A 57,671-nucleotide genomic window follows, 5' to 3' on the forward strand; every position below is an offset into this window, starting at 1 on the left:
CGCCAATGCTGGCAATGACAACGAAAGCCAATGCCTCGAGGCCGGCATGAACGCCTTCATCGCCAAACCCATCGACCTGCAGAAGCTCGATGCACTGATCCGCCACTGGCTGCCTGCAGCCAAGCCACACTGATTCACCTTGCGTTTGCTATGCTGCACCGTGGCAGCCTGTTAGACTGTCGCCCCTTTGAGTTAGCGCCAAGTCATTGTGAACAAAGCACCTTTTTCCGCACTCGGCTTGCTGCCGGACTTTCTGGCCAACCTGGACAGCCTGGGCTATCTGCAGATGACGCCCATCCAGGCCCGGAGCCTGCCCATCATCCTCGACGGGCATGACCTGATCGCCCAGGCCAAGACCGGCAGCGGCAAGACGGCCGCGTTCGGCATCGGCATCCTGTCGCATGTCAACCCGCGCTTTTTCGGCATCCAGGCCTTGGTGCTGTGCCCCACGCGCGAGCTGGCAGACCAGGTGGCCAAGGAGCTACGCCGGCTGGCGCGCCACATCGACAACGTGAAAATCCTCAGCCTGTGCGGCGGCTCGCCCATGGGGCCGCAGATTGCCTCGCTGGAGCACGGCGCGCACATCGTCGTCGGCACGCCGGGCCGCATCCGCGATCATCTGGGCCGTGGCAGCATCGTGCTCAACACCATCAGCACGCTGGTGCTGGATGAAGCCGACCGCATGGTGGACATGGGTTTCTACGACGATATCGCCGGCATCGTCAGTGCCTGCCCCAAACGCCGGCAGACACTGCTGTTCTCGGCCACCTACCCGGATACCATACGCAAGGAAAGTGCACGCTTCCTGAAAAGCCCGGTCGAGATCAAGGTCGAGTCGCTGCACGACGCCAGCCGCATCGAACAACGCTTTTATGAAATCGACGACGCCGAGCGCAACGCCACCGTCGGCCTGCTGCTTGATCATTACCGGCCGCAATCGGCGCTGGCGTTCTGCAATACCAAGATCCACTGCCGCGAGCTGGTGGCCGAGCTGCAGGCGCAAGGCTTTGCCGCGCTGGCGCTGTATGGCGATCTGGAGCAGCGCGACCGCGACGAAATCCTGATCCGCTTCGCCAATCGCAGTTGCTCGGTGCTGGTGGCCACCGACGTGGCCGCGCGCGGTCTCGACATCAGCACGCTCGACGTGGTGATCAACGTCGATGTCTCGCGCGATACCGAGGTGCACATCCACCGCATCGGCCGCACCGGCCGGGGCGAGGACAAGGGCATGGCGCTCAGCCTGGCGTCGCCCGGCGACAAGAAATGGGTAAAGCTGATCGAGGAATACCAGGGAGGGCCGGTGCGCTGGTTCGGGCTGGACACGCTCACCCCGGGCGCGGCCGCGCGCGAGCCGGCGATGGTGACCTTGTGCATTGCCGGCGGCAAGAAGGACAAGCTGCGCCCTGGCGACATCCTTGGCGCGCTGACCGGCGAGGTCGGCCTGACCGGCGACAGTATCGGCAAGATCAATATCGCCGAGTTCCTGAGCTATGTGGCGCTCGACCGCCGCGTGGCACGCCAGGCGCTGCAACGGCTGGCCGAGAGCAACATCAAGGGCAAGCGCTACAAGGTTCGATTGATCGAGGATTGATCGCCAAACAGAAACACCGGCCAAGGCCGGTGTTTTTTTGTGCCAAGCACGTGCTTCAGTGCAAATAGTCTTCGCTGCGCCGCCCCACCGAGCTGCGCCGCTCGTTGCCGTTCAACAGCAGGTTGGCCCAGTGCCAGAACTCGTCGTCCGAGTCGGGCAGCACGCGCCGGTCGGCTGCACGCCGTTCGAATTGCGAATCGGCAGTCAGCGGTTCAAGCATATGGGGCTGTGCCCCGTGCAAGATTGCATGTTTTTCCATCACAGGCTCCAAGATCGGCCAGCAGGCGCGATCAGCGCAACATGCCGGCAGTCACACACGACGGCGCCCGGTCGGCGCCCAACTGGTTTGGTCCATCGACCTCCCCGCGACCAGGATCGCAGTGCGGCCCGGCCGTTGGTGCCGTGATCGCGGCACCGTATCTTGTCCCGACCCAGTGTAGTCCTGCGCCACCCCAGTGCCGAAACCGTGCAGACCAGCGGTACCTGGTGTAAGGCGCACATAAAAAAACGCCCCTTGCGGGGCGTTTTCCTGACGATGCGGGCAGCCCATCAGGCTGCAGGTGCACGCTCGTCCTTGTGGCGGAAGCTCACCCGGCCCTTGGTCAGGTCGTACGGCGACATTTCCACTGTCACACGGTCGCCTTCCAGTACACGGATGCGGTGCTTCTTCATCTTGCCCGAGATATAGGCATTGATCTCGACGCCATTGCTCAACTTAACGCGAAAACGCGAATCGGGCAGCAGTTCGGTAACGACGCCCTCAAATTCGATCAGGTCTTCCTTTGCCATACGGCTACTCCTGCAGGAAATGCCAACAACGTGGCGCCCCGCGCTGCAGCAACAACGCGGGGGTGCAACAAAACCGGCTACAGGCACGCAGGAAAATGGCGGCGGTGCAGGAAAGGTTCGATGCGGGTGGGGTTGCGGCCGCCTTCTGGCCGTGTAGCCGCAACACGGATGATCAGCCTGGCCGGGTGATATGCAAACACGGCCCAGGTGACTGGTTTAGCCCTCTATTCTAGCGTGCCTTGGCTGCCACCGCAGCGGAAAGATCACAAAACGCAGCTGACACGCCGCAGCTTATTTAAGAAAAAGCTTGCGCAGCCGCCAAAACATGCGTAAAAAGATCAGCGCAGGATTTATCAAGCCGTGAAGTTGCGGTGTTCGTTGTAGCGACTACCTCGTTTTGCCAATTCCCTTGATTGTCATGCACCGGCTAATCCCCGTTTTTTTCATTTTTCATTCAAAGGAAATACCATGGCTAACGGTACCGTTAAGTGGTTCAACGACGCTAAGGGCTTCGGCTTCATCACTCCGGACGAAGGCGGCGACGACCTGTTCGCGCACTTCTCGCAAATCATGTCCAATGGCTTCAAGAGCCTGGCTGAAGGCCAACGCGTGACTTTCGACGTCACCACTGGCCCGAAGGGCAAGCAAGCTTCCAACATCAAGGCTGCCTGATCGGCCCTTGCGTTGAGCTAGAAAAAACCCGGCAACTGCCGGGTTTTTTTACGTCTGTCGTTTTTGCGCTGCCTCACGTACCACGGGCAGCACGACGCAGTGCCTTGGCGGTCGTCACCGCTGCCTGCGCCTGGGCGCGGTCACCGCGCAGGGCGGCCACCACCTCGTCGACCCCCACCGGGCTGAAGCGCCCCGCCCACTCACCCGCCGGGCGTACCCAGATGCCACGTTCGAACGGCCACAGGTGCTCGTAGACCACCACGGGGCTCAGATCCTCGCTGTGGCGCGCGTCGGCAATCCAGCGGTAGTAGCCACCATCAACGTGGCGAAAATACGATGCGTTCGGGTCCATGTGCAGCTCCGGCAAAAGCGCTAGTGTAGAGCGCCCAACAAATCCCTGCTGGCTGTGTTGCACGCCTGCCGCCCGCACCGCGGGCAAACTGGCGGGCATCGCGGAAAGCCAGCACAGCCAGCAGACGTACCCGCCTGCTAGCATCGGGTATGTCTGCTGCTCATTCCCATTTGCTGTCCGGCCGTGGCGTCCTGCTGTCGGTCACGGCCTCGTGCGTGTTTGCCGCGCTGGGCTGGTACACCGTTCTGCTCACTCCGCTGGCCGGGATCGATATCTACGCCTGGCGTGTGGTGTGGACCGTGCCGGCCATGCTGCTGGTGCTGGCGCTGCTGCGCCATGGCCCACGCCTGCGCACCATGCTGGGCCGGTTGCGGCACGAAAAACGCCTGTGGCTGGCGCTGCCGGTGTGCGCCCTGCTGCTGGCCATCCAGCAATGGCTGTTCATGTGGGCACCGCTGGAAGGCCGCCTGCTGGAAGTCTCACTCGGCTATTTCCTGCTGCCGCTGGTCATGGTGCTGGTCGGGCGCGTGTTCTACCACGAGCGGCTGTCACGGCTGCAATGGCTAGCCGTGGCGTTCGCGCTGGCCGGGGTATTGCACGAACTATGGCTGACGCGCGCGTTCTCGTGGGTCACCCTGCTGACCGCACTGGGCTATCCGCCCTATCTGATGCTGCGCCGCCATGTACAGCTGGAAGCGGTCAGCGGCTTTTTGCTGGAAACCCTGCTCATCCTGCCGTGGGCAGCCTGGCACCTGGCCAGCCATCCGCTCGCCACCAGTGCACTCACGCTCAAGCCCATGCTGTGGCTACTGCTGCCGGGGCTGGGCGCCTTGACCGCGTGGGCGTTTGCCAGCTATCTGGCCGCCAGCAGGCTGTTGCCGATGAGCTTGCTGGGCATCCTCGGCTACGTGGAGCCGGCGCTGCTGTTCATCATTTCGGTAGCCTTCCTGCACGAGCCCTTCAGTGCCAGCGGGCTGGGCACCTACGTGCCGATCTGGATCGCCATCGTGCTGACCTGCAGCCAGAGTGCCTTGCAGCTACGACGTCAGTTGCGTTCATAACGCGATGGCTCGGGCAGCAGGCGTGCCAGAGTTGCAGCAACGCGCTGCAACGCCGGGTCATCATCCGGCGCATCATCGCTGGTGTCGTTGATGCAAAAGAACGGGATGGTGCCTAGGTCGCGCTCCAGCTGCGCAAATTGCCCGGCGGCATCGGCGTCACCGGTGCTCAGGTAACGCGGCGCAATCACGCGCTCGTCCGCCTGCCCTGTGGCCACCAGCCAGCGCAGATACAGGTCGGTCAGCACCGGCGGTACCCGCCAATCGCGGAAGGTGGTGCTGCGCACGCGGGCAAACAGCTCGGCGGCTTGTTCCTCCAGCGCAAACAGCGCGCTTTTCAGCATGCCACGCGGGATATGCGCATAGGGTGCCGGCACATGCTGATAGCCCGGCACATGCTGCTGCAGCCAGTCCCGCGACCAGACAGCCGCATTCACCAGCGCGGTCTCGTGCGGCTGCAGCTCGGGGTAATCGGGCACCAGCGTGGCCTCGCGGTACACCACTGCGCCACGCGGGCCAAACAAGCTGGCAACGTCGAATGGCGCACCGAAAAACACATCGTCGTTGCAGTAGACAAAGCGCTCGCTCAAACCGGGAATGCGGTGCACATACGATTCGATATGCCCCGCATCGAACACCGGCAGCGCCTCAGCGGGCAGCAGCTCGCGGTGATCGATCACCGTCAGTTGCGCATGCTCACCCAGCCAACCCGGCCGTTGCTGGTCGGTGACCAGATAAACCCGCCCGTGGTCCGGAAAAAAGCGTTCCAGCGCGCGCAGGCTGTAGCGCAGCTCGCCATTATCGCGATAGCGTCCAGCCACATTGCCATAGCGTGCCAATGCGGACGGATCATGCGCTGCACACCAGCGCGCCCACGCAGCGGCACGGCGTGCCTGCCAAGCCGGGTCGGCGCCGTTTACCCACAGATAGACTATGTCGATCGCTGCCATGCGCGCTTCCGCAATGCAAAACGGCATGATACGCGATGCCATTGGCGTGGCGCACCGGCGTGCGGCGCGACCTACCCCGGCTTGCGCTTCGACACCCACATCGAAATCACCGCGCTGACCACCACCTGGTTGGCACGATCAAGCACCTCGACCTGCACCGGCAGCTCGAAGCCACCGGCCCAATCCACCACCCCGTCGATGCGCGCCACGGCGCGCAAGTCGGTATCCGCTTTCTTCAGATACTGCACCGTCATGCCCTTGGGTATCCAGCGATGGCTGGCGGGAATGGTCACGTCGGTCATGCAGCCGGCAGCCAGCTCGGCCATATTGCACATGGCTATCGCATGTACGGTGCCGATGTGGTTGCAGACTGCACGGCGCTTCTTGATGGTCAGCTCGCAATGGCCGGGGGCCAGCACGGTGAAACGCGGGGAGATCGAGCCGAAGTACGGTGCCTTCCAGCACACCAGGCGCGAAAACAGCCAGCGTCCGCCCGGTTTGCCATGCAGGCGTAGCCACAGACGCAAGAGCGGGGGCGTGGTGGAATGCGGTTCGGCCATGGTCGCTCCGTAGCGGCGTGAGTGTGCTGCAGTATGGCAAGCCGGCCATGCCCGCGCCGATCAGGCGCGTACGCAAGGTTGCCGTTTGAATTGTCATGTACCGTCGCCAGAATGGCTGCCATCGCATGCTCAGCCCTTGCCGATGAGTGACGTTTGCCAGACCTGTGGCGCTTGTTGCGCCAGTTATCGCGTGTCTTTCTATTGGGGCGAGACCGATGCCGCACCCGGTGGCAGCGTGCCCGCCATGCTGACGGTGCCGGTATCGCCCCACCACGTGGCCATGCGTGGCACCGAGCAAAAACCGGTACACTGCGCCGCGTTGCAGGGCACGGTCGGCATCTCGGTCGGCTGCAGCATCTATGCGCTGCGCGCCAGCACCTGCCGCGAGTTTACTGCCGGTGACGAACGCTGCGCCGATGCACGCAGCCGGCACGGCCTGCCGCCACTCATGCGCCAGCGCTAGAGCCCGTTGGCAGACGACCGCCGGTCCAGCGCCGGATGCAATCGTCATCCGGCTGCCAAACCAGCGGCGTATGCTGTTTCCATATTGATCCTCTGCCCCGGCAACGCGGGCCAGGAGCTGTGATGCTTTCGTTTGTCGTCGCCGCGCTGATTGCCGGCGGCGCCCCCATCATCAACCCGGACGAACCGGCCGCACTGCGGCAGGACATGCAGGCTGCGGCTAGGCTGGAAAGCCGCGACCCGTGGGCCGCCGCCGTACGCTACTGCCGTGCGGCGCGCAGCGGCGTGACCGAGGCGCAATACCGGCTGGGCATCCTGTATGCGTTTGGCGCCGGCGTGCCCGAAGACCGCAAGGCAGCGGCCAGCCTGTTCTCGGTCGCCGCGCAGCAGGGCCATGCCGAGGCGCAGACCATGCTGGAAACCATACGCTTCAGCAGCGATGCGTTGCCACCTTGCGTACTGGGCAATGTAGACCCGCCGCATGCGGTACTGCCGATTGCCGGCCTGGTCGATCTGCAGCAAATCATCGACGGCCTGCCGCCGCGCAAACGCTGGGTGGCCGAAATGGTGGAGCGCATGGCCGGCTGGTACAACATCGACCCACGGCTGGCGCTGTCGATTGCCACCGTTGAATCACGCTTCGAGCCCAAGGCCCGCTCACAGGCCGAGGCCATGGGCGTGATGCAGCTGATCCCCGCTACGGCAGAGCGATTCAATGTGCGCGATGCCTATAACGCCAGCCAGAACATACGCGGCGGGCTACGCTACCTGCGCTGGTTGCTGGACCGCTATCGCGGCGATGTCGCACTGGCCGCCGCCGGCTATAACGCAGGCGAAAAGGCGGTCGACCGCCATCGCGGCATCCCGCCGTTCGATGAAACCCGCCAGTACGTGATCAAGGTGCACCAGCTTTACCCATATGCCATGCACGTGCCGGATGCCGGTCGCTGGGACGAGCCGCCGCCCTACTCCAGCCAGCTGTCACCATTGCCGAAAAAAGGCCGGGGCGCCCACAAGACGACCCGGCCCTGAGGCAACAGCCTGATCAGCTGCGGTTGTGCTCGATCCAGGCGGTGAACGCCTTCCAGTAGCTCGCCAGATAATCCAGCGTGGGCTGCGCGGTGATTTCGCCGTTTTCCAGCGACTGGCTCACATTCAGATAAGCCTCGGGCTGGCCCAGCACGCGCAGGTTGAGATAAGCCAGCACCTGGCGCAGGTGATGTTGCGCGCCAAAAGTGCCAATATTGCCGATCGATGCCCCCAGCACAGCGGCGGTCTTGCAATCCCACTTGCTCTGCCCATACGGACGCGATGCCCAGTCAATGGCGTTCTTGAGCACGCCCGGAATCGAACGGTTGTATTCCGGCGTGATGAACAGAATGGCATCGGCCGCAGCCACTTGCTCGCGCAGCAACTTGACCACGGCAGGCGGATCATTCTCAAGATCCTGGCTGAAGAAGGGCAAGGTCGAAATGTCGAACTGGCTCAGCTCGTAACCTGCCGGCGCCAGTTTCTGTAGTGCGCGAAATACGCTCTGGTTGATCGAATTGCTGCTGATACCGCCAACAATGGCCAAAACCCTGGTGCTCATGATGACTCCTTGGTGGGAAGAAACCTGCAAGCCGGTTTGTAGTGGGACTGCATGACAGCCGCGCTACAAGCAGGTCAGAACGTTGTCTGCTGCCAGGCCGGCAGCGCCTGCACACGCTGGAACCATGCCTGCAGATGGGCAAACTGCTGCAGCGGCATCCGGCCTTGTTCTTGATAGCCCAGCGCGGCGGCCAGCGCATACTCTGCCAGCGTTACTTGCTCACCCACCAGCCAGGTGCGCGTGGCCAGATGGTCATCCAGCACCTTGCCCAGGCGAACCGCATCGACCTCGGCACGCTGCACCACCACCGCATCCCGCTCGCCCATGCCCAGCATGCCTTTCATGCAGTTCTCCCATGCCAGCGCCCCCAGGGCGATAGACCAGTGCTGCGCACACCAGAACAGCCAGCGGTTCACATCCACCCGCGCTTGCAGTGTGGCGGGATAGAGCGTTTGGCCCGGGGTGAGGTCGCACAGGTATTGCATGATGGCGTACGACTCCCACAACACGAAGTCGCCATGCTCGAACACCGGAATCTTGCCATTGGGATTGCGCTGCAACAGCTTGGCACGCTCGTCCGGCAGGCTGATATTGCCCACCTCCACCAGCTCGACTGGCGCGCCAAGATGCAAGACCGTCATCACCGCGCGGCGCGCGCTGGCCGACATGGGATGGTGGTAGAGACGCATGGGCGCATCGACGGCCTGGGTGGATTCAAGGGTCAAGGCAACAACGGGGCTGGGCTGGCTCATTTCAACACTCCTTGCTGGATTTGGTGGTTGCGGCTTGCGAATACGACAGCATGCTGTCATTTGTTGCAGCATAGTCAATTGGACAGCATACTGTCAATATGCAAAACACAAACCCCGCCCGCACCCCGGCCGCCGATGCGCTGAGCTGGCTGATGGTGCAAATCTTCCAGCTCAATGGCGCGCTCACCGCCGCCGGCGATGCGCTGGCCAAACCCGCCGGGCAAAGCACCGCCCGCTGGCAGGTGCTGGCCTGCGTGGAACGCGCACCCATGCCGGTGGCGCAAATCGCCCGCACACTCGGCCTGGCGCGGCAAAGCGTGCAGCGCGTGGCCGATCTGCTGGCGGATGAACAGTTGTGCCGCTATGCCGACAACCCGCAGCACCAGCGCGCCAAGCTGCTGGTGCTGGAAGCAGCAGGCAGCAGTGCACTGGCCGCCATACAGGCAGCCCAGCGCAGCTGGGCCAATGCACTGGGCGAGCAACTGGCCGCCACCGGCACCGATGCAGAACACATCAAGGCCGCCAGCGCCGTACTCGGCCAATTGTTGGCCCTGCTGAAACAGGAGGGAAAGGATGACGACTGAAGCACAGACCGGCAGCGCACCCGTCGGCACGCTTTATGAACTGCTGCAAAACGTCACCGACGCCACCAGCTTCCTCATCTTCGCCCATGCACTGCAGCAGGATCACGCGCAGCGCGGCGAGCACTGGTCCGCGCAGAACATCGCCGACTACCTCGCCGCCGCCCTCGACTGGGCCGACAGCACCCATCTGGGGAAGACCCAGGGCCTGAACGACGCCCCGCCCTGGAAACGCTTTGCAATGTTTTTGTATTACGGGCGCAGTTACCCGTGAGCAGGCCGTCAGCGCACCCGGAGTAACACAGCGTTTTATCCGTGCAGGGTCAACGCCACCGAGCTGTTGCATTCCGCATCAAGGTGCAACAACCGGCCGGCGACATCAAACATCAGCCAGCCCTGTTCACACTCCTTGAGACGCGATGCGGCATCCAGCGGCCACGCCAGCTCCGCCAGGCGCCGTTCGTTGCCGATCCGGTACAGGTGCCAGACCAGTTTTTCATCGCAGATGCCGCCTGTGGCCAGCATCTGCCGCCCCATCCGCAAATAGCCTTGCTGCAGCAGTTGCTTGCCCTGCGGCACCAACAACTGCGAGGTATAGGTGTGCGAATAGACTCGGTAGCTGAGTGCCACCCCCTTCGCGCCCAGCCGGGATTGCCAGTAATCCACCAGCACGCCGTTGGCATCCAGCATGCGCAGCGCATCCGGCTGCGGCGGGGCATCAATGCGATCTCGTGAGCTCAAGCGGCGCTTGGGCAGCGTATAGGTCCAGCGCTCCATGCCGCCACGCCCGTCTTCCACCAGCATGTACTCGGCCTGCGCGGTCGTGGTCAGGGCCAGCACCTCGCCCGGCAGATCATTCACCTGCCACAACATCTGCTGCAGCGAGCTGCTCACATCCAGCACCCGCAAACTGCGGCGATGCGCTACGGTCCAGGCAACACCATCGAATTGCTCCGCATAGTGGCTGAATTCGCCATAGCCCAGCTCGTGCACCTGCCGCTGTATCAGGTCCAGCCTCGCCACGCGCCAGCCTTGTTCACGCGGCGCCAGCGCCAGCGCCACCTGGCCGCTGTAGGCCAGCACCAGCCGCCGTGCCGGCATGGCATAGCGATGTTTGACCCGCCCGGCAGCGTCGACCACCAGGCAGCCGGCCTCGCCGACTGCCAGCAAGTAGTTGCCCTCCGGCAAAACGACCGCGTCGAAAATCGGCAATGCACCAGCTGCTGGCGCGGGGCAATACAGCGTGCCGGACTCTTCCTGCTTGTCCTTGGCCGGCGGCACAGGCAGGCCCGAGCTGGGTAGGTCGCTCTGCAGCAACTTGCTGCCACTGCGATCCAGCAATTGCTGGAGCTGGCTCTTGGTAAGCTGCCCTGCGCAACTGGCCTGGTCTGCCAGTACGGCGGTGATCAGCAGGCGCGGCAAACCGGTCTGCAGCGCGTCCTTGGCCTCCACGGCCAGCAGGGCCAGCGCCAGGGCCGAACGCTCCGCTACCGCGTGCGGGTCATGCTGGACGCGGGCCAGCAAGCCGGCATGGACCTGCAGGGTGTCTGGCAGCAACATGGCACGTTGCACCAGCGCACGCATGGCCAGCTGCCCACCGGCCGCTTCCACCGCCTGCAACCAGGCAGCCGCCTTGTGCCGGTGCGTGGCCAGCGGCCAGATCGCGTCTACCGCTTCCAGCCAGCGCCCTTGCAGTGCCAGGGTGTCTGCCCATTCCAGTCGCAGGCGCGCGGCAGCATCCGGCCAGCGCTCCTGCAACTGCAGCAAGGCATTGGCAAATGCACCGTCGCGCCGAGCCACCGCCAGCGCCGTTTGCCAATCGCCGGCCAGCACGTGCAGCCGCACGATGGTTTCCGAAGCACAATCCCACTGCAGCGCCAACTCGGCAGCCTGCTTGAGGCGGCCATGCTTTTCCAGATAATCCAGCGCTTCCTGGCGGGCAAACAGCAGCTCGGCCAGCACAAACACCGCTTCATCAATGCGCCCGGCGCGATCAAGCTTTTCAAAGCTCTGTCGGTACAGTTTGCGCATGTGTGCCTGCAACTCGTTACCGACATTCAGGCTGGCGCCACCTGCACCTGCGCTGCTCAGGCTCAGGTTCTGCCGGGCCATCGGCGTGCCGAACGCCTGCCCCAGATCGCCGTCTCCACCCAGCGGAATGGCATGACGCAGCGCCTCATCCAGCTTGCCTTCCTCGAACAGTGCCAGCATGCGGCGCATATACGCCGCCTGGCGCATGCTGAGCAACTGCGAGAGCTGTGATGTCATGGCAAAGCGGGCCAGCCAGTCACGCCAACGCTGCGGCAAGAGCTTGCGCCGGCGCTCGGGCAGTTGCTTGCCGCCTTGTTGCCCACCGGCAGACCCTGTGCCGCGGGCAGCGCTTCCACCCACGCGCACCGGATCAACCTGCCAGCTTGCCGGCGTAGTACCCCGCAGGTTTTCGAATACCCCACGGGCAATCACCCAGATTAACCACGCACCGAGTGGCGCAAGCAACCAGGTCAACGCTTCGCTCCTGCCTTGCATGACCGAAACCAGCACTGCCATGACAAACAGCAGGAACAGCAGCAAGCCGAGCAGGATGCCCAGCACATACACAGTATTGCCGGCACCGGAGCCACTGCTTGCTGCGGACACCGTCCTGTTGGCGGCTTCGGAGGTTGCCGGATCTTGGCGCTTGCGGCGCAATGCACTCAGCACGTCGTCGCGCTGCGGGCTGGCGGGCGGCACCTTGCCATCCAGCACATCGCGGATATCGCGTGTGGCCGGGTCAATCAACAACTCTGCGGCACGCATGCGGGGGGTCAAATCCAGACAAGGCTGCAGCGGATAGCCGTCCACTGCCAGCCATAGTGCCGGATCAAGTACACGGGCCTGCGCCAGCTGCAACGGCAACCATAGCCCACCCTGCACCAGGCAGACATCCGCCGCAGGCAGCGCAGCCAGCTCGTCATCGTCCAGCTCGGTGGAGCACAAAGTCGCCCCCACCCGGCGCAAAGGCCAACCATGTGCCGGGCAAGGTACTTCAGTAGCAAAGCGCAGCAGGTCACCCTGCGCAAACCGCCAGGCGGTGGCGCCGTTGCACCAGGCACCCAGCAACAATTGCTGGCGTGCGGTTTCGTCATACCAGTCCGCCGGCAGCCAGATGCCGTCTACCGGCTGGCGGCTGCGCGACGCGGGCTGGCGCACTGCAGCCGAACGCACCGCGCTCATGCCTCACCCCGGCCGGAAATGGTGGCGCGAATCTCGCGCGTGGTCAGCGAATACACAATCAACTCCGGACCATCCGTCAACAGCGCCAGCGTGCTGCCATCGGCGCTGACCGTGATATGGCGTATGGCAGACTGAGCCACGTGCAGCGCCTCGATCTTGCCATCGCACCACAGCGCAATGGCCTGGCGGTTGGGCGACTGGATCAGCAGCGCCAGCTTGCCGTCGTGCTTGGCATCAGCCACCAGCGCGCGGGCACACCAGCCAGGCTGCAGCAATACCTCAACCGGCTGACCGCGATGCTCCGGCTGCAAATTTGCGCCGGCAGGGTGAATCTGCCAGTGCTCTACGTCACCATCTTGTCGGCAGGTTGCGCAGCCGGGAAAAGCCGAACGGACCGATTTGCACGGGGCGGGCAGCAAGACGGAAGTCACTTGTGGCAGCTGGCCGATTAAAAATTTTGCGCCCGAACCAACAAACGCGCCTGCGACGTTGTAATAAAGTTGTCCCGATGCATGGCGCCACACATAACCGGCCGCCCTGTCACCAGCCAATTGCAGTGCAAGTACGTCTTGCTCCTGTACACGCACGGGACCGTGGCTCGTCCAGCACCAAAGCGTATTCGCGGTGTCCAGTACGAACAAGGCATCGCCACCGTGCAAGAAAACTGTCGGTAGATAGCTGGCGCGGCCTGGCGGCGCTTTGAATTGCACGCTGTCAATCACTGCCAAGTGGCCGGAGAAGCCGGCGAGCTCCCAGGCAGCCAATCCGCTGGGGTCGCGTAGCAATGCCGCCGCCCGCTTGTTAGGCAGCATCAGAGCCAGTACTTCGGCGTTGGCCGGCAAATACTGCTTGCGTGATTTCATCGGCCGAGTGGTGGTTTTAGGCGGCGAAAAAACCTGTAGTACATGCTCGTTACGCACCGCCACATGATGGCCACCGGCAGACACCACCGGCGGACGAGCAGATGAAAAACGCGCGCGCCCCTCGGGTGGCCGGTCTTTGGGCACGTTTTGCAGAAAGACGCCGCGCAGCAGCTTGCCGGCAATCTCCTCCTCGGGCAGCGGCAGCTGCAGGCCACGCCGGCCCGCAGGCTCATGCAGCGCAAGCTGCAAGCCGTCGCATTCGGCGTTGGCGCCAATAGCCAGTGCATGGGTATACATACCGTGTGCTGCAACTTGCCGCTGGAGGTGCTCGGGCCCCAGCAGCCAGATTTCACCAAGGTCATCGCACAGTGCTGCCTGCCATTCGAGCAGCGCCGGCTCGTCGGCCAGGCGGTAGCAGCGCGCCCGCAGCATGCGCAGCAGGTCGTCCGCGCTGTCGGCCGGGAACAGCTCGACCGGCTGTTGCAAGATGCCCCACTGCAGTTGGGCATCCAGCGTTGCAGCACGCCGCGCCAGCAGAATCCACATCACCAGATGCACCAGGCGCGGGGCGCCCAGTTGCCATGGCCCGGCATCGAACAGCACGGTGATATTGCGCGCAGCCTTGCGCGCGCGCGGGCGCGGCGCCAGAAAGAGGTGCTCGCCCACTGCGGCGCGGCGCAGGAATTCGTCGGGCACTTCCTCGGCCAGCAGCCACTCGCTGCTGAGCAAGCGTTCATAGTGGCCACGCCGCTGCACGCCATCGAGCCCGTCCGGCTCGGGCATGCCGCCCGGATCGCGGCCCTGATAGCGGCCCAGCAGGGGTTGCAGCCGCAACAGCCAATCCCCGAGTTGCGGAATGCGGTCGGCATCAAACCAGCCCAGCCAGTCGCGCCAGGGAGCCAGGGCTTCGGGTAATTGCAGGCTCATGCAACCAGCTCCCGGCGCAATTCGGCCAGCCGCGCCAGGGTCAGCGCATCCAGCGGGTAAAGCTGGTTGAGCGGCATGACCGCGGCGGGCGCATGCCAAAGCAGCAAGGGTTGATGGCGATGGCGTTCGCGCAGCGCAGCGGCCAGTAAATCCAGCGGCACATCCGGCTGCCATTGCAGCGGCAGCCACAGTTGCGGTGCGGCAGCGCTGGGGGCGGCATAGGCTATGCCATCCACCCAGGGCAGATCGGCCTCGGCGCCAGTGACCAGCAGCAACTCAGCCGTCGCGGCAAGGCGCAAGCGTGCCTGTTGCTCGTCGGGCAGACGACTTAGCCGAGCGAACAGACGCTTGACCACTGCGCCTGCAGCGACTGCAGCAGCCGGCGCCGCAGGCGCGCTGGTGCGCTGCCAGTTCCACTTGATCATGTCGGCTCAGACCAGTGCTTGCAGGCGCTGCGCCAGGCGGGTGCGTGGCGCAGCCAGCGCTTCGGGCAAGTTGTCACCCGAGAAATTGGCATCGATTTCGCGCAACAAGGCTTCGATTTCGGTGGCTCCGGACTCATCGGCAAGCAGTGCTTCAGCCTGGGCCTGCAGGCGTGTTGCACGCGACAAGGGCTGCAACGTTGCGGTTTCCACCGCGCTAAGCAGGTTGGGATGGCTGGCCGCCGCCAGCTCTTCGCGCAGCACCTCGCGGGCGCTGTGCTGCGCATCGCGCGTGGCCAGCACATACAGCAGTGGCCACAGGTCTGCCGCACTGGCGCTGCTGCGGCCGGCCAATACGGCAGCCGCGGCGATCAACCGTTGCGATTTGACGATGCGCCGGTCGGACAGCTGAATACCGGCCGCACGCAAGCGACGTATGGCGCTGGCCAGCACCGGCTGCACCGCGCTCAAATCCACGGTGCGCATGGCCTGGCTGAGCGTGTCCAGATGCGCCAGGCTGGCCTCGCTGGGCACGGGCGTATTGTCCGAGCGCCAGCCGCCTGCCAGCATGGCTTCCAGTTGATGATCGGGCAGCGCATCAATGAACAAATGAATCAGGAAGCGGTCGCCGAACGCCGCGAGCGCCTCGTCATCGGGCAGGCCATTGGCCGCGCCCACGCACACGCGCAGCGGGCATTGCACCTGGGTATGGCCACGGCGGAATTTGCGCTCGTTCAGCACGCCCAGCAGAGTATTGAGGATGGCGGTAGAGCCCAGAAAGACTTCGTCCAGGAACACGATATCGGCTTCGGGCAGCATGCCGGTGATATCGGTTTCCACCGTGCCTTCACGCAGCTTTTTCAGGTCTACCGGGCCAAACAGTTCGGATGGCTCGGTAAAGCGGCCCAGCAGGTATTCAAAATAACGCCCGCCCAGTGTCTGCGCGACGCGACGCACCACGGCGCTCTTGCCGGTGCCCGGCGGGCCAACGACCAGCAGGTGCTCTTGGGCCACGGCAGCCAGGATCAGCAACTCGGCCAGTTGTTCGCGCCCGACCAGGCCGGATGTGGCCGACTGGATGCTGTGGCGAATCTGTTGTGCGGCAAATTGCAGTGCCGAAGTCATGCGTATGCATCCCGTATTTGTCCAGACTGGCGATTATGCCCGAGCAGCACGCTTACTGACTACACAGGAAAGTTTTATTGCTGCGGCCAAGCCAAAACCCAGTCGCGTTGCGCTGGCGTTTCGGGCGACACCGGCAAGCGATTGGACTTGGCTACGGTTTGCCACCATGCCGCCAGCTGCGCCAATGCAACCTCGGCACTCATGCCCTGCTCGATCAAATGGCAGGCCACCACGGTGCCGGTGCGGCCGACGCCGCCCCAGCAGTGTACGTACACCACGCGCCCTGCAGCCAGTGCCTGCGCAATGTCGGCCAGGATGGCCCGCATCAGTGCGGCGCTGGCAGGCACCGATTTATCCGGAATCGCAAAACGCTTGTGCACGACGTTCGCACCAGCCAGATCGTGCAGCAGCGCATCATAGGGCTGCAGCTCGCCCTCCTCGGTCAGGTCGATGAAGTAATCAACGCCGGCATCGAGATAGCTGCGCAGCTTGGCCGCGCTGGATGCGGTATCCAGATCACGTGGATACTCGCCGGCCAGCAAGCGGCCTGCTTGCACCCAATAGCAGTTGTCGTGCGGGCGTTTCATGTGGTTTCCGGCACATTGATGAATTCAGCCGGGACCTCATCGGCCAGCCATACGCCGTTATCGGCGCAGTAGAACTTGCAGCCCTGCCGCGCCATGTCACCGGCACGTACCAGCAGCACCACCGGCTTGCCGTGCCGGCTGCCCACCGCCGCGGCGGTGGCTCGTTCTGCCGACAGGTGCACTTGCTGGCGCGATTGCGGCCGCAGTCCATGCTGGCGGATTTGTTCGACAAAGCGGCTGGCCGTGCCGTGGTACAGAACCTCGGGCGGTGTTTGCGGCGCCAGCCCCAGGTCGACGTTGACCGAATGCCCCTGATTGGCGCGGATGCGCTGCCCGGCCTCGTCCAGCGCAAAGCGCTGTTTGTCGTTGCTTGCCACCACGTCGCGGATCAGTGGCAATGTCAGCTGCGTGCCATGCCGCGCGGCGCACTTCATCAAATCATCGAGATTGGCCCAGCCCTGCGCATCCAGTGTCAGGCCGATTTCACCCGGCGCGTGGCGCAATACATAGCTGAGGAACTTGGTGTTTGTTGGTTTTTTCGTTATTCATTCAATTTTTCTGTGTTGTATTTGCCGGGTAAAAACACCGGCAAGAAATGATCAATGATGGCGAGGTGATCCTCGAACATTCGGGTTTCCAGCGCCAGCAGCTCACCGATCGGCACCCAGCGCGCGGCAGCGGCATCGTCGGCGGCGTGAATGGTCGGGCACTCGGCCTGCGGCAGGCGGAAGTGGAAGGCGTGCGTCACCGTGCGGCCGCGTGCGCTGCGGCTGGGGTAGTCGAACAGCGCACTGCCCTGCAGTGCCTGCTGCAGTTCGGCGCGTGACAGCGCCAGCTGGGTTTCTTCGGCCAGCTCGCGCAGCGCGGCGTCGAACACGCGCTCGTGCTGGTCGAGAAAGCCGCCGGGCAAGGCCCAGCAGCCACGGCCCGGCTGGCCGTTGCGCTGGATCAGCAGCACATGGCCGGTACATTCGATCACCGTATCGACGGTGATGAACACCGGCGGATAGGGCGCAGCCGACCAGATCTGCCGGTAATGCTGCAGGTGGCGGTATTCGGCCAGCACATCGGCAAAGGCCTCGCTACCGCTAAACGCCTGCAGCTGTGCGGCAACCGGTGCCGGGAGGTCGGCAGCGATGCTGCTCACATCGCCGTCGGCATCGAACCAGCGCTGGCGCAGGTCGGCCGCATTGAGCCGACCAAAGCTGGCTTGCGCCAGCAGCAGCCAGTCGGGGAAGTCGTGCAGATACTCTGACGACTCATCCTTGAGATGGCCAAACAGCCCCACCCGCTGACCCGGCCTGGTATGCGCGCCAACGACGGCTCGCACAGCAGCGGCCCAGCGCGGGCCGTCGTAATAGTCGCGCACGCCCAGCACGATCAGGTCATCTTGTCGCTCCGGCGCCACCTCGGCCAACGCGCCGCGCAGCATGGCGGTCCGCTCGGCCACGCTGAACGGATTGCGCGCGGTACGCGCCGCGCCGGCCGAGCCAAGTACGACGATCAGCCGGTCGGCCTGCTGCAAGGCCTGCTGCAACATGGCCAGATGGCCGTTGTGCAGCGGCTGGAAACGGCCGATATAGACCAGCGCATCGAATTCCCGCTGTGCCATGCTCACACTCCGCTGCCATAACGTGCGGCAATCGGCATCTGCCGGCCATTGCCAAAGGCACGGTTGCGCACGCGGATGATGGGCGGCGCCTGGCGGCGCTTGAACTCGGACTTGGCCACCAGGCCAAGAATGCGCCGCACCAGCTCGCCCTGCCCGTCACGCTGCAGCGCGGCGACAAAATCGCGCGCGTTGGCGTATTCGGCCGGGCGCAGGCGGTCCCCCTCGATATGCAGCTTGAGGATTTCATCCAGCACCGGGTACGGCGGCAGGCTGTCGGTATCGCGCTGCCCTTCGGACAATTCGGCCGATGGCTCTTTTTCGATGATGGCCAGCGGAATCAGCTCGCGGCCGTGGCGTGCGTTGTAGTGGCGGGACAGCGCAAACACCTCGGTCTTGTACAGGTCGCCAATGATGTTGAGGCCGCCATTGGTATCGCCATACAGCGTGCAATAACCCACCGATATTTCCGACTTGTTGCCGGTGGTCAACAGCAGGTGGCCGAAGTGGTTGGAGTACTCCATCAAGATGGTGCCACGGATGCGCGCCTGCAGGTTTTCCACCGTCAGCCGCGACGGCGCAGCGCCAAAATCGCGCTCGAACGTGCCGCGATAGCCGCCCACCAGCTCGGCAATCGGGTGCTCCAGCAACTGCACACCCAAGTTCGCACAGAGCGTCACCGAATCCCCCACGCTGCCGGCGCTGGAATACTGCGACGGCATGGTGATGGCGACGACGTTCTCCGCGCCCAGTGCATCGGCGGCCAGCGCCACGGTCAGCGCGCTGTCGATGCCGCCAGAGCTACCGATCACCACGCGCGTAAAACCCACCTTGGCCGCGTAATCACGCAAGCCCTGCACGATCTGGCGGTAATAGAACTCGCTGTCGGGCAAATCATCCGGCGCAGCCTTCGTCAGCGGCTGGCCGTTGCGCGCGAATGCGGCGGCGCCATCCGGCTCAAAGGTCAGCGTGGCAACGACAGATTCGAACAGTGGCAGGCGTTGCACGATACCGTGCAGCGGATCGGCCGCGAACGATGCGCCATCGAACACGATCTGGTCGTTGCCGCCGACCTGGTTCACATACAGCAGCGGCACCTGCCAGTGGCGGGCGATGCCGCTGAACAACGCATCGCGCTGCGCCAGCTTGCCCACGTTGGACGGGCTGGCATTGATGCTGACCACCAGTTGCGCACCGGCCGCCACCACGCCCTGCACCGGGTCAATGGCGTAATCGGCACCGCTGTTGTTCCAGGCATCCTCGCAAATCACGAAGCCGATGCGCACGCCATTCAAGTCAAGCAAGGCGGGCTGCGCCGGCCCCGGCTCGAAGTGGCGACGCTCGTCAAAGATGTTGTAGGTGGGCAGCAATTGCTTGTGATACTGCAACACCACGCGGCCGCGCTGCAGCACCAGCAGGCTGTTGTGCAGCGGTTTGCCGATGCCCGCGTTGCGCGTGACCGCACCGATCACGATGGCGGCCTCGCTGCGCGCCGAGCGCGCCAGCAGGGCATCCAGCACCTGCTGCTGTCGGTCGAGGAAATCCGGCTCTTCAACCAGATCCTGCGGGTAGTAACCGGACAGGCACAGCTCGCTGAATACAATCAGATCGGCTGCGCCGGCTTCATCCAGCGCCGCCTCGATGCGGGCCAGATTGCCGGCAAAATCGCACAGCGTGTAATTGAGCTGTGCCATGGCGATACGCAGGCTCATAAGGGTTTCCTCAGTTTTGCTTGATCTGGAACACATCACACAGATAGTTGAGGAAGTTCACGTCCTCACACATGCCCTTGCCCGGCGTGTCGCTCACCTTGGCCACCGGCTGGCCGTTGCAGGCCACCAGCTTCATCACGATCTGCAACGGCGGCTGGCCGCAATCGTTGGACAGATCGGTGCCAATGCCAAAGCCGCAGCGCGCGCGGCCGGCAAAGCGCCGGTACAGCGCAAAGGCGCTTTCCAGATTCAAACCATCGCTGAACACCAGTTGCTTGGTGCCCGGGTCGATTTTCATTTTCTGGTAGTGCGCGATGACCTTTTCGCCCCACTCGAACGGATCGCCCGAATCGTGGCGCACACCGTCGAACAGCTTGCAGAAATACAGGTCGAAATCACGCAGGAAGGCATCGGTGCCCACTACATCGGTCAGCGCAATACCCAGGTCGCCGCGGTATTCACGCACCCAGTGTTCCAGCGCGTTCTTCTGGAAATCACGCAGCCGCGAGCCAAAGCACTGGAAGGCCTGCAGATATTCATGCGCCATGGTGCCGATGGGTACCAGGCCATGCCGCTTGGCCAGCAGCACATTGCTGGTGCCGCGCATATAGGTGCCGGCCTCGCGCGCCAGGGTCTGCACCATTTCCTCGTGCCACTGGCGCGAGAAGCGGCGACGGGTACCGAAGTCGAAGAACACGAAGGGAAAGCGATGCAGCGGCTGCTCGCTGAACTGCTTGAGCTGTACCATTTTCTGGTTCAGCCTGGCGCGGCCGATGGCCAGCGCTTCGTCCTGCGGAAACTGGCGGAAATACACCTCGTTGACGATGGCCAGCAGGTAAATCTCGAACAGCATGCAGTGCAGCATCGGCCCTTTGACGCGGATATCCAGCTCGTCCGGCCGGCCCTCGGGAATCGACACCGTGATGAAGCGGCGCTGCAACTGGAACAGGCGCAGGAAATCGACAAAATCCGACTTGATGAAGCGCAGCCCGCCCAGAAACGCCAGCTCATCCTCGGCAAAGCGCAGACTGCACAGGTGATCGAGCTGTGCATCGATCTCGGCCTTGCTGCGCGACAGCGGAATCTCCGGCCGGTTGCGACACTTGAACGCATACTCGGACTGCGTTTCCGGCTGGTGATGCAGGATCTCCTGCATCATGGTGAACTTGTACAGATCGGTGTCGAGCAGCGATTCGATGACGGGTACAAACGCTTCAGACATAGTTCATTACCTTTCCTGTTAAGGGACGCGCGCTTCAGGCAGCGGCCGAATCGACTGCGGACAAACCGCTTGCTACCGGCAAGCGGTACATCACATCGGTGCGCAACACGTATTTGCTGCCCGAGAGCACCGGCGCGCCCTGATGCATGAGCCGGTGCGGAAAGCACAGTGCCATGCCTTGCCTCGGCTGAATCACGGCAGTGCGAAAATCGGTGCTGCCGCCGGTGTATGCCTCGTTCAGATAAATCATGAACGTCAATTGGCTGGCTTCCTGCACCGTGCGGACAAAGCTGCCGTCCCGATGCCAGCGGAAGTACTCATTCGGCCCATAGCGATAAAAGCGCATGCGCTCGTTGAAACCCTGCAGCATCCAGCCCTCGTGCAGCAGGGGCAGCACGCCGCGTGCCTGCGCAAACAGGCGTGCTGCCATTGCCGTATCGTCAAACAGCACACGGTCGTTGTTGCGGATCGCCTTGTCCATCACGCTGCCCGCACGGGTGCTGATTTCCGATTCATCGAAGCCGATCTGTTCGCCCAGTGTGATGTAGTGGTCGCACTCAGCCGGGGAGAGAAAATGCGCCACGGTGAAAATGCCGTCGCCGTAATCAGTGATTTCCATATTTCATCGCCCCTTCTCCCGATTGTTTCCGGACTGGTCAGCCCGGAAACGTCTGCGTCACTTCAATCCGGCCAACAATGTGGTCGTTCAGCTGCTCCAGCTCTTCAGCCGGCACCCACCATTCGGTGTGATTGCCTCCGCCCACGCACTGCACGGTGTAGCGGTCCATGAAGGACTTGAGCACCTTGAAGCGGGTGACGAAGCCTTGCCCGCTCTGCTTCACGTTCCAGTCACCGGCAATTTCACACGCATATTGCTCGTTGGTCACCGGGTAAAAGATCGGCTGCTCGGGCAAGCGTGGGGGCCAGCGCTTGTTGCCGCTGGCGCGCACCAGTGCCAGCTCGTTCGGCCCGGTCGGGCGGTACATGGTCACCGTGGCCGGCAGGATTTCAGCCAGCGCATCGCTGTGTGCCAAGCGCATGCCGCGTGCCACCATTTCGTCGATGAAGGCCTGACCCAGTGCCTCGAAGCCACTGACCGGGCTGGCGCAGTCGGTCAGCAGCACCAGCTTGCTCACCTGATCGGCACCGAGCTGGTCGGCCAGATCACGCACGGTGCTGGCCACGCAATGCGACAGCGCCTCGCCGGCAACCAGAATGGTGTCGGCCTGCGCCAGGCTGGCGATCCAGCCGGTATCGGGCAGGGTGTGCGGGTCGGCGGCGTCTGGCACTTCGGCCTGGATGGCCGAGTAGTGTTCGGTCAGCGGGTTGGTGCCCTTGCCAACGTAGTTCACCGCCTTCAACTCGCGGCGCCCCCAGGCGGCCAGCGCCTGCGCCAGTTCCTGCTGCACATTGTGGCCCCAGCCGCCGATCAGGCAGTGCTCGGGCCAGATGATGAGCTGGTAACGGGCGCGCTCGGCCAGCGCCTGCACATAGGCCAGGCTGGCAGCCTGTTGCTGTGCATCGCTGGCCCGCCAGCGCCCTTCCTGCACATCGGCCACGCTGATCAGCGTAAACGGCGCCGGGTTATTGCCCTGCGCATCCTGCCACCAGGCAGGGTGAGCAATGTCGAGCGGGTTGTGCGAATCGAGCGTGACATGGATGGCTGCCAGCGCATCGCCATATTGCGCCACCAGTGCGGCAACGCGCTGCATGTCGGCATTGGCGCCCGGTACCGGCAGCGCGGCGCCCGGGATGTCACAGAAGTCGTTCTGCGGGTCGATGATCAACAACTGGATGTTGGCAGTCTTGCTCATGGCGTTCTCCGATCCATGCGTCATGGTGTGAGCTCATCCTCGCATACATATTTTCAATTTGCAACTAACAAAACAAGAAAGCATATGGATCATGCCACAAAGCAGGTGATCCGTATCACAAAGCAGTCACTTACGAGCAAGCCAGAGCGGATAAATGGCTAACGCAGGTAGTTGCAGCCACAAGGCAGTTAGTTCTATTATGAAAATAACTAACGGAGCTTGTATGGAACCCGCGCTCATCGTCACCGTCGACATCGTGCTGTTCACCCTCAGCGACGGCCAGCTCAAGATCGTGCTGCTGCGGCGCGAGCTCGACCCGTATGCGCAGCAGCTGGCGCTGCCCGGCGGCTATATTCACCCGGAAGAAGACCGCGACAGCCTGGCCGCCGCCGAGCGCGTGCTGCGGCAGAAAACCGGGCTGGTGTCGCCGTATCTGGAGCAGCTGTTCACCTTCAGCGGTGGCGTACGCGATCCGCGCGGCTGGTCGGCCAGCATTGCCTACTATGCGCTGGTGCACGAAAGCGTGCTGCAACCCGATGCCGAGCACCGCTTCGAGCTGCTGGCGGTAGATGGCCTGCCCGACCTGCCGTTCGACCACAACCGCATCGTGGCACACGCCAGCCAGCGGCTGCGTGACAAATCCACCTATTCATCGCTGCCCTGCCATTTGCTGCCCGGGCAATTCACCCTGACCGAGCTACAGCACACCTACGAGCAGGTGCTGGGTATCTCGCTGGATAAAAGCGTCTTCCGCCGCAAGCTGGGCGAGCTGGATTTCCTTGAAGCCATTCCCAACGCCATGCGCTCGGGCAAGCACCGCCCGGCGCAGCTGTACAAGCTGCGCGATGACGCGCGGCTGGCGCTGTTCAACAAGACGGTTTGAACCATGACAACATTGCTTGAACGCTATCGCGGTTGCCTGCTGGGGCTGGCCTGCGGCGATGCAGTGGGCACCACGGTGGAATTCAGCCCGCGCGGCAGCTTTGCCCCCGTCACCGACATGACCGGTGGCGGCCCGTTCGATCTGCCACCCGGCGCGTGGACCGACGATTGCGCGATGGCGCTGTGCCTCGCACACAGCCTGCTGCATCGCCAGGGCTTCGATGCCACCGACCAGATGAACCGTTACTGCAACTGGGCCAGCTACGGCTATATGAGCAGCACCGGCGCTTGCTTCGACATTGGCGTGACCGTGGCGCAGGCACTGCAGCGCTATCGCGCCAGTGGTGATCCGTACAGCGGCTCATCCGACCCGCGCACCGCCGGCAACGGCGCGCTGATGCGGCTGGCGCCGATCCCGATGTTCTATTTCGAGCAGGCCGATGCGCTGCTGCACCATGCTGCCGCCAGCGCGCGCACCACCCATGGCGCCGAGGAAGTCATCGAGAGCACGCGTCTGTTTGCCACCCAATTACATATGGCGCTGCAGGGCGCGGGCAAGGATGACATCCTGTTTGCGCACGGCTATCGCGCGCTGGCGCCCAAGGTGCAGGCCATTGCCGCTGGCGACTGGCGCGACAAGCCGCGTGAAGCCATACGCGGCAGCGGCTATGTGATCGAATCATTGGAGGCCGCGTTGTGGTGCTTCCTGCACGGCCATGACTTTGCCTCCACCGTGCTGCTTGCCGCCAATCTGGGCGACGACGCCGACACCACTGCAGCCATCTGCGGGCAGCTGGCCGGTGCGCATTACGGCGTAGCCAGCATCCCGCCGCACTGGCTGCACACGCTGGTGCAGGCTGACGAGATTGGTGATCTGGCCGATCGACTGCACGATGAGCGTGCCCCGGCCCTCGCCGGCGAGGCGCAGCCATGATGCCCTCGCCACTCGAAATCGCCGCCAGCATCACCACCGCCGCATCGGTATGGCTGGCCGCGCGCAACAATGTGCATACCTGGTGGATCGGGGTGGTCGGCTGCGTGCTGTATGGCTGGGTATTCTTCGACGCCAGGCTTTATGCCGACGTGACCCTGCAGGGCTTCTTCATCGTCAGCAGCATGGCCGGCTGGCTGAACTGGCTGCGCGGGGCGCAAGGCGCGCCGGTGGCGGTACGCCGCACCCGGCTGCCGCATGCAGTGGCACTGGCCGCGCTCAGCGTGCTGGTGGCCATTGCCTATGCGGCGGTACTGCACCGTTTTACCGATGCGTGGAACCCATGGCTGGATTCGCTGGTGCTCACCTTCAGCGTGCTGGCGCAGTTTCTGTTGATGGGGCGCAGGCTGGAAAACTGGTTTGCCTGGCTGCTGGTCAACACCATTGCCGTGCCGCTGTATTTCGCACGCGAGCTGTATCTGAGCGCCGGGCTGTATCTGGTGTTCTGGTGCAACGCCTGGTACGGCCTGTACCGCTGGCGGCAGGAGCTGGCCGAGGCCGCGCCGGATGGCGTTGCTGTAGCGGCGTAAGAAAATGAAACCCTATCGGCACGGCTTGGTGGTCGGCAAGTTCGCCCCGCTGCACTTCGGGCATGAAGCACTGTTGCACGCTGCGCAGGCGCAATGCGAACGACTGTTCGTGATCAGCTATTCCAGCCCCGAGTTGCCCGGCTGCGAGCCGGAACGCCGCAGACGCTGGCTGGCGCTGCGCGTGCCGGCTGCCGAGGTGTTGATCGTCACGCCGCAGCGCATTGCCTGCTGGCAAGCAGCCGGCAAGCCGGTGCCCGACTTGCCACCGAACGATGCACCCGATGACGAGCAGCGCCATTTCGTCGCCAGCCTGTGCCTGCACGTATTGGAAACTACCATCGACGCCGTCTTTACCGGCGAGGACTATGGCGACGGCTTTGCCGCGGTGCTGGCCGAGCGCTTTAGCGCCGCACTGGCACGCCCGCACCCGGTTACCCATGTGCGGCTGAACCGTACAGCCCAGCCGGGCAATCCGTCCGGCACCTTGCTGCGCGGCGACATCCACGCACACCGCCAGCTGCTCGCCCCCGAGGTGTATGCCGATTTTGTCGAACGCATCTGTCTGCTGGGCGGCGAATCGTCCGGCAAATCCACCCTGAGCGTGGCGCTGGCTGGCGCGCTGGGCACCGGCTATGTCGCCGAATACGGCCGCGAGCGCTGGGAACAACAGGCCGGCGAACTGCGCTACGACGATCTGCTCGCCATCGCGCAGGAACAGGTGCGGCGCGAGGAACAGGCCGCACGGCAGGCCACGCGCTATCTGGTGTGCGATACCTCACCGCTGACCACGCTGTTCTACTGCCTGTACTACTTCAAGCAGGCCGAACCCGCGCTGCATGCGCTGGCAACGCGCCACTACCACCACACCGTGCTGTGCGCACCCGATTTCCCCTTCGTGCAGGACGGCACGCGCCAGACTGCCGCCTTCCGCCAGCTGCAGCACGACTGGTATCTGCAGCAACTGGCCGGCCAGCCGTGGCTGCTGGCCAGCGGCGCCGTGCCCGACCGGATCAGCGCCATCTGTAGCGCGCTGCAAGCCGGTTTACGCTGAACCCAGCCCTCTTCCCCGCTCGCACCCGGTAACCGTCCTAGGGGGCTTCCTAGTAGCTGCACCGGTAGTTCCTGCACCTGCCGGCGACCATACTTTGCTCCATGGCGCCACGGTATGGGCGCCGCAGCGCGGGAGCAGATGATGCATGCAGCCACGCCCGGCAACATGCGCAGCCGTGTTTGTCCGAACGACCTGCTTCACACGATTTCAACGCTACACCGCAGTCCGATTGCCCATTAATCCGCCACGCCGGAGCCCGCGCCATGGACATGACACTCGATATTTGCGAAGAAACAATCCCGGCAGAAACATTCATGCCGGATCTTGCCGACAGCGACGACAGCTACGCTGACGACACACACGAGGACAGCCAAGCCGCCGCCTCCGACACGGCAGAGCAGCCGGCCGCAGGCAGCGATGCCGAGCTGGACAGCGTGCAGTACTACCTGCAGCAAGCCGGCAAGCACAAGCTGCTGACAGCCCAGGAAGAGCGTGACTTGTGTCGCAGCATGCAGCGCGGTGATTTCGCTGCACGCCAGTCACTGATCACCGCCAACCTGCGCCTGGTGGTCAGCATCGCCAAACGCTACCTGATGCGCGGCCTGCCGCTGCTGGACATGATAGAGGAAGGCAATCTCGGCCTGATTCACGCGGCAGAGAAGTTCGACCCCGAGCGCGGCTTCCGCTTCTCCACCTATGCCACCTGGTGGATCCGGCAGCGCATAGAGGCCGCCACCATGCTGCAGACGCGCACCATCCGCCTGCCGCTGGGCGTGGTCCAGCAGGTCAACCGTTGCACCCGGGCCGAACGGCAGCTGCACAGCAGCACCCAGCATGCCAGCCACGCCCAGATCGCGCTGATGACCGGCATCTCGGCCGATGAAGTACCCAAGCTGATGGAGCTGGCCGAGAACACGCTGTCGCTGGATTCATTGACCGCGTCGGAATCGGGCGAGGGACAGGCAGACATTCTGCCCGACCTGCATGCCCCCGGCCCCGAGCAGGAAATGTTCAGCAAGCAATTGCACCGGCACATGCATGATGGCCTGCGCAAGCTCACGCCGCGTCACCGGCTGGTGTTGCTGCGCCGCTTCGGCATCGCCGGCCAGGAGCCGAATACGCTGATCGAGCTGGCAGAGGAAATGGGCCTGTCGCCCGAGCGCGTGCGGCAATTGCAGGCCGAGGCCATCAATGCGCTCAGGAAGGTGATCCCCGGCCTGCATGCGCTGACCGGGCACTAAGCAATGCCCGGCTTGCGTTTATTCGTCCAGATCAACCAGGCCAAGCTTGGCGGCCTTTCTCACCAGGCTGACCACGTCGCGCACGCCAAGGCGCTCGATGATCTGCGCGCGATGAAACTCGACCGTCTTGGGGCTGATGTTGAGCTCGCGGGCAATCTGCTTGGTCGTGAGGCTGCGCGCGATACCCTGCAGCACCTCCACCTGCCGCTCGGTCAGCAGCGCGTCGCCGGCCGGCGCATGGCTGACGGCGTCGGCAACCGGTGCTGCATCGCGCTGCAGCGTGGCCACCAGATGGTGCGAGATGCGCGGGCTGAGATAGATATCACCATGCGCCACGGCATCGAGTGCCAGCTCCAGCTCGTTCAGCAACAAGTCCTTGACCAGATAGCCACGGCAACCGGCATGCAGCGCGCCAAGCACCGCCTCGGCGGTCTCGAGTGCCGACAGCACGATGATGCGCAGACCCGGTCGCTCTTGCTGCAGCTGGCCGGCCACCGCCAGGCCACTGCGATCCGGCATGCCGATATCCAGCAGCAGGATGTCGGGCTGCAGCTTGGCAGTCAGCGCCAGCGATTCGGCCGCATTGCCGGCCTCACCGATCACCTGATAGCGGGGAAGTTTTTCCAGCAGCGCGCGTACGCCTATTCTGACAAGAGAATGGTCGTCTGCTATCAGCACCGACAAAGTATTCGTTTCAATCATCCGTGCAATTTTGTCAGAGATTTACCGGGCAATCACCAGCCAGCATAGACGGTCAGCCCCCGGTTGACGAATTAGTAAGAGGAAAGCACATCATGCCTACGCCAGCCTATACCCAACTCGTGCTCGTGGTGGACGACTCGCTGGTCAACCGTACGTTGCTGGAACACTGGCTTTCCGCCGCCCGGGCCAAAGTGCTGCAGGCGGCCACCCTGGAACAGGCGCGCGCGTTGCTGGCGCTGCACCGGCCAACCCACCTGATCGTGGACATGCACTTGCCAGATGGCGAGGGCAGCACATTGTACGCTGAGTACCACAGCACACAGCCCGGCCGCTGGATCGCCAGCACCATGCCGGACGGGCCTGCGCATCTCGCCCAGATCAAGGCAGGCGGCTTTGCCGATGTGCTGGTCAAGCCCATCGCCCAGGCTCAGTTGCTGTCGCTGATCCAGCCAGTGGAAAGCGGTGCCCCCCCGGCGACAGCCGGCAGTCACCTTGATGATGCATCACCCTATGACCCCGTGCTTGATTTTGACGAAGCGCTGCGGCGGCTTGATGGTGATGCGGCACTGTTCGCCCTGCTGGCAAACAGCTATCTGGAAGAGTCCGCCGAACTGCCCCAGCGCTTGCGGCAACTCTGGCTGAACAAGGAGCATGGGCCATTGTCTCGGCTAGCCCACACGGCTGGGGGGCTAAGCGGCCAGTTTGGCCTGCTTGCATTGCGAAAACGCCTGCTGCTGCTTGAGTACAGCCTGCGCAATCCGGACATCGATCCGCGCCTGATAGATGCCTTGCTGGACGGCATTGATTCGGCCTACCGGATAGGCATACCCGCCTTGCGCGAGGCACTGCAACGCCAAGGCTCAACCCGGGGCACCCCCTGGTAGCCAACCGGGTGGCCCTTGCCCGCTTGCACGGCCTAGCATAGACCCCGAGTTCCACACACCGATGCGGAGAACCCGATCATGCCTGCATCCGATTTCCAGTATTTCAATCCGGTCGCCGTATTGCAAAAACTGCACGGCGACCCTGCCGTGCTTGCACGTCTGGCGCGCGCCTATCGGCAGGAACTGCCGCAGCAGATCAGCCAGCTGCAACCACTTGCGGCCATGGGCAATCTGGATGCCACGCGCGGCCTGCTGCATCAGCTGCGGGCCACCTTCGGCATGTTCGAGGCACGCCGTGCAGCCGCAATCGAACGGCACATCAGCCTGGCCCTGCACACGCAGGGCACGGTCCCGGCCGACCATCTGCATAGCCTTGCGTGCGAGATGATCGGGCTGGACTGGGAGCTGGAGCAATTTCTCAAGTCTTCACTGCAGGCTGCGGAGGGCTAGCGCCATGACCACGCACAAGCACACCGGCCACCTGCTGTGGATGATTCCGTTGTTTGCTTGCGTCACGCTGGTTGTGCTGTGGGGCATGCTGCTGATCTGGCTGGGCAACGAGAAGGCACTGGCGCTGCGCAGTCAGCAACATATCAGTGCAAATTTGCTGCGCGCCATCGACGAGCACATGACCAGCGTGGTGCGGGAAGTAGACCAGACTTCGCTATTCATCAAAGAACGTTATGAATCAAAACCTGCCCTGCTGGAGATCAACGACTTGCTGGATCGCGGGGTGATCATCAACCCGTATTACACGCAAATCGGCATTGTCGATGCAGCCGGCATACTCAGGATGACCAGCAAGAAGCCCTTCAAGCCAGTGGATCTGCATGACCGGGAACATTTCATCGTACATGCACAAAATCCGCGTGCTGGCTTGTTTATCAGCACGCCAGTACTGGGCCGCAGCTCGGGGCGCTGGTCCATCCAGTTTACTCGCCGCCTGAACGATGCCAAGGGCGACTTTCTCGGCATTGTCGTGGTGTCGGTGTCTCCCGATTACTTCACCTCGCTCTATCGCGACCTGATCCAGTCCGGCCACGACGGCATCATGCTGGTGGGCCGCGACGGCATCATCCGCGCCCAGCAAACCGCGCGCAAGGACTGGCAACCGAGTGGAGACGTCAGCAAGCAGCCATGGTTCAACAGCCTGCGCATGGTACAAACCGAGAGTGGCAGCACCCAAGAGACCGAGCCGGATGGCGACGTGGTCCGCTATTCGGTGCGCCCCATCGAGGGCACCGATTTACTGGTGGTGATGCGTACCGCCGAGGTCGATGCCTTGACCGAATACGAGAAGCGCCGTGGCAACTATCTGACCGCCGCCGGCGTGCTGAGCCTGCTGTTTGTCATCGCTGGCACCTTCTTGACCGTGCAGACCTACCGGCTGCAACAAAGCCGCGCCAAGGCAGAGTCTGCCAACCGCCTCAAGAGCGATTTTCTGGCGCGCGTTTCCCACGAGCTGCGCACCCCGCTTAACAGCGTACTTGGCGCCGCAGAGTTGCTGCACGATACCGCTCTGGACAAGACCACGCAGGACTTGAGCGGCATGGTGCTCGACGGCGGCCGCAAGCTCGACCGGCAAGTAACGCGCATTCTGCAGGTCACCCAGCTGGAAGCCGGCATGCTGGGCCAGCAACCGCGCTGGTTTCAGCCCGAAACCGTGCTTCGGGAAGTGGTTTCCGAACACCAGTCACTCGCCGACGCCAAGCTGCTTGATCTTGATCTTGAGCTGCACGCCAGCGAGCTGCCGGTCATCCATCACGATCCGCAGTTACTGAAGGAAATCTGCAGCAGCCTGGTTCACAATGCCCTTACATATACATCGCAGGGAAAAGTCAGGTTGATTGCAGAAGCTACCGGAAGTCAGCTGCATATTGCTGTCAGCGATACCGGTCCCGGCATCGCTGCGGCAGACCGTGAGCGGATTTTTGAACCCTTCGGGCAAATCGATGCTTTCCTCACTCGCGCTCACAAGGGCAGTGGCTTGAGCCTGAGCGTGGCCCAACAACTGGTCAAGCTGGCAGGGGGACAGATGGCGCTGGATTCAACACCGGGAAGCGGCAGTACCTTCAGGATCAGCCTGCCGATCAAAGGGGCGTGAGTATGACATCTCCCCACATACTGGTTGTCGATGACGAGGAAGCCAACCGCCGCATTGCGCAGTTGTTGCTGGAGCATGCCGGCTACACCGTCAGTCAGGCCGCCAGCGGTGGCGAGGCGCTGGTGATGCAGTCCATGCAGGCATTTGACCTGATGCTACTGGATCTGAGCATGCCGGAAACAAGCGGTTTTGAAGTGTGCGCGCAGATTCTGGACCAATACCCAGCCAAGCGGCCTGTACTGGTGGCCTATACCGCGCATGTACTGCCAGCCGAGCTGTCTGCGGTGCACGCAGCGGGCTTTGACGACGTGCTGATCAAGCCAGTATCCCGCAGCGGTCTGCTGGAGTGCATGCAGCGCTGGACCGGTGGAGCAAGCCGTGGATGACGCCCTGCTGGCAAGGCAGCTGTCCCATGCCTTCAACCTGGAGCCGGATGCCGACTGGACACGTCTGGAGCAACAGATCGCCGCCAATGCGCGCGACAATCCGGCCAGCCATCGTGCGCAATTGCAGCAATTCATCGGCATGGTGCGCGCAACCTACCTGCAATACTTGCACGCTGGCGCCAGCGGCCCGGCAGCGACTGACCGGGGCGGCAACGCTGCGACCTCCGGCATACAGGCCAATCTGCAGCAAACGCTGGCGGCACTGACGGCGGATCCGGGCATGCTCCAGGGCGATGGCGTCGACCTGCAAACGCTGTCCGGGCAGATTGCCAGGCTGGTGCAGGAACACGAAGCGGCCCACCAGGCACTGGTTGCCAGCGAGAGCCGCTACCGCCGGGTCGTCAACAGCCTGAAGGAAGTGGTGTTCAAAACCAACTGGCAAGGCGGTTGGGTCTTCTTGAACAAGCCATGGGAGGAATTGACCGGCTACCGGGTAGAAGATTCGCTGGGCAAGAGCTTCATGAATTTTGTGCACCCGCAGGATCGCGATGAGCACCTGAATGAATTCATCGCGCTCATCGAGGGGCGGCAGGAAACCTGCCGGCTGACAGTGCGCTATCAAACCCGCCTGGGGCATGCCCGCATGGTCGAGGTATTCGCCCGGCTGATCGTTGATGAGCAGGGGCGCATTCTGGGTGTAGGCGGTACCTTGAATGACGTGACCGAGAGTCACGAGGCCCAGCGCGCCCTGGCCGATTCCTACGCCCACCTGCAGGATGCGGTGGAAAGCATGGATGCCGGCATACTGATTCTGGATGAGCAGCGGCGCATACGGGTGACCAACCAGCAGTTGCGATCCACGTACCAGGCCATTGCAGCCGCCCTGCGCCCGGGCATGCCCTTTCGTACCCTGGTACAAGCGCATTATCGCAATGACCCTGTTCTGCCGCTGCATTGCAGCGAGGAACAGTATATTGCCCAGCGTATGGCCGAACTTGACCTGCCGCATTACGCCTTCGAGCGCCAGCTGAACGAGCGCCATTTCGCGATCAGCCAGCATCGCACCAGCGATGGCGGCACCGTGATCCAGCATACCGATGTCACGGCGTTGTACCGCAGCGCGCAGGAACTGGCCAAGGCCAAGGAAGCCGCCGAGCAGGCCAACCGGTCCAAGTCGGACTTTCTGGCCAATATGAGCCATGAAATCCGCACCCCCATGAACGGGGTGCTGGGCATGCTGCAACTGGCTCTCGATACCGAACTTGATCCGGAACAGCACGAATTTCTGCGCATTGCACGGGCATCGGCAGAAACCCTGCTGACCGTCATCAACGAAATACTCGATTTTTCCAAAATCGAATCGGGCCGCCTGGATATCTACCCGGAAAGCATCATCGTCGACGAAGTGCTGCATGATTGCCTGAAAGGCATTGCGCATCGCGCCTATGAAAAAGGGCTGGCGCTTTACGCCGCAATCGATCCTGCCTTGCCCGGCAGGCTGATCTTCGACCCGCATCGCCTGCGGCAGATCATTACCAACGTGGTGGGCAATGCGATCAAGTTCACCGAGCAGGGCGAAATCGTGGTGCACCTGCAAGCTGCCACGCTGCGGGACCATCCGGCCTTGCGGCTGATCGTCAGCGACACCGGCATTGGCATCGAACCGGACAAGAAACTGCACGTGTTCAGCGCCTTTGAACAAGCAGACACCTCCACCACGCGCCGCTATGGCGGTACCGGTCTGGGCCTGAGCATCTGCCAGCGCATCGTCGAGCACCTCGGCGGCACCATTGAACTGCACAGTCAGCCCGGCGAAGGCAGTGCCTTCGTCTTTACCCTGCCCTGCGCGGCAGACCGGCAGCCCATCGAGCTTGCCAACTGCCCGACTGGCACCGTACTGCTGGTGGAGCCCCATGCCGGCCAGCGCCAGGCCCTGGCACAACGCCTCGCAAAATGGGCAGTGAATGTTGTCGAGACCGCCAGCGCGGACGAAGCGCAGGCATGGCTGGAATCCGCTGCTGCCGGCGTCCCCGGGCATGTGCTGCTGCTGGCCTGCCCCACAGGCGATCAGCAGGAGCCGGCGCAATATGGCGCCATGCTGCAACGGGCGGGAATGAAGAGCAGCCAGCTGTTGATGCTGCGCGAACCTGGTGCCATCGACGACAAGGCGCGCTGGTTCCAGCAAACCAGCGCTACGGTACTGAATAAACCCTTGTCGGACCACGAACTTGACGCTGCGCTGCGCACGGCATTGGCGTTGCCGGGTGAAGCAGCTGCGCCGGCAGCGGGCACATCCAGCCGTAGCCAGCGCCCGGGCCGGCTGTTGCTGGTGGAAGACAACGCTGTCAACCGCCATCTGGCACTGCGACTGCTGAGCAAGCAGGGTTGCAGCCAGATTGAGGTCGCCTGTTCCGGGATTGACGCGCTTGAGCAGGTTCGCCATCACGATTACGACCTGATCTTCATGGACATCCAGATGCCCGAAATGAGCGGTCTGGAGGCCACGCACAGAATCAGGCAGCTGCCATTGACCGTGCAGCCACGCATCGTCGCGATGACGGCCAGGGCCATGGCAGAAGACCGTGCAGCCTGCTTTGCCGCCGGCATGGATGATTATCTGAGCAAACCCATCGAATGGCAGGCACTCAAAGACATGCTGGACCGGTATATGCCGACGGTGGACACCGCTACTGCGCCGGTCTCGCAGCAGTTTGACCAGGCCGCGACCCGCTTTGGCGATGACCCGGTGCTCTGGCAGGTGCTGTGCAATGCCTTTGCCAGCGAAGCCATGCCGCTGGAAGCGCGCATGACCCAGGCGCTGCACCAGCAGGATGCCACCCTGCTTGCGCACACACTCACCACCCTGGCCGGCGCAAGCAGCCACTTTGCCAGCGACTGGGCGACCCAGGCACAGGCGCTGGCCGGGGCGATCTCACCGGACATGGACTGGCACGATGTCGCCCCGCGCGGCGCGTCATTGCATCTTGATTTGCTCAAGCTGATCGCGCTGGTGAGGGCCGTAGCGATACAGCAGGGAGGTGCCCCGTGAAAGTAGTCATCATCGACGATACGCAAACCAATCTGCTGCTGATACAGCATCTGTTCAAACGCTTGCCGGAAGCAGAGCCGCTGCTGTTCCAGGAATCGCGGCAGGGGCTGGAATGGTGTCTGGACAACGAACCGGACCTGATCGTGGTCGACTACATGATGCCCGAGCCTGACGGGCTGGCAGTGGCGCGCCGCATTCGCGCCGAGCCACGCTTGCGGGATGTGCCGCTCATCATGGTCACGGCCAATCAGCAAAGCGACGTACGCTATGAAGCACTAGGGTGCGGCGTGACTGATTTCATCACCAAACCGATCGACAACCACGAGTTCGTGGCCCGCATGCGCAACATGATGACGCTGCGCGCCAACCAGCTGGCGCTGGCCCAGCGGGCCGACTGGCTGGAAATCGAGGTCAGCAAGGCCACGGCAGCGATACGTGCGCGCGAACGCGAGATGATCGTGCGCCTGTCACGCGCGGCCGAGGCGCGCGATCCGGAAACCGGCGCGCACCTGCTGCGCATGGCCAACTATGCCGCGCTGATTGCCCGTGCCATGGGCTGGAGTGCACCAGAAGCCGAATTGTTGCTGCATGCAGCGCCCATGCACGATATCGGCAAGGTGGGGATACCAGATGCCATCCTGCTCAAGCCGGGGCGGCTGGATGCAGACGAGCTGACCATCATGCAGACCCATCCGGCCATCGGCCATGAGTTGCTGGCACGCAGCGACTCACCGCTGCTGCAACTGGCCGCCACGGTTGCCCTCACCCATCACGAAAAATATGACGGCAGCGGTTATCCGCAACACCTGCAAGGCGATGCCATTCCCGAGGCCGGCCGTATTGTTGCCGTTGCCGACGTCTTTGATGCCTTGTTGTCCCCGCGCCCCTACAAACAGGCGTGGACACTGCCGGCCACGCTGGATTTCCTGCGCGAGCAACGTGGTGCCCACTTTGACCCGCGTTGCGTCGATGCGCTGCTTGATCATCTGGACGAAGCGCTGCAGATCCGTGAACGCTATCAGGACAACGACGATCTGTTCCATTCTCTGGAACCAGCCATCTCCATGCGATCAGTGCTCTGCGGCTAGCCGGCACGCAGCAACGCGCCGGCTTGCCGGCAGGCTGGGCTAATCCACCAGCGCGTAATAACGGAATTGCGATTCCACCGTATCGCCATTCACCTCGAACTGTGGCGGCAGGCTGTCCTCGTACACCAGCTGGCCACCGGGATTGAAAATACGCACCCGGCTGTCGAGCAAATCCTTGTTGTCGCCCGGCGATGGGGCCGGGCCGGGCGTCGGCGAAGGTACCGGAGTAGGCACCGGATTGGTGGTGCTCGCCGTTGTGGGCTGATTGCCGGTATTGAGCGCCAACCGCACATTGGCGGCTTCTTTCTGGATATCTGCCTTTACACCACTGGCCTTGACCTCGGCGGCCTTCACTTCGCTGGCCTTGGCGGCATCGCTATCCTTGGCAAAGCGGGCGGCAAAACCGCGCAGCAAATCCAGATGCGATACCGGGCCGCTGGTGCCGGCACCCTGCCCTGTGTTGCTACTCTGCCCCGAACTGGCGCCCAGCCAGATGCGGAAGTAGCCATCGCCATCGGTCTTGCCCGTCAGCGGTGCGCGGTGCTGCTCCACCCAGCGCGGCACGGTCAGCTCCACGGTTTGTGCGGCCACCGGTTTGCCGTCGGCATCCAGCACATAACCGTGAAACAGATTGTCCTGCGTGGCCGTTTGCAGCAGGTTGCCGACGTGCGCCACGCCAACGGCAACATCGTCGGCCAACGCGGCCAGCGCCTTGGCGCGCAGTTGCGCTGCCTGTACGCGTGCATCGCCATCACCATGTTTGGCAGCCAGCCGCTTGGCTTCCACTTGCTGGCTGTTGACGGCGCCGGCTGACAGGCCCTGCAACAACAGGCCGGCCTGCGGTGCAATGCTGGTCAGCCCCTTGAGTGCGCCAAGCAGACCGGCTGCATGCTGGGCGTCGAAATTGGTCTTGCGGTCGAACGTTGCCATGAGCAAACACTCCGGATCAGGATTGGAAGGCTACCGCGCCGGCACCGACAAAGGCAGCCAGTGCTTTTTTGCCCTGCGCGCTGCAAATGCCGTCGCAGAAGGCTTCGGCCAGCACTAGGTTGTCGTGCACGCTTTCCAGCATGCCGTTGGCCGACAGGCAGTGGGTGGATTGATTGTCGGCCGTGGTATTCATCAGGCCGGTGGTAAAGGCCGACAGCAGTGCACGGCCCCAGGTCTCGGTCAGCCGGTTGTCGTTGACGCGCAGCGACAAGCCGAAGGCCAGCAGATCGACCAGCGCCAGCTGTTGCTGCGCGCTGAACTCGAACTGGTTGGCCAGCGCCGCCACGTCATCCAGCGACAGCAGCACCGTCGATGCCAGCGCATAGCCTGACGGGTTGTCGCTGTCACCCAGGCTGTCGTAGCTCACCTGGTTGTCGTTGAACTGCAGCTTGCCGGTGGGCAGCTTGGTCTTGATCGCCTTGGTGAACACCGATGCCTTGGCATAGGTGCAAATGGCCTGACCATTGCCGGTGCTGGGCGAGCTCTTGTCGAAAATCTTGAGCAACAGGGTCACCAGCAGACCTATCGTCCACTCACGGCTGAAGCCGAAATCGGCCACCAGCACGGTGGATGCCAGCAACTGCAGATCGGTCGCCGTGGTGCCCTGGCTGGCCAGCCGGTTGTCGGTAATCGCCAGCGGCCCGGCGCCCAGCAGGAACAGCGCCTGCCCCAGGGGCTGCACGATCACGTTGTCGTGGATGCGCAGCTGCGGGCTGCGCTGCGGATCGGCAGCCTGCTGTGCGCCGGTACTGGTCGAGGTCTTTTCCAACTCCGGCGCACTCAGCGCCAGCCAGACATGCACGCCGGCACGCAGGCCGGCCTGCGCGCTGGTCACCGGCTGGCTGTCGATCACGCCGTTGTCGATGATGTGGTTGTGCTCGATGCGCAACCCCTGCGCCATCAGTGCATAGACACCGGTCACCGGGCTGCTGCGCCCCAGGCCGTGCCGGGCGATCAGGTTGTGCTCGATCACCAGTTCGCTCACCAGCGCCAGCACCACGCCACCGTAGGCCGCAAACAGGCGATAAGCCTGCGGAATCTGTTCCACCTGACGCTGCAGGTTATAGGCAAGGCGGTTATCCGCAATGCGCAGCCCATGCACGCCGATCAGGTCGACCTGCTGGTTCACCAGCCCGAACAGCCGCACCACGCTGATGCCGTTGCCACCATGCCGGGCGATGTCGTTGCAACGAATCTCGATACGGTACAGATCGCCGCGCGAGCGGTAAGTCACCGTGCTGTTGGGGTCGTCGATCAGGATGATGCCGATGGCCGAGCACACATCGCATGGATTGTTGCCGGTCGGAGTCTGGTCGGGCACATCGGTTTCGCCACCGCCGCTGGCCACCTGCACCAGACTGCCCAGCGTGATGCCGTGGCCGGCGCCGCCGATGATCTGGTTATCGACGATGCGCACGTCCTCGCTGCCGCCGGCAATCTGGATGCCACCGCGTGCGCTGCCACCGCCAAACGGGTTGGCATAGATGCCGCCGTTGCCGGGCAAGGTGGTAATCATCGAATGCGTGACCGCCAGTTGCTCGCCCTGCAGATACACCGCCGGAAAGATGCCGAACTGGTCGCGCATCTCCACCACGCTGTCGCTCAGCGTGGTGTGGTCACTCTCCCATACCACCACGGCCGGCATGGCGCCGGCCTCCAGCGCCAGCCCTTCGATATGCACGTCGCTGCTGTTGTACACGTAGACAGCCGGCGCTTCGTTGCCATTGGCCACCACCGGCGCGACGATGCGCGTGCGCGGCCCGCAACCGTGCAGGGTGATGTGCTGCCGGTTGCCGATGTAGACGTTTTCTTCATAACGCCCGGGCAGGATGCACACCGAACCACCGCTGGCCGGCAATGCAGCAATGGCCGCATTGATCGAGGTGAACTGGCCGAAGCTGTTGGTGCCATCGCCCACCGTCACGCCGCAGCAGTTGCGGATTTTGCTCAGCGGCAAAAAGGTGCGCCGGCAGTCATGGATGACCTCGCCGGTGACGTTGCCACCGCTGAAGGTCCAGCGGATCAAGCCCAGCGGTGCGCGGTAACGTTTGACACCATGCGCCAGCACGCCAGCCTTGTCATAGCCCCATGGCGTGAGCACCTGTGGCGCGGCCGGGCGCGCGGCGATGATCCAGTAGTCATTGGCGCGCAGCGGCCCGCCTGTCCACGACACCGACAAGCCGGTATGGCCCAGCGTGTTGTTGGCCAGCGGAATCTTGGCCGGCGAGCTGAGGTCGTCACCGCGATTCCACACCCGCACATATACAAAACGCTGCTTGGCATCGCCATTGAAAAAATCAGCCTGGTCCGCACGGCCTTCCCAACGGTTCTCGAAACCGGTTGGCGGTTCATCGACGATGGTGAACTCGGCGCTGTCCGGCAGATAACTGCTCGCCACCTTGGTCAGATGGCCGGACAAATCGGCCACGCGCTCGCCGTTGGCCAGTGCGGCCGACCACGGCAACAGCTCGACCACCTGATCCTTGAGCGGCCAGTGAACCGCATCGCGCGGCTCGGTCAGCAGGGTCAGCTTCACCCGATGGCCGTTCACGCTGCTCAGCAAGGCGCGGTACAGCGGCGCGGCGTTGTCAAAACCCCAGGTGTAGTGGGTGTCATCCACCAGCTGCACGCGGATGGCCTGATTCTCGGCGCCCAGATAACCGCCGTTCTGCGGTGGCGAGCACAGATTGCTGGTCTCCTGCGGCGTGGTGAACGCCACCTTGAGGCGCGCCGTGGTGGCCAGCTCGTAATCAGCGGCCAAGGTGCCCAGACCCGACCAGCTGGCAGTCAATGCCGACCACGCCGCCGGGCACTCGTCGGTATTCACGTTCGGCTGCACATACACCCGGTGCAGTGTGCGCACGCGCGTGCTGGTATCCGGCCCGCCCAGCGCCACCTCGAACAGCTCGCTGTCCTCCACTGCCGTCACCGGCTGCTGCCAGGCCTCCACCCACACCATGTCGATGCGGCTGCCCGAGGTCGGCGCTACCGGCCAGTCGCTGGCGTTGGCGCCAAAGGTGAGCCAGTCCTTTTGCAGGTGGAATGGTTCATCGACCGCCAGCTCCAGCCGCAGTCCGCCCAGATAGAGCGAACCCGCCGCCAGCTTGAAGGTCGGTTTGCCACCCACCACGGTCGGTGCTTTCAGCAGGAAGCCGTCATCCGGCGTGCCATAGGCACCGATGGCATCCAGCCGCGTGCGACGCTGGTCTTCCTGATCGAGCTGCGCGGCCTCGTTGAAGTCGTCATCGGTCAGTACCCGCCCTTGCTGCATGCGCACGCCGGCGTAGCGTTTCAAAAAGTCGGTCGCGTTGCGCGACAGATCGACGGTGGACATGGGACTGTCTCCCTCAGTTCTCAATAATGAAGTCCGGCAGACGGCCGAACGGTAGATATTCCTCAACCTTGGCCGCCAGACTGCTCAGGCGGACAGGCACCATTTGTGCGGCAAACGCGCCGATCTCGCTGCCGTTCTCGCCGCCCGACACCAGGCTGGCCGGCACATGCGGCGCCAGCGTGGCGTAATGCGGGTCGCCATAGCGGGTGCTGGCAAAAACACGCGGCAGATCGTCGATCAGATGCGATTCATACGGGTGCGGCACGCGCGAACCCGGCCCGCGCGCAGAAAAACGGAAGCAGCCGTGCTGCGTATCGGCCACGGTGACCACACCGGCAATCAGCGTGTCGCTGGCGTCGAGTTGCTCCACCTGCACCGCGAGCGCATCCAGCGCGGCGCCGATGATGGTGCTGCGCCGGCTGGTCATATGGGCCGGCAAGGCATCAATGGCAATGCCGCTGCTGGCGTGCACGATGCTGTCGCTCAGGGTGAGCGTGCCGATGGCCGAACTGGCCCCCTCCAGCCGGATGGCAGCAATAATGCTGTGGTCGATCACCAGTTGCTCGACGTAGCCCTTCACCACCAGCGGGATGGCCGCCAGCGGCTGGCCCAGACCGTCGCTGCCGCCGGGGTCCAGCGTGCAATAGCGCAAGGTCACGCGCTCGAAATTGCCTTGCAGATACAGCGAGTGCGGTGCAGTTGCCCCCACCCACAAGCCATCGAGCAACAACTCGGCATCGTCCTGCGCGGACTGGAAGCGCCAGTGGTTGCTCAAGGTCAAGTACGGGCGTTCATCCTCGGCGGCCACCACCGAAGTGGCAATCACCGCCAGTTGATCGGGTGGGTTGGCATAGGTGGCGCTGTCCTGGATCAAGGTCTGGCCCTGTGCCGGAATCGCCCCCACCGTGCCGCCCTGCCACACCACGGGCGCCGCAGCGAGATCAACATCGCGCGCATAGGCGCCAGCGCCGATCGGCGCGGCCATGCCGATGTGGTAATCGACGCTGGTGCTGGCCAAGGTGTGGCCGGCACGATCAAATACGAAGCGGCCACGCTCTGGCTCAATCAGCAAGCGTACGTCGCTGACCGTGGGCAGTGCGTAGTCATCCAGCTTGGCCGAGCGCGTCTGCTCGCGGTCGATCACGCCGGCGCTGTCGCTTACCCGCACTGCGGCCACACCGTGGCTGGCCTGCCCGCTGGCGGCATCGGGCAACAACGTGGCGCTGCCGCAATTGCTGCTGCGCGTTTGCACCAGCAGCTGGGCAAATACCCCCGCCTGGGTGAGCACCGCCCCGCTGGCCAGACCGGTCAGCACGCGGCGCAGATCGTCACGCTGGGCAAAGCGCTGCCCCAGCAACAGGCGCAGATCGGCAGCGGCAGCCATGCGTTGTGCCTGTGTGCCGATCAGCGGCGTGGTCTGCGCCCATGCGACGGCGACATCGCCGATCTCGAACCAGCTCTCGCCCAGCAGCCGGCAAGTCAGCGCGCGCGGCAGCGCCCATTCATCGGCGCTGTGCCAGCGGTGCCAGTCCTGCTCGGCACTGCCGGCAGCAAACAGCGGAATGTCGCGGCCGCTGGGGTCAAAGCTCCAGCCATTCCACTGGCCGGCCAGATTCTTCATGCGGCGCGGCTGCACGCCGGTCAGCCCGACACTCTGCAGGCGGTAGAGATGGAAGCTCAGTTTGGCGATGCCACGCTGGCCACGCACCGCCACCGGGCCGCGCTGTCCGTGCACGCCGGACGGGCGGCGCGTATCGGGCGTGTAGTGGAATTCCTCGAACAGATCACCGGTCAGCAAGGCGCCGCGCGCCTGGCGCAAATCGGCCAGCCCGCCCTCGGGCGTGCCGGTGAGCGGGCCGCGCGTAGGGATACCGTCCAGCCCGTGCCGTGTGCGCGCCAGCAGGCGGAATTCCTCGATCACCTTGCCGTCCCAGCCGGCCATGTCGGCAATCAGCTGCTCCAGCACCGCCAGCGTGCCCTTGCGGCGGCGGTAGTACAGCGTCTTGGCCACATCGACGCGGCGCGCGCGCGGGTCCAGCGCCGATACCAGCCGCGTGCCGACCAGCTCGGCCAGATAGGGAATGGCCCAGTCGTCGGCCAGCTCCACATAGGCGTCGTCCCACAGCCGGTCCTGATTGCGCTTGAGCACCGCTGCCTGCGCGGCCAGCGTTTCGATCAGCGCGCGCAGGCTGCCCTGCGGCGCATCCAGTTCGCGGTAAATGGCAGGCAGCCACTGCCACAGCTTTTCGGCCAGATATTCGCGGTAGCCGTCACGTGCGTTGGGCATGCTGTCCTCCATGGGCACGGTTTGCGTAATGCGCGGTCATGCCGGCACTCCTTCGCTCGCCGCCGTGCCGTTCACCAGCACGCCGCCGCTGCCAAAGTCAAAATAGTGGCCGGCGTTCGGTACACGCGCCGGCTGGGTGAACGGCCCTTCGTTGAAGGTGAGCGACTGCACACCGATCACCCCCGGCACCGCCATCACCACCGCCATCAGCTGGCTGACGAACACGGGGCCATCCGGCCCCAGCCGCTCGGCACGCAGAAAGCCCCCCGTGCCCGGCAGGGTGACCGGCGCATACAGCGCCAGCAGCACCGCCGCTTTCACCTGGCTGGGCGAGTGATCCGGATCGACCAGCACCGCGAGCGCCAGCCGCGCCGTTTGCGGCAGCGCCTGCTCGACACGCAGTGGCGCATCCAGCTCGGACAAGGCGCGCAGCCGGCTGGTGATGGTGCTGGCCAGTTGCTGATCACCGATGTAGCCGATCACCGCCGCCGGGCGCAGCCCGGCGGCATCCCAGCGCCAGCTGGCGCGCACTGCCCGCACTCCGGCCACCTGCGATGCAGCCGCCTCCAGATCAGGCAGCGAAATCGCCCGGCCCAGCAGCAAGGCCGATTGCGGCGCATACACCGCCAGCTCGGCCGAGCTCTCGGCATCGGCACCGCCATAGGCCGGCAGCACGTTGTGCACGCGCCGCAGGCCGGCCACCGGTTTGGCCAGCTGCTTGATCAGCCCGGCCGGCGGTACGGCGGCACCGGCGCCATGGCGATAGTCGGCACTGACCACCGCGCCGGTCGGCAGGCGTGCGCCACCACCAAACGTCACATGGCTGTCGCCGGCATCGTCCTGCCGCACCGTGTAGACCTGCGCATGCGCATCAACGCCATAAAAAGTATCGACCTCATGCCATTGCACGCCGCCCACCCAGACCGCCAGCGTGCTGACCATGCCGCTGGCGTTGTTGGCCGGCAGATAGGTGAGCGGTTTTTTCTGCAGCTTGAACGACTGGCTGGCCTGTGCACCGTCACCGGTGCCCAGCACCTCGCCATGCACGCTCTCGCCGCGCGAAATCTGCAGCACATTGCCAAACAGGGTGACCGGCGCGGCCAGCGTCTTGCCCCAGGCCGGCGTGGCATCCAGCGTGGCACTGTGGTTGGCGGCATCCAGGCTGCCCTGCGTGCTGACGCCATCGTCATTGGCGTCCTGCAACAGCACGCCGTGCAGGGTGACGCGCGGCGCATCGCGCAGCGCGGGCAGCCCCACCGGGTCGGTCTGGCCCAGCGTATCGAGCACCGGCGCCAGCACCTGCGCAGCCGGATAAAGCGCGTAGTGCACGCTGGCCTTGCTGACGTCGAGCGTGAACGATGGCGCGCTGTCCAGCGTGAGCGTGGTGCTGCCGCGTTTGATGGCCGGACTGGTCAGGGTGCTGGTATGGCTGGCACTGTCGGTAATCGTGCTCGACAGCGACGACAGCACCGTGCGTTGCGCTTCGGCAATGCTGCTCACATGGCGGGCATCCAGCGAAGTGCCTTGCTCGATCAGCACGATCTGGCCGCTGTAGATCGGTGCAATCACATTGAGCGCGATCTGGCTGCCGCTGGCCGCATTGCCCTCGCCGCTGCCAGGCGTGAGCTGCCACAAGCTGGTGGTGGCACCACCGGCCAGGATGCGCAATTGCGCATAGGTGGCGCCACTGGCGGGCGACACGCTGCTGCTCAAGCCGATGCGGCTGAGGTTGGGTGGCGTGCGCTGCACCTCGGTACTGACGGTGCTGATGCGGCGCGCGTACAGCTGGCCGTTGATGTCCAGCACCACGGCATCACCCGCCCGCACGCGCACGCTGGCCGGGTCAACCAGCAGGCTATCGAAGCTGGCAGGCAAGGTCGTGGCACGCACCTTGGCAACCGGCAACGCGTTGATGCGCGGGTCTATGCCGGTGGCGGCATCCAGCTCGAAGATCTGCGGCGGCTCGCCGGCAAAAGCGCTGCTGCGGAACGCGGTGCCTTTCGGCAATTGCACCGGCTGCTTGCCGTCGGCCTCGGCCGCCAGTTGCGCGATGGCGGCCACCGCCGGGCGTGGCCGGTAGCCCAGCAAACCCACCAGCCGGCGCTGTGCGCCGCTCAGGCTGGCGGTATGCAGATAACTCTCGCCCGCCACCAACGCATCGTAAAAACCGAGCACGTCGAATACATAGGCGCCCATCTCGACCAGCATCAGACCGAAATCGTGCCCGTCGCGCGCGCGCCAGTCGCGCAGTGCCGGCGAGCGGCCGATATCGGCCAGCAAGGCATTGCGCCAATCGCCAAACAGGCCAGGCGCATGCGCCGGGCGGAAAAACGCCGACGCCAGCGCGGCCGGAATGGCACGTGGCTGCGGGAATACATGGCTGTCGCATGCGCAGCTCATAAGCCGCCCTCCATCACGAGCTTCACCGCGCCGCGCTCGGGCAGGTCACGGTCATTGGTCACGCGCACGATTTCGTCCGGCGCCACGCTCAGGCTGAATTCATTGAACGCACGCCAGCCAAACCAGCCGCGCCTGCGCACCTGCATGTCCTCCACCGCCTTCACGCCCGGCACCGCCTGTATGGCCGCCAGCAGCGCCGCGCGCGACAGCGGCGTGCCAAAGGTGAAGTGATCAGGGTCGAAGAAACCGCTCATGCCGTCGCTGCCGAACAGCGCCTGCAGCACCGCTGCCTTGACCTCGCCGCGATAGGCACGCGGCAGCACGCAAACGACGATTTCCAGATCGAAGCTGGCATAGCGCGGCTGGCGCTGCCTGACCTCGCGCCCTGCCTGCCGCACGCGGTCGAGCAAGGCAGTCAGCTCGGCCTGCTGGCCGGCACTAGCGCCATAGCTGTCGCGCACATCCGGCGTCACCATCACCGTCGGCCAGCTGCCGGTCCAGCGTTGCACCGCACCGGCACGCTGCACCCAGGGCAGGCGCTGCGCGATGTCGGCGTAGTCTTCGGGCCGCACCGCGCGTTCGGTCACCGTGCGGAAGGCCTGCGGTGCGTTGATGCGGATCTGCTCGGCGCTTTCCGGGTCGCGCCCGCCACTGGCCGGCAGCGGGTTGGTCACCGCATCGACAAAGGCCGGCTGGCTGTCAAAGCGCACCAGCGTGCCGGCGCTGACATTCATCAAGCGCCCGTTGCCCAGCCGGTAGCGCACGGCAAACACCGCGCCCTGCGGGGCTTGCTGGCCAAATTCGCCATCGCCAAAGCGCAGGGTCATGCCCTCCGAGCTGGCGTAGTCGCTCAGTGCCGTTACCTTGCCAAAGCGCTCGGCCGAGAACACCGTGCGATAGAGGCCATCCTCCAGCACGTACACCGGGTCGGTCGGCAGCGCGGTTTCTTCGCCGATCAGTGCATCGCGCCAATGCCATGGGCCGTGGCCCTCGCGCACCACCTCCACCTCGGGCACGCTGGCGCCATCATCATCTGCATACCAGGCCAGCGGCACGACATCCGAACCGGGCAGCGAAAACAGATGCTTGATGCGTGTATGCACGGCAGCGTAATCCAGCGCCTCGTTGATGCCGATGCGCTCCAGCGCCTGCGGCAGGTCGGCATTGGGGTCGGCCGGCCCGGCAGGCGCGCCGATGCGGAAACGCAACGCCGGCTCGCTGCGCGCCGGCAAGGTGCGGCCTGACGTGGCAGGCAGCAGGTTGCCCAGCACCACCAGCGTTTCCAGATCCAGCTCGAACGGCGTGGGTACATCCCAGACGATGGTGGTGATGTCCTGCGCCAGCAGCACATCGCTGCCATCGGTGGCCGATGCCACGCGCACCGCCAGTTGCCGTGCCGGTTTGGACGGGTCGGTAGGCCGGGTCAGCAGCGCAATCCACTTGCCGACCGGGTCGGTGGCGACCCATGGTGCCAGCAGTGCCTGCAAGTGCCCGGCCAGCGTGAGTTGGGTGCTGCCTGCCGGCAGGCAGCTATCATTTTCATCCCACAGGTGCGGCGCAAGCTGGTTGAGCGCCGGGTCCACCGGGAAATCGACGTTGTAATCCGCCAGCCCGTGCCCGACCTCGAAGGCAATCTGCTGCGCGGGGTCGGTCACCACGGTGCCGCCCTTGACCTTGCCGATGCTGTTGGCGCTGATGGCCAGCCACGCAAATGCGCCGCTGCCGTTATCGAGCGGGTAATCGACCAGCCGTGCCAGCTGCCGCAGCGAGCGGCGCTGGCTGGCGGTTTCCAGCGTGGTTTCGCGCAGGATGCGGTCTTGCGCGTAGGAGAACTCATCACCCAGCGCACTGAGCAATTCGACCATCACCACGCCCAGATCGGCCTCCAGCCTGTCCTGCCAGTCCGGGTAGCGTTGGGCGGCAAAATCGAACAGTGCCTGGCGCAAGCTCCAGAAATCGCGCGCGCTGTAATCGACCGGGAAATCAATCTGCGCCTCGGGCGGGCAGGCGTGCGGGCCGGTTTCGCAGTCGAGCTGGCTGGCGCAGGCGGCCTTGAACGAGAAACGCACACGGTTGTAGTAACCGTCGAGCTTGGCGCTGTTGATGGCCAGCCGGTAATAGCCAAAGCCACCCGGCCCGCTCAGCGTGAGCTTGAGTGCATCGCGCCCGTTCACCTGCACCATGCTGCTGGTCAGCACCGCCACGTGCGCTGGCGTCACCTGCCCTTCGCCTGTAATGCTGAACTGGTCTGGCGCGAGGCCGGTCAGCGCGGTCTTTACCGCAGCCGGCAGCTTGTCGTGCACGAAGTAGACCTGCAGCTCGTCCTGCGTGGGGGCGACGTAAATGAAGTCGATGCCGCTCAGCGCGCTGGACTGGCGCAACAGTTCGATGCGATCGGGCAGGCTCATGGCGTCACCTGCAGATTCAGGTAGCGGCGCTGGCCGCGCGCCTTCACCACATAGCCGACGCGGATATCCAGCCGCGCATCGCTGGCCTGCACCGAGACCTCGCTGACCGAGATCACATTGCCCAGCCAGCGGTTCAGCGCCTGATACACGGTGGTCTGCGCCAGGGTGGCGGCAATCTCGCCGCCGGGGGCGAACACCAGCCGGCGCACGCCGCAGCCAAAGTCCGGCCGGTTGATGCGCTCGCCCGGCCCGGTCAGCAGTACCTGCATGATGAGCTGCTCGACGTGCGCGCTGTAGTCGGTTTCCTGCTCGGCCTGCCCGCGTGCGGCATCAATGCCGAAGGGGTAGCGCAAACTGGTGAAGTAACTGTCCATCGTCCTGTCCTTGCGCGGCCTAAGTGCCGCTGACCTTGGGCTGCGTTTGCACGATGCTCACCGGCCCCTGCGGCGCCTGCGTGGCGGCCAGACAGATGCCGGCACTGCTCTGCGACAACGTGGGCGTGCCGTTGACCTTGGTCTGCAGATTGGTCACCACCCACTGCACTTTCACGCAGGGGCTGGGTACCGAACCGGTGCCGACCGGAATCTGGAACGGGCAGCCGCTGATGGTGAAGGTGTCATTGGCCAGCGCCAGCGCAGCGTCCGCCTTGGCCGAGGTATTGGCCGAGACGATGCTGACGGTGCCGCCATGCGGGCACTGCAAACTGGATGCGGTGGTAAGCAAAGCCGCCATATCGCCCCCTACATCACTTCAAACGCGCCGCTGTTGACCTTGACGCCCGGCCCGGCCACTTCGACCTTGCCACCGGCGCCGCTCTCGGACACCACGCCGGCCGAGCCCACCGTCTGCTTGGCTTGGCCGCCCACCGTGGTCACGTCCTGCGCCAGCGTCACGCTGGCCTGGTTCTGGTTCTGCAGCAGCATGTCGCCGCTGCCGTCATCAATCGAAATCAAGCCCTGCGTGGTACGCAGCAGGTGCACGTCCGGCGAAGTGGCCTCCTCCGGCAGATCGCCATCGCCCCAGAAGCAGCCCACCCACACCGGAAAGGACGGATCACCACCCTCGAACTCCACCCACACCCCTGCCCCCACCGGCGGCAGCGAATAAAACCCCACCGACGGGCCGGCATAGGGCACGCAGGGCATGGCCCACAAATTGAGCGATTCGAGCACCGCCGGCACCGCCACCTGCAGCCGGCCGCGCTGGGTGCTGTCGTTGTTGTCGATCACCTTGCCGCGGTATTTGCCGAAGTAGCGATTGCGTACCAGGCGTTCGATTTCGCTCAATCTGTCCATATCGCCCCCTCAGTTCCAGCCGTTGCGGATCAGCTCCGCCGTCATCACGTGGTCGTCAGCGGTGATCTTGTGCACCACGCGCGCTACCAGATAGTTGCCCGAGTGGCGCGAGCCGGCGCCGGTGAGCTGCACCACGCTGTGCGCGCGCAGCACGTTCTTCAGCACCGACTGCTTGCAGGTCACTGTGGCCTGCACGAACCAGCCGTGGTCGATCAGCGCTGCCTCGGCGCGCGCACCCAGATCGCCCGCGTCATCCACCGGCACGGCAAAGTGCTGCTTGCGCACTTCGGTGACGATATCGGCCAGCGCCTTGCTGGCCAGCCCGGCCAGTGGCGAGCGGTCACGGCTGCCGTCGATGTCGGATTTGCTGCCCAGATCAAGCTGAGTGAGCGTCACGGCCACGGCACGGTCCACATCCCACGACAGGTTCAGCTCGTCGACATTCGGATCGGGCACATTGATGCGCAAATCCAGCGCGGGCGGGTCGCTCACCGGGGGCTGTTTGAAGTGCGCGGTGGCCAGCCCTGTCATCGCGTCGTAACTGAGCCAGAACCAGAAGCCGTTGCGCCGCGCGAGCCGGCGCACAAAAGCCAGATCGGTTTCACGCTGCACCAGCACATGCTTGTCCTCGCTGTGCATGGCGCTGGTGGTGCTGACATCCGGGATGAAGCCATACGTAGCCAGCACGCTGCTCACCGCCGTGGAGTCGGTCATCTCGCTCCACAGGGCGGCCTTGTTCTCGTAACCCATGGTCACCGACTGATCGGCACCCAGCACATCGACCAGCGAGCCCGCCCCGCCCTGCACCAGGGTGGCGTAGTGCCCGGAGACCGGCCCGCGCGACAGCATGGCGTAGCCGTCACCCGCCTTGACCACCACGCCCAGATCGGCACCGGGGTCGAAGCGCGCATCGGCCAGCACGCTCAAATCCCCCTCGACGATGCCAATGCCGTAGCGCAACCGGTAGCTCGCCGGCTCGAACAGCGTTTCGACGATTTCGATTTCCTGCGGCACATCCAGCGTGGCATCAGGCACGCCGTTGACGCAGAGGACAGCACCCAAGCTCATGTCTTGCCCTGCTGCGGAATCTGCACTTCACGCAACTCGGTCAGCACCTCGGCACGCATGGCATCGTTGAATTCGGCCAGCCGCCAGAAGGCCGCCGGATCAGCCAGGTACAGCGCGGCCAGATGATCGGTACGTTCGCCATCGCGGCGTACATGCACGCCACGGAATACCTGTTGTGGGGCAGTTGCCGGCGGCGTCACCTCGACACTGCGGCCGCGTGCATCGGTCAGCACCAGCGGGGTGAGTTTGGCGTAGCGGCTTTTCGGATCGAACATGGCGTCCCCTAGATCGGCAGCATGCCGATGATGGATTCAACGCTGTTGGCCAGATTGGCCATGGCCAGCACCTCTTTCTGCCCGCGCGTGAACATGTAGCAAGCCTTGGCGATATCGACGGTGGCGCCGCTGGCCGGGTCGCCGCTGACCGTGACCAGATCGTCCAGATCCAGCACCTTGAGGCCGATGCTGGCCTTGGCGCGGATCGGGTACAGCAGCGGCGAGAACTGCTGTTCTTCGATCGACAGGCTGGTGATGCGCACCGGCACGATGCGCCCCGGCCCCCAGAAGAACAGCACGATGGGCACCTCGCGCCGCGCCAGCTGCGTCTCCACGCCGGTATCGGCGCCAAAGCTGCCCGACAGCCCGCCCGCCGAGAACGACACCGAGCCGGCCACGCTGCCCAGCAAGCCACCCAGCACGCTGTCGCCCGGCGGATAAAGCAGCATCTCGATGGCGGCAATGCGGTCGGCCACGCCCGACACGGTGGCCACCGGGTGCGAGTCGGGGCTTTCCAGCGCATCGGTGGCGTCCAGCTCCAGCACCAGCGAGAAGGTCTCTGCCGGGTCATACGGCTGCGACAGTGCCAGCCGCTGATCGCGCGTCAGGTCTTCCAGCCGGTGTGCCGGGTCTATAGTGTCGTGCTCGCCCCACTTGATGGCGCGCTGCGGCGGCTGCCACGGCGTGAGCGTGCGCGTCATCGTCTCCGGGTTGTACTGAAAGATGATGATGTTGGGGATGGGGATCAGCATGGGCGCGCCAAAGTAGATCAGCGCGCCTTTCAGCAACTTGGGGGTGCGGGAATAACCGGTATTGGCCATGTCAGCCCCTCCAGCCGCGGGCACTCATGCCCTTGTCGTTGTGAGCCACTGCAAGGCTCCAGATATGGTTCATCTCACCCGGCTTGATGAGCGCGCTGCTGTTGGCGGCAGTGCCGGGATGATGGGCAAGATAAAGATCGTTGTAATAGCCCAGCTCGATGCCGCGCAGCGCTGACTTGAGCTGCGTCTGCATATGGGTGCGCATGTAGCCGTAGGTCTTTTGCATGGCTTGGTAAATGTGGTTGCCGACCTGGTTGGCCGGCCGGTCGCGATAGGCAACCCATGCGTCGTAATGCGTACTGCTGCGCGGGTTGTTGACCGCTGCGCGCTCAAGGCGCAAATAGGGCTCGGGCAACTCCTGGCGGAAGATGTGGTTGACGATTTCGGACTGGGTCACCGCGCCACTGTCGCTAAAGTCCTCCGCTGCGGCATTCATGTGCAGGTTGCCGCGACGGTGGGTGGGCCGCGCCAACAGGATGGTCGGCATCAAGCCGCCACGACCGGCCTCCAGCGACTCAATCTGGATGCCGCGAAACATGCTGGGCCGGCGCGCACCATTGGTGGCCAGCTCACTGCCATAAGCGTCAAGCCGCCGACGCAGCAGCGGAAATGCCGACTTGCTGGCCGGTTCTTCCGATCCGTTGCTGGCGCCGTTATGGAAATACTCCACCAGCAGGTATTGCGTGATGTGGTGCGATTCTCGTTCTTTGCCCGACTGCTCGCCCGAATCCTTCTGCGCGAAGGTGCCCAGGTGCAGACGCTGGTTGCCGTAGCCCGCGGTCTGCGTCGTACCCGTGGTATTGAGATACTCGCTCTTGGCCGGCAGCGCGGTTGCTGGCAGCGTGCCGGCGCTCGCGGCGATCTGCTGCTGACGTTCCAGTTCTTCGGCGGCGCGGAAGATGGCGTGTGAAAACCGGTATGCGTTGCTCGCCCAGATTGAGCTGCTGGGGCCCAGATCGTGCAGCACCGCGCGAATCAAAGGCCGTAGCTCCTGGCGACGCGCCGGCAGTATATTGGTCTGCCCCCCGCCGGGACCGGTGCCATGCTCGAGCGCCAAGTGCCACAAATTGGTGTTGCCATTCACATGTGCGAGGTAAACGAATTTCACTTCGGCACTGGCATAGGGATGTTGCGCATCGCGAAACGTCGCCTCTTGCCCTCGCCCCCGTACCGGCATGTCAAAATCAAGCAATATCCCGGTCTTGCCCAAGATGTAGCGCTCCAGCCGGCGCGTGAAATCACGCACGTCCAACGCCATGCGGGCGGGGTGGCCAGGCCGGGCACGCTCGGCCTCGTAACTGGCACGGATGGCAATGTCTTCGATGGCTTCGGCAATCTCTTCGTGATGATTCATCAGGTGAGTCGAGATGGCATCCAGGACATGCCGGTAGGTACCGGCAGATGTATGCAAGCCGCTACTGCCCGGCCGGAGGCGGGTGCGCAGATCCTGCGCGACGTGTGAAACAGCGCGGCGGACATCTCGGCCGATCAAGCTGCGACCGGTCGTGCTGGCTGTGCTGTCGATCTCCTCGACCTCTTCCTCAATGCTGGTGATATCAGTGACCTGCCGCAGAAACCGTTGCCCAAGCAGTTCTATCATGCTGGGCTGGCCGGCATCGGCCCTGCCCAGCGCGATACCACGCGCGCTACCCGCCATTGCGGCACGAGCGGCGGCGTCGGCCTGTGCTTCTGCTGCACCGTCCCAATGGATGCCGCGACGGGCACGACTGCGGCGGGGCGTGGCAGGGTGCGAGCCGCCGCGTTGGCGAGCCCCCGTCTGTTGCACCACATGCGCCAGTTCGTGATACAGCAACTGCGGTCTTGCCGCTGCGGCATCACCTGCACCGAGAATGACATGGCTGCCAGCCGTGAGCGCACGTGCACCGACGGCACCGGTCAACGCTTGCGCTCGGCCGCCACGATGCAGACGCACGTGCGAAAAATCCTGCCCGAAGCGCTGTTCGACATCTCCACGCGTGGAAGGCGCCAATGGTTCGCCCGGCTCTGCTGCCACACGGTCGAGCAAACTGGCGGCTTGCGTGCCGCCCAGTCCGCCTTGCGACTGACGGCTCAGCCCCGCTGCCACGGCGGACTCCAGCTGGGGCTGCGCCTCGGTCTCGCCCGGAAAGCCACGATTGCTGGTGGTGACCTGTGCATGCGGAACCGAAAGACCCAGCGGCGTACCGAACTGCTCGAAGGTAGTGTGCAAGGTATTGCGCATCATGCTCTGGGCTTCGGTCAGCCTGGCGGTAACCTGCGGCACGATGGTGTCGTTCCAGAACGGAAAAAGGTTGTCGGTCGTGACGCCTGCATCGCGCAGCAGGCCAGCCACGCCACTGACCAATTGCTGACGGGCACCGATGAAGTCGAGCAATTGCAACAGGATGTGTACGCCAAGCCGGTATTTGCCGCCCAGGCGGTGACCGATCACGTCGATCAGCACATTGATGAGATCCTCCAGCGGCAAGATTTCCCGTGGCAATTCCAGCTCGCCCAGGCTGGCTATCATCTCGTCCAGCCGCTGCGGCAAGTTGCTGATGAAGCTGCCGAAGTCGGCAACCGCCTCCGCACGTCCTTCCAGGCCGCCCAGGCGATCGACCATGGCAGCGATGATCAGGTAATAATCGGCGATCAGTTGCACCACCCGCACCAGGCCGGGCGAACTCTGCACCAGCCCTTCCACCTGCTGTCGCCGGTCCTGCACGTGGTCTTCCATGCCGGCAAACAAGCGCCCGATGTTGCGGGCAAAATTCTGGACCTTGAGCAACAGCCGGCGCAGCCGGGCGCTACTGCTGTTGCCTATGGTTTGCGGGCCGGGCGCACGTGGCTCGCCTATCAAGCCATTCAGGCTATGATTGCTGAACAGCAGGTACTGCAGCAGGTTTTCGAAATGCAGCAGGCCCAGCGTGCGCTCCCATACGCGCTCCAGCAGCTCGCGCGGGTGGGTGATCAGGTGCTGGATCATCTCCGGCCCGTCGCCGGAGAAGAACGCCACGGTGGCCGTGATCAGCCGTGTGGCCGCCAGTGCCTGGCCGCCGCCGGGGAACAGTTCGGCAGCATCCATCATGTAGCCGCCAAACGTTTCAATCGCGCCGGCCAGCTCGCCGAGTTGCTCCATGGTATTGCGCAGATACAGCGCCCAGGTCAACCGGGTCAGTACCTCGATGGTTTGCGGGCTGTCGGCATACAGCTCCAGCGGCTCGGGGCCTTCGTTGACCATGACGGACAGCAAGCGCACATGGGGGCGATTGCCGTCAGCCAGATGGGTTCGTCCGCCGTCCAGGCTGAGCATCGAGCCAACCGAGGCGGCATTGGGCATGCTGCGCAAGCCAAAGGTGCCGGGGTGGAACGCGAAGTTGGCGTGGACCTCCTGGATTTCCCAGGTCGTGCCTTCAATGGTAAAGCCCTGACCGCGCCCGATGCGCCGGTTGCTATCCTGGGTGCGAACCGTACCCGTGCTTTCCAGCGTGCCGTCACCGGCCTCGCCCACCATGCCCGAATCCAGGATGGCCCGCTGCAGGACGCTGACCTGATGCTCCAGCAACTCGCGCAACTGCGTGCGTCGCTGTTCGAACAGGGTGGTATTGCCGCGCTCCTCGGCCACGGTAAAGCTGTCACGTATCGTCTGGCTGGCACCGCCCGTCGCCTGGGCGGCCCAGAACAGCGCCGTGTCAACCAGCGGTACCCAGGCATGGACATCGCCCATGTCCTGCTGGCTCAGCAACTTGGCATGCAGGGTATCGGCCAGCTCGAACACAGCCATCGCCAGATGGCCTTCCTGCTCGGCCCGATCATCAACACTGCCGACGAACTGGGTCAGCAAGGTGCTCACTTCGCGCACCAGCAAGCGTACCACCGTCTGTCCGGCCTGCCCGGGTACGCGAAAGCGTGTCATCGAACGGGGTTCGTACCGATCAAGCGCGGGCCGGAACTGCACTTCGACGCGACGGCGCCGCTCATGCGCCAGGGCCCGTCGTTGTGCCTGCAAGGCGGCATCGAAACCGGTGCGGTGCTCATCCCTCAGGGCCTGTGGCAAACGCGCAGCATCCATCGCGGTGCGCAATTGTTCGATCAGGTCAGCCTGTTCAGGCGCCGTACGTATCGCCAGACTGGCCCGCCAGAGTTCCCACCAGACGCCCCACTGCAGCCCTGCCAGCGTCGTCGCCGTGATGGTTGCCATTTGCACTGGCCCACTCAGCGCGGCGTCGGGCCGGTAGGCCCTGCCTGCTTCAATATCCCGCACCAGTTGCTGCCAGGACTGCTGGCTGACGTTCGGCACGCTGCTGGATGCGGTGAGCGCATTCAGATACGCCATCAGCGCAGGCAACATGGTCACCAGCACTTGATTGATGGCTGGCAACGCTTGCAGACGCGAAACCAGCGCCGCCGGTGAGGGCATGATCCAGATGGCCGGTATGAAGCGGTCGTGATCAGCGGCCCTGCCCACGCCATGGGCAATGGTTTGTCCGGGGTAGCGCGCGCGGACGCCGGCCAGCAATTGCTGCGTCAACGGGTGCTGCTGCACGAGCTCGCGCAAATTGCGGCGTGGCTGACGCTGGCGTTCGCCATTTTCGGTCACCCAGGGAGTAACCCATTCCCAATCGTCGATCAGATAGCGCACCGGCGTGAATTCGGCACGGGCAGCGGAAAAAGCTTGGTTGAGTACCGGCTCGGCAGCAAGCGTGTAACTGGCGCGGTTGGCAGTCAGCAGCCGGTCGATGTGCTCACTGAGGCGGCGGTAATCCTGCGCCTGATAGAAGTCCACCAGATCGCTGGTACGCAAGGGTTCGAAACCGCGCACTGCCACTGGCAGGTCTGCCGCCATCTGTTGCACGCCGGTTTCGGCATCAATCATCCAGTCGCTGCCAAAGACCACGTAATCATCGGTAAGCCCGCCGCCCGGGGCGGTCTCGCGCCCTTGCACGATCAGGTCTGCCCAGTCGATCCAGCCATCCCAGCCGACGCGTCTTGCCACCGTCAGCGCATGGTTGGCAAACCGGACGCGGAAGATGTCGAGAATGTCCGTACCTGCCGCGCCGGGCTGTACTGCTGCCTGCATCGCACGCATGCCGGTATCCGCCGCAGGCTGGTACTGCTGTGCACGCAAGCGCAAACCTGCAGCAAAGTTCAACGCCCATGCAATGACGGCCCGCTCTGGCTGTGCAATCAGTCGCCCCGCCATGGCACTGTCAAAAGCAAAGGCACGGTGGCCGGCACGGTTGCCAGGCAAGGCATCAATGAGCCGGTCCGCCGTGCGCCGCTCCACCAGGCTGAGCATGCTGCGGTCCAGATTGCGTACCGCTGTATTTCGCGTAGCCTCGAAGGTAGCCGGGTCCGGCAATACCCCCGTGGCCGGCCGGTCCAGCAGCGCGTGCAGGAAGACGGCCAACTGGTCGCGGTAGCCCGGCAATGTCGTGTCTATTCCGGCCAGCAGTGCACGGGCTGGTTGGTCGCCCCCAGCCAGTGCGCTTCCGTCGCCCAGGCTGGTTTCCATCGCATCGGCGCTCTCCCAGAACGCAACTGCAAAGTGCGCCATATCCCGCAGTGCCGGCAACACGTCTTCGAACCAGATGCGCTCGGCCTCGACACTGGAGCCGGCGCCGACTGCGGGAGGGCCGCGCCGGCTGGCAGCAGCATGGGCCATCAACTGGCGGGTGCAGTCCTGTTCAAGCTGGACAGCCACCGCGCGCTTGATCCGCGCGCGCGATGCGGTTGCCGACTGCGGCAATCGCATCACGTTTTCCTGTGCCTGCTGCAGCAAAGTGCGGCGGCTGCTTTCGATCACCGCGGCCACATGCACCGTGACATAGTGCAGCTCGTCTGGCCCGATGGTGCCTGCGTGGCGCCGCAGCAATTCGGCGCTGGCCGTATTCACCAGATCTCCCGCAGCAACCTCCTGATTGCTGAACACAGCAGACGGCCCGATCAGTCCGACCAGGGTACGGTCGAGCATGAAGCGCGGATTACCCAGACCAAACCAGCTGTCGGCATACCAGTGGGCGTACAGTCGTTGCTTGAGGTCATCGAAGCGGCCGCCGCGATCCTCGACATACCGTGCGTAAGTGGCGCCGGAGAAAAAAGTCGTCTGCAGATCGGTACGAAGCTGCAGCAGCGCCGCAGCAGCGGCGACATGACCCTGCTGCTTCAGTCCGTCATAGAGCGCGGAAGCCACCAGTACATTCAACGTTGCCGGCGAGCCAGGCAGCTCCGGATCAACGCTCTGCGCGTTGACATGGCCCGCACGGGCCGACCAATAGGCCGCCGCAGTCGCTGGTGCGCTTTGCGCCAACAGGCGCTCCAGCAGCAAGCGCTCCTCGCTGCCGGCCGTGGCAGCATCGCGGTAGAGCGTCAGGGTATCAACCAGTGCGGGCACCGGATCAGTCGAAGACAAGGGGCTAGCCCACTCGCACTGCACATTGCCGCCGCCCCATACCGCCGTCGCGCTCAAATGCCCTGCAGCATCCATCCGCCCCGTCTGCTGCAGCGCGTGGGCCGTTTCATGGCCGAGCAAGGCCAGACCATCAGCCAGGTCGGGACGATAGGCCCCCGCAGCAAAATACAGGCTCGGCCCGCTGGCAAAGGCACGCACGCCAAGCGCCGCGGTGGCTGACCATGCCGCGGCATCACGATGGATGCGCAACACATTCAAGCCCGCACCGAATGCCTGCTCAAGCCGCAAGCGCAATGCAAGCGGCAGTGGCTCGCCACGGCTGCCGGGCTGGCGAAAACCGGCGGCACTGGCCGGCGTCAGCCCTCGCGCCAACCCCAGCTCACCCCGGGCAATGCCCTGTGCCGCCCTGTCTGCCTGCCGCTCATGCGCATCACCCCGTGCGCCGCGCGACACTGATGGAGCCTTGCGCTGCACGCCACCGACCTTGTGTGACCGTGTCGCTGCTGGCCCGGCCATCAGGCAGCCCCCTCAAAGCTGGCCAGCTCGCGGGCAGACAGCCCATCACCATCCTTGGCCAACTCCCGGGCCAGGGTAGCAGCCAGCAGCGGCAGGTCCGGCTGCTGCCGTGCACGCCGCGCTGCA

51 protein-coding genes (2 of these 51 running past the window's edge) are annotated in these 57,671 nt (G+C 64.1%); 19 read left to right on the forward strand and 32 right to left on the reverse strand.

Annotated elements, in window-relative coordinates:
* Both B9A19_RS03615 and dbpA read left to right on the forward strand, forming a co-directional pair.
* Positions 1–133, forward strand: the 3' portion of a protein-coding gene (locus B9A19_RS03615) for a hybrid sensor histidine kinase/response regulator (protein WP_084089181.1). Its footprint begins 2,456 nt before the window's first position; only the last 133 of its 2,589 coding nucleotides appear in the window; its start codon lies beyond the left edge, outside the window; the stop codon is at positions 131–133.
* A 75-nt stretch (positions 134–208) separates the two neighbouring features.
* Positions 209–1,591, forward strand: a complete 1,383-nt coding sequence (gene dbpA / locus B9A19_RS03620) for an ATP-dependent RNA helicase DbpA (RefSeq protein ID WP_084089182.1) — start codon at positions 209–211, stop codon at positions 1,589–1,591.
* 55 nt (positions 1,592–1,646) lie between these two features.
* On the opposite strand, the gene B9A19_RS22425 is transcribed toward dbpA, so the two are convergent.
* On the reverse strand, positions 1,647–1,811 hold the full coding sequence (locus B9A19_RS22425; RefSeq protein WP_176216751.1) for a hypothetical protein: 165 nt from the start codon (positions 1,809–1,811) through the stop codon (positions 1,647–1,649).
* 329 nt (positions 1,812–2,140) lie between these two features.
* Positions 2,141–2,380, reverse strand: coding sequence for a translation initiation factor IF-1 (infA, locus tag B9A19_RS03625; RefSeq protein ID WP_084089183.1), 240 nt, complete (start codon positions 2,378–2,380; stop codon positions 2,141–2,143).
* Between the two features lie 468 nt (positions 2,381–2,848).
* On the opposite strand from infA, the gene B9A19_RS03630 reads away from it, so the two are divergent.
* On the forward strand, positions 2,849–3,052 hold the full coding sequence (locus tag B9A19_RS03630) for a cold-shock protein (RefSeq protein ID WP_084089184.1): 204 nt from the start codon (positions 2,849–2,851) through the stop codon (positions 3,050–3,052).
* 73 nt (positions 3,053–3,125) lie between these two features.
* Here the strand turns inward: B9A19_RS03630 and B9A19_RS03635 are convergent, their stop codons facing one another.
* Positions 3,126–3,404 (reverse strand): DUF1653 domain-containing protein, encoded by a 279-nt coding sequence (locus B9A19_RS03635; protein ID WP_084089185.1) that lies wholly within the window; start codon positions 3,402–3,404, stop codon positions 3,126–3,128.
* 149 nt (positions 3,405–3,553) lie between these two features.
* Here B9A19_RS03635 and rarD point away from each other — a divergent pair, with 149 nt between their 5' ends.
* Entirely contained in the window at positions 3,554–4,465 is a 912-nt protein-coding gene (gene rarD, locus B9A19_RS03640; RefSeq protein ID WP_084089186.1) for an EamA family transporter RarD, read from the forward strand.
* Here rarD and B9A19_RS03645 read toward each other — a convergent pair.
* Both B9A19_RS03645 and B9A19_RS03650 read right to left on the reverse strand, forming a co-directional pair.
* Entirely contained in the window at positions 4,450–5,412 is a 963-nt protein-coding gene (locus B9A19_RS03645; RefSeq protein WP_217806977.1) for a stealth family protein, read from the reverse strand. The two genes, rarD and B9A19_RS03645, sit on opposite strands and share 16 nt — an antisense overlap.
* 71 nt (positions 5,413–5,483) lie before the next feature.
* A complete protein-coding gene (locus B9A19_RS03650; protein WP_084089188.1) occupies positions 5,484–5,972 on the reverse strand; it encodes a hotdog fold domain-containing protein in 489 nt (162 codons plus the stop codon).
* 142 nt (positions 5,973–6,114) lie between these two features.
* On the opposite strand from B9A19_RS03650, the gene B9A19_RS03655 reads away from it, so the two are divergent.
* Positions 6,115–6,435: a YkgJ family cysteine cluster protein gene (locus B9A19_RS03655; RefSeq protein ID WP_217806978.1), complete on the forward strand. Its 321-nt coding sequence runs from the start codon at positions 6,115–6,117 to the stop codon at positions 6,433–6,435.
* 122 nt (positions 6,436–6,557) lie between these two features.
* Positions 6,558–7,466 carry a lytic transglycosylase domain-containing protein gene (locus B9A19_RS03660; RefSeq protein WP_084089190.1) on the forward strand — a complete coding sequence of 303 codons (909 nt, stop codon included), beginning with the start codon at positions 6,558–6,560 and terminating at the stop codon, positions 7,464–7,466.
* A gap of 13 nt (positions 7,467–7,479) precedes the next feature.
* Here the strand turns inward: B9A19_RS03660 and B9A19_RS03665 are convergent, their stop codons facing one another.
* Together B9A19_RS03665 and B9A19_RS03670 are read right to left on the reverse strand one after the other, a co-directional pair.
* Positions 7,480–8,025 carry an NADPH-dependent FMN reductase gene (locus tag B9A19_RS03665; RefSeq protein WP_084089191.1) on the reverse strand — a complete coding sequence of 182 codons (546 nt, stop codon included), beginning with the start codon at positions 8,023–8,025 and terminating at the stop codon, positions 7,480–7,482.
* A gap of 74 nt (positions 8,026–8,099) precedes the next feature.
* Entirely contained in the window at positions 8,100–8,777 is a 678-nt protein-coding gene (locus tag B9A19_RS03670) for a glutathione S-transferase family protein (RefSeq protein ID WP_217806979.1), read from the reverse strand.
* Between the two features lie 98 nt (positions 8,778–8,875).
* Between B9A19_RS03670 and B9A19_RS03675 the strand changes: the two genes are divergently transcribed.
* Positions 8,876–9,361, forward strand: coding sequence for a MarR family winged helix-turn-helix transcriptional regulator (locus B9A19_RS03675; RefSeq protein WP_084089192.1), 486 nt, complete (start codon positions 8,876–8,878; stop codon positions 9,359–9,361).
* Positions 9,351–9,632, forward strand: a complete 282-nt coding sequence (locus B9A19_RS03680; RefSeq protein WP_084089193.1) for a DUF7660 family protein — start codon at positions 9,351–9,353, stop codon at positions 9,630–9,632. Before B9A19_RS03675 ends, B9A19_RS03680 begins: the two co-directional genes overlap by 11 nt.
* Before the next feature lie 35 nt (positions 9,633–9,667).
* Here B9A19_RS03680 and B9A19_RS03685 read toward each other — a convergent pair whose 3' ends face one another.
* The 11 genes from B9A19_RS03685 to B9A19_RS03735 form a co-directional block, all read right to left on the reverse strand.
* Entirely contained in the window at positions 9,668–12,571 is a 2,904-nt protein-coding gene (locus tag B9A19_RS03685; RefSeq protein ID WP_084089194.1) for a bpX6 domain-containing protein, read from the reverse strand.
* Positions 12,568–14,361 carry a hypothetical protein gene (locus B9A19_RS03690; protein ID WP_084089195.1) on the reverse strand — a complete coding sequence of 598 codons (1,794 nt, stop codon included), beginning with the start codon at positions 14,359–14,361 and terminating at the stop codon, positions 12,568–12,570. The genes B9A19_RS03685 and B9A19_RS03690 overlap by 4 nt, the downstream gene beginning before the upstream one ends.
* On the reverse strand, positions 14,358–14,786 hold the full coding sequence (locus B9A19_RS03695; RefSeq protein WP_084089196.1) for a bpX5 domain-containing protein: 429 nt from the start codon (positions 14,784–14,786) through the stop codon (positions 14,358–14,360). The genes B9A19_RS03690 and B9A19_RS03695 overlap by 4 nt, the downstream gene beginning before the upstream one ends.
* A gap of 6 nt (positions 14,787–14,792) precedes the next feature.
* Entirely contained in the window at positions 14,793–15,908 is a 1,116-nt protein-coding gene (locus B9A19_RS03700; protein WP_084089197.1) for an AAA family ATPase, read from the reverse strand.
* 74 nt (positions 15,909–15,982) lie between these two features.
* Positions 15,983–16,495, reverse strand: coding sequence for a protein-tyrosine phosphatase family protein (locus B9A19_RS03705; RefSeq protein WP_084089198.1), 513 nt, complete (start codon positions 16,493–16,495; stop codon positions 15,983–15,985).
* On the reverse strand, positions 16,492–17,040 hold the full coding sequence (locus B9A19_RS03710) for an RNA 2'-phosphotransferase (protein WP_084089199.1): 549 nt from the start codon (positions 17,038–17,040) through the stop codon (positions 16,492–16,494). Before B9A19_RS03710 ends, B9A19_RS03705 begins: the two co-directional genes overlap by 4 nt.
* Positions 17,037–18,107, reverse strand: a complete 1,071-nt coding sequence (locus B9A19_RS03715; protein ID WP_084089200.1) for a bifunctional nicotinamide-nucleotide adenylyltransferase/Nudix hydroxylase — start codon at positions 18,105–18,107, stop codon at positions 17,037–17,039. The genes B9A19_RS03710 and B9A19_RS03715 overlap by 4 nt, the downstream gene beginning before the upstream one ends.
* A 2-nt stretch (positions 18,108–18,109) precedes the next feature.
* The gene (locus B9A19_RS03720) at positions 18,110–19,816 is read right to left on the reverse strand and encodes an NAD+ synthase (protein WP_084089201.1); all 1,707 of its coding nucleotides are present in this window, start codon (positions 19,814–19,816) and stop codon (positions 18,110–18,112) included.
* A gap of 10 nt (positions 19,817–19,826) precedes the next feature.
* Complete coding sequence (gene pncB, locus B9A19_RS03725; protein ID WP_084089202.1) at positions 19,827–21,038, reverse strand: nicotinate phosphoribosyltransferase; 1,212 nt, start codon at positions 21,036–21,038, stop codon at positions 19,827–19,829.
* A gap of 34 nt (positions 21,039–21,072) precedes the next feature.
* Positions 21,073–21,657, reverse strand: coding sequence for a prolyl hydroxylase family protein (locus B9A19_RS03730; RefSeq protein WP_084089203.1), 585 nt, complete (start codon positions 21,655–21,657; stop codon positions 21,073–21,075).
* A gap of 37 nt (positions 21,658–21,694) precedes the next feature.
* Positions 21,695–22,852: a cysteine hydrolase family protein gene (locus tag B9A19_RS03735; protein WP_217806980.1), complete on the reverse strand. Its 1,158-nt coding sequence runs from the start codon at positions 22,850–22,852 to the stop codon at positions 21,695–21,697.
* 223 nt (positions 22,853–23,075) lie between these two features.
* On the opposite strand from B9A19_RS03735, the gene B9A19_RS03740 reads away from it, so the two are divergent.
* The 5 genes from B9A19_RS03740 (at position 23,076) to B9A19_RS03760 (ending at position 27,547) form a co-directional block, all read left to right on the forward strand.
* Complete coding sequence (locus B9A19_RS03740) at positions 23,076–23,735, forward strand: NUDIX hydrolase (RefSeq protein ID WP_084089204.1); 660 nt, start codon at positions 23,076–23,078, stop codon at positions 23,733–23,735.
* Between the two features lie 3 nt (positions 23,736–23,738).
* Positions 23,739–24,668, forward strand: coding sequence for an ADP-ribosylglycohydrolase family protein (locus B9A19_RS03745; protein WP_084089205.1), 930 nt, complete (start codon positions 23,739–23,741; stop codon positions 24,666–24,668).
* Positions 24,665–25,255, forward strand: coding sequence for a nicotinamide riboside transporter PnuC (pnuC, locus tag B9A19_RS03750; protein WP_245804258.1), 591 nt, complete (start codon positions 24,665–24,667; stop codon positions 25,253–25,255). The genes B9A19_RS03745 and pnuC overlap by 4 nt, the downstream gene beginning before the upstream one ends.
* A gap of 4 nt (positions 25,256–25,259) precedes the next feature.
* Positions 25,260–26,306, forward strand: coding sequence for an AAA family ATPase (locus B9A19_RS03755; protein ID WP_084089207.1), 1,047 nt, complete (start codon positions 25,260–25,262; stop codon positions 26,304–26,306).
* 263 nt (positions 26,307–26,569) lie between these two features.
* Entirely contained in the window at positions 26,570–27,547 is a 978-nt protein-coding gene (locus B9A19_RS03760; RefSeq protein ID WP_176216752.1) for a sigma-70 family RNA polymerase sigma factor, read from the forward strand.
* Positions 27,548–27,565: 18 nt separating this feature from the next.
* On the opposite strand, the gene B9A19_RS03765 is transcribed toward B9A19_RS03760, so the two are convergent.
* Entirely contained in the window at positions 27,566–28,249 is a 684-nt protein-coding gene (locus tag B9A19_RS03765; RefSeq protein ID WP_084089209.1) for a response regulator, read from the reverse strand.
* Positions 28,250–28,341: 92 nt separating this feature from the next.
* Here B9A19_RS03765 and B9A19_RS03770 point away from each other — a divergent pair, with 92 nt between their 5' ends.
* From B9A19_RS03770 to B9A19_RS03795, 6 genes are all read left to right on the forward strand, one after another.
* Positions 28,342–29,133 carry a response regulator gene (locus tag B9A19_RS03770; RefSeq protein ID WP_084089210.1) on the forward strand — a complete coding sequence of 264 codons (792 nt, stop codon included), beginning with the start codon at positions 28,342–28,344 and terminating at the stop codon, positions 29,131–29,133.
* Between the two features lie 78 nt (positions 29,134–29,211).
* The gene (locus B9A19_RS03775; RefSeq protein ID WP_084089211.1) at positions 29,212–29,583 is read left to right on the forward strand and encodes a hypothetical protein; all 372 of its coding nucleotides are present in this window, start codon (positions 29,212–29,214) and stop codon (positions 29,581–29,583) included.
* Positions 29,584–29,587: 4 nt separating this feature from the next.
* Positions 29,588–31,237, forward strand: coding sequence for an ATP-binding protein (locus B9A19_RS03780; RefSeq protein ID WP_084089212.1), 1,650 nt, complete (start codon positions 29,588–29,590; stop codon positions 31,235–31,237).
* A 2-nt stretch (positions 31,238–31,239) separates the two neighbouring features.
* A complete protein-coding gene (locus tag B9A19_RS03785) occupies positions 31,240–31,623 on the forward strand; it encodes a response regulator (RefSeq protein WP_084089213.1) in 384 nt (127 codons plus the stop codon).
* A complete protein-coding gene (locus B9A19_RS03790; protein ID WP_139798632.1) occupies positions 31,616–34,672 on the forward strand; it encodes a response regulator in 3,057 nt (1,018 codons plus the stop codon). Before B9A19_RS03785 ends, B9A19_RS03790 begins: the two co-directional genes overlap by 8 nt.
* On the forward strand, positions 34,669–35,760 hold the full coding sequence (locus B9A19_RS03795; protein ID WP_084089215.1) for an HD domain-containing phosphohydrolase: 1,092 nt from the start codon (positions 34,669–34,671) through the stop codon (positions 35,758–35,760). The genes B9A19_RS03790 and B9A19_RS03795 overlap by 4 nt, the downstream gene beginning before the upstream one ends.
* A 39-nt stretch (positions 35,761–35,799) precedes the next feature.
* Here B9A19_RS03795 and B9A19_RS03800 read toward each other — a convergent pair whose 3' ends face one another.
* The 13 genes in view from B9A19_RS03800 to B9A19_RS03860 are tightly spaced (at most 36 nt apart) and all read right to left on the reverse strand, a layout consistent with a single transcriptional unit that may run on beyond the window.
* Entirely contained in the window at positions 35,800–36,690 is an 891-nt protein-coding gene (locus tag B9A19_RS03800) for a hypothetical protein (RefSeq protein ID WP_084089216.1), read from the reverse strand.
* A gap of 16 nt (positions 36,691–36,706) precedes the next feature.
* A complete protein-coding gene (locus tag B9A19_RS03805) occupies positions 36,707–40,084 on the reverse strand; it encodes a DUF6519 domain-containing protein (protein WP_084089217.1) in 3,378 nt (1,125 codons plus the stop codon).
* A gap of 13 nt (positions 40,085–40,097) precedes the next feature.
* Positions 40,098–42,371, reverse strand: coding sequence for a hypothetical protein (locus B9A19_RS03810; RefSeq protein WP_084089218.1), 2,274 nt, complete (start codon positions 42,369–42,371; stop codon positions 40,098–40,100).
* A 36-nt stretch (positions 42,372–42,407) separates the two neighbouring features.
* On the reverse strand, positions 42,408–44,771 hold the full coding sequence (locus tag B9A19_RS03815) for a baseplate J/gp47 family protein (protein ID WP_084089219.1): 2,364 nt from the start codon (positions 44,769–44,771) through the stop codon (positions 42,408–42,410).
* Positions 44,768–47,179, reverse strand: a complete 2,412-nt coding sequence (locus B9A19_RS03820) for a putative baseplate assembly protein (RefSeq protein ID WP_084089220.1) — start codon at positions 47,177–47,179, stop codon at positions 44,768–44,770. Before B9A19_RS03820 ends, B9A19_RS03815 begins: the two co-directional genes overlap by 4 nt.
* The gene (locus tag B9A19_RS03825) at positions 47,176–47,553 is read right to left on the reverse strand and encodes a GPW/gp25 family protein (RefSeq protein WP_084089221.1); all 378 of its coding nucleotides are present in this window, start codon (positions 47,551–47,553) and stop codon (positions 47,176–47,178) included. Before B9A19_RS03825 ends, B9A19_RS03820 begins: the two co-directional genes overlap by 4 nt.
* A 19-nt stretch (positions 47,554–47,572) precedes the next feature.
* Positions 47,573–47,911: a hypothetical protein gene (locus tag B9A19_RS03830; RefSeq protein ID WP_084089222.1), complete on the reverse strand. Its 339-nt coding sequence runs from the start codon at positions 47,909–47,911 to the stop codon at positions 47,573–47,575.
* A gap of 8 nt (positions 47,912–47,919) precedes the next feature.
* Entirely contained in the window at positions 47,920–48,474 is a 555-nt protein-coding gene (locus tag B9A19_RS03835) for a phage baseplate assembly protein V (RefSeq protein ID WP_084089223.1), read from the reverse strand.
* Between the two features lie 9 nt (positions 48,475–48,483).
* Complete coding sequence (locus B9A19_RS03840) at positions 48,484–49,542, reverse strand: phage late control D family protein (protein ID WP_084089224.1); 1,059 nt, start codon at positions 49,540–49,542, stop codon at positions 48,484–48,486.
* Entirely contained in the window at positions 49,539–49,817 is a 279-nt protein-coding gene (locus tag B9A19_RS03845; protein ID WP_084089225.1) for a hypothetical protein, read from the reverse strand. Before B9A19_RS03845 ends, B9A19_RS03840 begins: the two co-directional genes overlap by 4 nt.
* An 8-nt stretch (positions 49,818–49,825) precedes the next feature.
* Entirely contained in the window at positions 49,826–50,638 is an 813-nt protein-coding gene (locus B9A19_RS03850) for a hypothetical protein (RefSeq protein WP_084089226.1), read from the reverse strand.
* Between the two features lies 1 nt (position 50,639).
* Positions 50,640–57,545, reverse strand: a complete 6,906-nt coding sequence (locus B9A19_RS03855; protein WP_084089227.1) for an eCIS core domain-containing protein — start codon at positions 57,543–57,545, stop codon at positions 50,640–50,642.
* Positions 57,545–57,671, reverse strand: the end of a protein-coding gene (locus B9A19_RS03860; RefSeq protein ID WP_176216753.1) for an ATP-binding protein. It continues 1,742 nt past the right edge of the window; only the last 127 of its 1,869 coding nucleotides appear in the window; the start codon falls outside the window, past its right edge — the gene reads right to left on this strand; it ends in the stop codon at positions 57,545–57,547. The genes B9A19_RS03855 and B9A19_RS03860 overlap by 1 nt, the downstream gene beginning before the upstream one ends.

The sequence above is a fragment of the Andreprevotia lacus DSM 23236 genome (genome assembly GCF_900176275.1).
Classification (GTDB): Bacteria; Pseudomonadota; Gammaproteobacteria; order Burkholderiales; family Chitinibacteraceae; genus Andreprevotia; species Andreprevotia lacus.

What these genes read in the sequence shown, in the direction of transcription:
- B9A19_RS03685 (WP_084089194.1), bottom strand. Translation starts at nt 12,571, where the DNA reads ATGAGCGCGGTGCGTTCGGCTGCAGTGCGCCAGCCCGCGTCGCGCAGC.
- B9A19_RS03650 (WP_084089188.1), bottom strand. Translation starts at nt 5,972, where the DNA reads ATGGCCGAACCGCATTCCACCACGCCCCCGCTCTTGCGTCTGTGGCTA.
- B9A19_RS03680 (WP_084089193.1), top strand. Translation starts at nt 9,351, where the DNA reads ATGACGACTGAAGCACAGACCGGCAGCGCACCCGTCGGCACGCTTTAT.
- B9A19_RS03770 (WP_084089210.1), top strand. Translation starts at nt 28,342, where the DNA reads ATGCCTACGCCAGCCTATACCCAACTCGTGCTCGTGGTGGACGACTCG.
- B9A19_RS03630 (WP_084089184.1), top strand. Translation starts at nt 2,849, where the DNA reads ATGGCTAACGGTACCGTTAAGTGGTTCAACGACGCTAAGGGCTTCGGC.
- B9A19_RS03700 (WP_084089197.1), bottom strand. Translation starts at nt 15,908, where the DNA reads ATGACTTCGGCACTGCAATTTGCCGCACAACAGATTCGCCACAGCATC.
- B9A19_RS03645 (WP_217806977.1), bottom strand. Translation starts at nt 5,412, where the DNA reads ATGGCAGCGATCGACATAGTCTATCTGTGGGTAAACGGCGCCGACCCG.
- B9A19_RS03775 (WP_084089211.1), top strand. Translation starts at nt 29,212, where the DNA reads ATGCCTGCATCCGATTTCCAGTATTTCAATCCGGTCGCCGTATTGCAA.
- B9A19_RS03670 (WP_217806979.1), bottom strand. Translation starts at nt 8,777, where the DNA reads ATGAGCCAGCCCAGCCCCGTTGTTGCCTTGACCCTTGAATCCACCCAG.
- rarD (WP_084089186.1), top strand. Translation starts at nt 3,554, where the DNA reads ATGTCTGCTGCTCATTCCCATTTGCTGTCCGGCCGTGGCGTCCTGCTG.
- B9A19_RS03665 (WP_084089191.1), bottom strand. Translation starts at nt 8,025, where the DNA reads ATGAGCACCAGGGTTTTGGCCATTGTTGGCGGTATCAGCAGCAATTCG.
- B9A19_RS03655 (WP_217806978.1), top strand. Translation starts at nt 6,115, where the DNA reads ATGAGTGACGTTTGCCAGACCTGTGGCGCTTGTTGCGCCAGTTATCGC.
- B9A19_RS03805 (WP_084089217.1), bottom strand. Translation starts at nt 40,084, where the DNA reads ATGTCCACCGTCGATCTGTCGCGCAACGCGACCGACTTTTTGAAACGC.
- B9A19_RS22425 (WP_176216751.1), bottom strand. Translation starts at nt 1,811, where the DNA reads ATGCTTGAACCGCTGACTGCCGATTCGCAATTCGAACGGCGTGCAGCC.
- B9A19_RS03635 (WP_084089185.1), bottom strand. Translation starts at nt 3,404, where the DNA reads ATGGACCCGAACGCATCGTATTTTCGCCACGTTGATGGTGGCTACTAC.
- B9A19_RS03675 (WP_084089192.1), top strand. Translation starts at nt 8,876, where the DNA reads ATGCAAAACACAAACCCCGCCCGCACCCCGGCCGCCGATGCGCTGAGC.
- B9A19_RS03730 (WP_084089203.1), bottom strand. Translation starts at nt 21,657, where the DNA reads ATGGAAATCACTGATTACGGCGACGGCATTTTCACCGTGGCGCATTTT.
- pnuC (WP_245804258.1), top strand. Translation starts at nt 24,665, where the DNA reads ATGATGCCCTCGCCACTCGAAATCGCCGCCAGCATCACCACCGCCGCA.
- B9A19_RS03780 (WP_084089212.1), top strand. Translation starts at nt 29,588, where the DNA reads ATGACCACGCACAAGCACACCGGCCACCTGCTGTGGATGATTCCGTTG.
- B9A19_RS03810 (WP_084089218.1), bottom strand. Translation starts at nt 42,371, where the DNA reads ATGCCCAACGCACGTGACGGCTACCGCGAATATCTGGCCGAAAAGCTG.
- B9A19_RS03765 (WP_084089209.1), bottom strand. Translation starts at nt 28,249, where the DNA reads ATGATTGAAACGAATACTTTGTCGGTGCTGATAGCAGACGACCATTCT.
- B9A19_RS03735 (WP_217806980.1), bottom strand. Translation starts at nt 22,852, where the DNA reads ATGAGCAAGACTGCCAACATCCAGTTGTTGATCATCGACCCGCAGAAC.
- pncB (WP_084089202.1), bottom strand. Translation starts at nt 21,038, where the DNA reads ATGTCTGAAGCGTTTGTACCCGTCATCGAATCGCTGCTCGACACCGAT.
- B9A19_RS03755 (WP_084089207.1), top strand. Translation starts at nt 25,260, where the DNA reads ATGAAACCCTATCGGCACGGCTTGGTGGTCGGCAAGTTCGCCCCGCTG.
- B9A19_RS03785 (WP_084089213.1), top strand. Translation starts at nt 31,240, where the DNA reads ATGACATCTCCCCACATACTGGTTGTCGATGACGAGGAAGCCAACCGC.
- B9A19_RS03705 (WP_084089198.1), bottom strand. Translation starts at nt 16,495, where the DNA reads ATGAAACGCCCGCACGACAACTGCTATTGGGTGCAAGCAGGCCGCTTG.
- B9A19_RS03745 (WP_084089205.1), top strand. Translation starts at nt 23,739, where the DNA reads ATGACAACATTGCTTGAACGCTATCGCGGTTGCCTGCTGGGGCTGGCC.
- B9A19_RS03845 (WP_084089225.1), bottom strand. Translation starts at nt 49,817, where the DNA reads ATGTTCGATCCGAAAAGCCGCTACGCCAAACTCACCCCGCTGGTGCTG.
- B9A19_RS03740 (WP_084089204.1), top strand. Translation starts at nt 23,076, where the DNA reads ATGGAACCCGCGCTCATCGTCACCGTCGACATCGTGCTGTTCACCCTC.
- B9A19_RS03855 (WP_084089227.1), bottom strand. Translation starts at nt 57,545, where the DNA reads ATGGCCGGGCCAGCAGCGACACGGTCACACAAGGTCGGTGGCGTGCAG.
- B9A19_RS03715 (WP_084089200.1), bottom strand. Translation starts at nt 18,107, where the DNA reads ATGGCACAGCGGGAATTCGATGCGCTGGTCTATATCGGCCGTTTCCAG.
- B9A19_RS03690 (WP_084089195.1), bottom strand. Translation starts at nt 14,361, where the DNA reads ATGAGCCTGCAATTACCCGAAGCCCTGGCTCCCTGGCGCGACTGGCTG.
- infA (WP_084089183.1), bottom strand. Translation starts at nt 2,380, where the DNA reads ATGGCAAAGGAAGACCTGATCGAATTTGAGGGCGTCGTTACCGAACTG.
- B9A19_RS03695 (WP_084089196.1), bottom strand. Translation starts at nt 14,786, where the DNA reads ATGATCAAGTGGAACTGGCAGCGCACCAGCGCGCCTGCGGCGCCGGCT.
- B9A19_RS03660 (WP_084089190.1), top strand. Translation starts at nt 6,558, where the DNA reads ATGCTTTCGTTTGTCGTCGCCGCGCTGATTGCCGGCGGCGCCCCCATC.
- B9A19_RS03800 (WP_084089216.1), bottom strand. Translation starts at nt 36,690, where the DNA reads ATGGCAACGTTCGACCGCAAGACCAATTTCGACGCCCAGCATGCAGCC.
- B9A19_RS03850 (WP_084089226.1), bottom strand. Translation starts at nt 50,638, where the DNA reads ATGGCCAATACCGGTTATTCCCGCACCCCCAAGTTGCTGAAAGGCGCG.
- B9A19_RS03815 (WP_084089219.1), bottom strand. Translation starts at nt 44,771, where the DNA reads ATGAGCTGCGCATGCGACAGCCATGTATTCCCGCAGCCACGTGCCATT.
- B9A19_RS03835 (WP_084089223.1), bottom strand. Translation starts at nt 48,474, where the DNA reads ATGGACAGATTGAGCGAAATCGAACGCCTGGTACGCAATCGCTACTTC.
- B9A19_RS03820 (WP_084089220.1), bottom strand. Translation starts at nt 47,179, where the DNA reads ATGAGCCTGCCCGATCGCATCGAACTGTTGCGCCAGTCCAGCGCGCTG.
- B9A19_RS03720 (WP_084089201.1), bottom strand. Translation starts at nt 19,816, where the DNA reads ATGAGCCTGCGTATCGCCATGGCACAGCTCAATTACACGCTGTGCGAT.
- B9A19_RS03840 (WP_084089224.1), bottom strand. Translation starts at nt 49,542, where the DNA reads ATGAGCTTGGGTGCTGTCCTCTGCGTCAACGGCGTGCCTGATGCCACG.
- B9A19_RS03825 (WP_084089221.1), bottom strand. Translation starts at nt 47,553, where the DNA reads ATGGACAGTTACTTCACCAGTTTGCGCTACCCCTTCGGCATTGATGCC.
- B9A19_RS03760 (WP_176216752.1), top strand. Translation starts at nt 26,570, where the DNA reads ATGGACATGACACTCGATATTTGCGAAGAAACAATCCCGGCAGAAACA.
- B9A19_RS03830 (WP_084089222.1), bottom strand. Translation starts at nt 47,911, where the DNA reads ATGGCGGCTTTGCTTACCACCGCATCCAGTTTGCAGTGCCCGCATGGC.